The sequence below is a fragment of the Granulicatella sp. 20925_1_45 genome, from assembly GCF_041433555.1.
Taxonomy (GTDB): Bacteria; Bacillota; Bacilli; order Lactobacillales; family Aerococcaceae; genus Granulicatella.
Window position 1 is genome coordinate 1 of the sequence record NZ_JAPWBR010000015.1, and the last position, 44,914, is coordinate 44,914.

Here is a 44,914-nt window from a genome sequence, read left to right on the forward strand (position 1 = left end):
ATGTCCATATATGGTATATTTTGCTATCATCGTATACTTTTTTGCTCTCTTTAGAACCCAATCGAATGATACTATTTCTTCTATTCCATTGTTAGACTTGCCCAAAACTTGCACCACTCCTTAAAATTAGATACACTTAGAAAAGAACGTCGCCTTAGTGTAGTGGATATCACATGAGATTCCGGTTCTCATAACAGGGGTTCGACTCCCCTAGGCGGCTTATACATACTCCACGCTACAAACATTGTTTTGTAGCGTTTTTTATGTACAAAAAAAGCAGAACTTGAACTAAATTCAAGCTCTGCTTCGTAAGCGGTTGCTTCAACTTTCTTCCCTAAAAGTGAAGAATTTAATTTTTATGCGAATTTTGAGAAATCCCAAATATCTGTCACTAATCCTTCGTAAAATTCAGGCTCGTGACATACCATTAATATACTTCCTTTATATTCTTGTAATGCACGTTTCAGCTCATCTTTGGCATCTACGTCTAAGTGGTTCGTTGGTTCGTCGAGCACGAGTACGTTTGATTCTTCGTTCATCAATTTACAGAAGCGCACCTTTGCTTGTTCTCCCCCACTTAATACTTGCACTTGACTCTCGATGTGCTTACTTGTTAAGCCGCAACGAGCGAGCGCAGCACGTACTTCAGGTTGTGTCATAGATGGGAAGGTATCCCAGATTTCTTCTAAGGCTGTCTTACGGTTTCCTTTTGGCGTTTCTTGTTCGAAATACCCAAGGTCGATATAGTCCCCGCGCGTTACTTTTCCGTTCAACGGCTTAATAATCCCTAATAAGCTCTTCAAGAGTGTCGTCTTACCGATACCATTCGCACCAACGATGGCAATCTTTTGGCCACGTTCCATTTCAAGATTCACATGTCCTGTTAATGGACGATCGTATCCAATCACTAAGTCTTCGGCTTGGAAGATGTAACGACCAGGCGCTCTAGAAGTCTTGAACTCGAATTTTGGTTTTGGCTTCTCACTAGCTAATTCGATGACTTCCATCTTATCCAGTTTCTTCTGACGAGACATCGCCATATTACGTGTTGCCACACGCGCCTTATTACGGTTTACGAAGTCCTTCAAGTCCGCAATCTCTTTTTGTTGACGGTTATACGCCGCTTCTAGTTGCGCCTTCTTCATCGCATACACTTCTTGGAACTGATCATAGTCCCCAACATAACGGTTCAACTCTTGATTGTCCATATGATAAATCAAATTCACGACGCTGTTTAAAAATGGAATATCATGCGAAATGAGAATAAATGCATTTTCGTATTCTTGCAAGTAGCGTTTCAACCATTCAATGTGCTCTACGTCCAAGTAGTTTGTCGGTTCGTCGAGTAATAAAATGTCTGGTTTTTCTAATAATAGTTTTGCAAGTAACACTTTCGTACGTTGACCACCACTAAGTTCACTAACATCGCTATCCATCCCGAATGCTGCAACGCCTAATGCACGCGCCACTTCATCGATTTTCGCATCGAGAATATAGAAGTCGTGGCTATCTAATCGCTCTTGCAACTCGCCCACTTCTTCTAGCATGGCGTTCATCTCGTCTTCGTTTGCGTCACCCATCGCCATGTACAATTCATTGATTCGCGCTTCTGCCACGAATAAATCGTCGAAGGCTTTTTGAAGGACGCTGCGAACCGTCATGCCTGGTTCAAGGACGGTATGTTGGTCCAAGTATCCAACCTTCACATTTTTAGACCATTCGATTTTTCCTTCGTCTGGTTGTAATTGTCCGGTTACGATATTCATGAAGGTTGATTTCCCTTCACCGTTTGCCCCAACAAGCCCGATGTGTTCCCCTTTTAATAGACGGAAGCTCACATCATTGAAGATGGCTCTTTCACCGAAGCCGTGTGTTAATTTTTCTACATTTAAAATACTCATCAACGTTCTCCTTAAGTTTTCTCTGGGTCATTGTATCATAGTTTGCGATAAATTCAAAAAAGCAAAAAGAAACACGGAGTAAGAAACGAATCCCTACTCCGCATTTTTCTACTATTTAAATTGTGCTTTGTATAACGCCGCATACGCACCGTTTTGTGCGAGTAATTCTTCATGAGTGCCGTCTTCTGTCAGTCCATCTTCTGTCACGACAATAATACGGTCTGCATTTTTAATCGTAGCAAGGCGGTGAGCGATAATAAACGTCGTTCTGCCTTTTGCTAACTCATCAAACGATTGTTGAATAAATTTCTCGGTTTGCGTATCGAGCGCACTCGTTGCTTCGTCCAAGATTAAAATAGAAGGATTCTTCAAGAAAATACGGGCAATTGAGAGGCGTTGTTTTTGTCCGCCTGACAATTTCACACCACGTTCTCCGATATGTGTATCCACTCCATCTTCTAAATCTTCAATGACTTCTTTCAGTTTCGCTTGCTCGATGGCGCGGTCTACTTCCTCATCTGTCGCATCGAGTCTACCGTACAATACATTCTCACGAATCGTTCCATTAAAGAGAAACACATCTTGTTGCACGATACCGATTTGACGGCGAAGTGATTGTAAGGTGAAACGATTGATGTTGGTTCCATCGATCAAGATTTCCCCTTCTTTTAAATCATAGAAGCGAGGCAATAAGTTCACGAGCGTTGTCTTCCCAACTCCACTTGGCCCAACGAAGGCAACGGTTTGCCCTGGTTCGACTGTTAAGTTGATATGTTCCAATACTTTCTTATCGTCTTCATATCCAAACCCTACATTTTTATATTCCACACGTCCTTCAAACGCTGGAGCCGGAATCGCATCTGGCGCATCTTCGATATCAATTTCCACATTCATTAATTCTTTGAAGCGACGAAATCCTGCGAACCCTTTTGGATAGAGTTCAATCATCGAGTTCATCTTATTAATTGGTCCCACGAACACATTGGACAATAAGATGTAGCCGACTAATTCTCCAGCCGTTAAGTCACCAATAACCGTGAAGTACGCCCCTACGATTAAGCTGAAGAGATTAATACTGCGCATTAATAAGTAGTTGAAACTACTGCTTGTCCCCATCGTACGATAGAACGCGATTTTATTCGAGCGATACTCTTGAATGAGTTCTTCGAAGAGTTGTTGCTCATGACTTTCGTTCGCAAAGGCCTTTACCACACGCATTCCGCTCAGTACATTTTCTAGTCCTGCCGTATAGTTGGCCAATCCTTTATAGATATTTCGATTAATCGCAGACATGCGACGGTTAAATACCGCAAGTACCACCGCAATAATTGGTACGAAGAAAATCGTCAATAACGCAAGCGTTGGATGCACTTGATACATCAACACAAACGAACCGATTAAGGTCATTACAGCAATAAAGAATTCTTCAGGTCCGTGGTGCGCCAACTCACTAATATCGAATAAGTCACTCGACAAGCGACTCATCAATTCCCCGATTTTCATATTATCGAAGAACGAGAAGGATTGTTTTTGGACCTTCGCAAATAACTCACGACGCATATCCGTTTCAATATTAATCCCTAAAATATGCCCCATGTAAACCACGATAAAGTTCAAGGTTGTCGAGAAGGCATATAGTGCCAGTAACCCTACCCCCACGAGTAGAATTTGTTGTAAATTTTGAGACGGTACGATGTTATCAATGACACTTCTCACCATCACCGGAAAGGCAAGCTCGAGAATGGCCACGATCACCGCACAGGTAAAATCGAGTAAGAATAATTTTTTATACGGTTTATAATAATGAATAAAATCTTTAATCACGATTGCTCTCCTTTCGCATAATGCAACGCGCTCCAATCTTTTGTCTTATAGATGATATGTCCATAAAGAACGGTTAACGCGTTTGATAATAACATGGCAATCCATACACCGGTTGCCCCAAGTGCTGTGAAAGCTCCAAGCACCCAAATAATCGGCAAGCGTAACACCCAAAGACGTCCCACTGACATATTCATCGAGTATTTCGTCACACCACATCCTTGGAAGAATCCATTGTACGCCGAGAACATTCCCATGAAGAAAATGATAAAGGCGGTATAGTTCAAATACTCAACGGCATTTGCCCAAAGAACGGCATCGCTTCTATCTTTAATAAAGACCCCAAGAATTGGAGACTGGAAGAAGAAGACGATGATACAGCCAACTGTTGAAATCATCAGCACCCATAATAGCGCTCGTCTAAAGATGGCATGCGCACGGTCGTAGAGTCCTGCCCCCATGTTTTGTCCGATGATCGCTGTTAACGCCGCACCGATTCCCATCTGTGGTTGTGTTAATAAATCCGAGATGCGGTTTACCATCGAATACGCAGCCAGTACTGACGTTCCATACGACTGAATAAGTCCATTTAAGACGGTGAATCCTAATGCAGCTCCACCATACCCAAAGGCAGACGGCCATGCGACTTTAAGGATTTCTTTCATCACTTCTTTGTCAATTTTGACATGTCTTAAGTAGATTTGAATATCTGATTCCTTACGAACGGCACGAATAGCAAGCGCTAATAATAGTATTTTTGCAATCACAGTCGCCCATCCTGCCCCTTCAATTCCCCAGTTCAACCCAGTGAAGCCGACAAAAGGAATCGTCGCAAAAATAAAGATTGGATCTAGAATAACGTTAGTAATCGAGGACGCCGCACTAATCATCGTAATCGTACGCGTTCTCCCTTGGGCATTTAGCAAGGACTGATAGCCAAAGTAGCAGAAATCAAAGAATAACCCAATAAAGTTAATCTTCAAATAAGCTACGGATTTTGCCAGGAAGGTCCCCTCTGCTCCCATCAATTCCACGAATAATGGTGCAAGGAAATAACCAAGCACAGAAAGCACAAACCCAAAGAAATACGTTAACACCATCGCATTCCCTGCATAACGCTTCGCATCTCTATATTTTCCTGCTCCAAAATACTGAGCAATAAGCGCCGTCGCTCCGACACTAATCCCCATTCCAAGTGAAATAAATAAGAAATTCAACGGCCAAATAAACGCGGTTGCCGCAAAGTCTTCTGCAGAAAGTTGTGCCACATATAACCCGTCTGTCAAATTGTATAAAGTTCGAATTAAATTATTAATCATTAACGGAGTCGCAATCGTTAAAATCACACGATTAATGTGCCCCGTCGTAATAAAATTTTGTTTTTCCAAAATAATCACCTGTTCTAGTATACATGATATCCCCACCTCTGTGAACACATACCATGAACAATTCAACTTTTCTGCTTTTCTCTAAGAGAATAAAGGCTCGTTCTTGGACCATGGGATGTCTTCATAATAGCTGTAATAGGGCACCGGTTCGAGCCGAAGTCTCTCACCTCTAAACCTCAAAGCGGGAGTAAGGAAAACCTCCTAACTCCCGCTAATTCGCTTTTAGTGCCATCCCCTATTACTGCTATTATAGAATCCCATGTCCCCTCGCGAGCCTCTATTCTTTCTTATAAGGTTGAAAAAGTGTCCTGCTCTGTCTCTCTTCACCAGATTTGGTGAATAAATAACCTCCTATTATTTTGCAAAACAAAATTTCACAGCACGTAATTTTAAGTAGCACCTTATTCTGTCTTTAGCCCGTACGAAGCACACATAATGTTGTTCCCGTCCCTCCGAGACAAAATTTCTAAACACGTTCTCAAAGAAACAAAAAATGCGCAATCCGAAGTGTTAAGCACTACCCAACCTTTTTATGTAAGCAGGTCTGAAGAATCATTTGGTCCATAGTAGCAACAATAGCGAGTGTAATCGATGCGAATTAGCAGTAGTTAGGAATTTATTCCTTACTACTGCTTTGAGGCTCGATAGGCGGTGAGACGAAAGGCTCACGCCGGTACAGCTATTGTAGCAACTATGGAATATCCAAATGATTCGTATAAGACCTGCGGTCTTATTAATAATTTATTTAAAACAAAAAGAGTTAGGCACCAGCCTAACTCTTCCGAATTTCTCAAAATTATTTTTTAGTTTCTTTGAAGACAACGTGTTTACGTAATTTTGGAGAATATTTTTTTAATTCTAAACGCTCTGGATTGTTACGTTTGTTTTTGCTTGTTAAGTATAAACGTTCACCTGTTTCAGCACATTCTAATAAAATGTTGATACGCATGGATGACACCTCTCATTCAATTTATTTCATTAACTCATTGAGTTTCATACTGGTATATATTAACAAATGCGTGTCGCTTTGTCAATTCAGATTACCACGGATTTTTTGAAAAATTTATTCTTATAAAACTTTTTGAATCCAACCTTCTGGAGCCTCTACATCTCCGTATTGGATGCCTACTAATTCATCGTATAAACGACGTGTGACAGGACCAACTTCTGTTTCAGAATAGAACACATGGAAGTCGTCTCCGTTTTGAATGCCTCCAACTGGAGAAATAACAGCTGCAGTACCACAAGCCCCTGCTTCTGCAAAGATATCTAATTGGTCTACATATACATCGCCTTCTTTAACAGTCATACCAAGACGGTGTTCTGCTAACCAAAGCAATGAGTATTTTGTAATACTTGGTAAAATAGATGGAGAATAAGGCGTGATAAATTGATTATCTTTAGTAATTCCAAAGAAGTTCGCAGCCCCTACTTCTTCAATCTTTGTATGTGTCAATGGATCTAGGTAAATACAGTCACTGAAATGACGTTCTTTCGCTTCTTTACCAGGAAGTAAGCTTGCCGCATAGTTCCCGCCGACTTTAGCAGCCCCTGTACCTACGTGTGCTGCACGATCGTATTCTGAAACGATGAAGTTCGTCGGTGTTAATCCGCCTTTGAAATATGCCCCTACTGGCATTACAAAGATTGAGAAAATATATTCTGTTGCAGGACGTACCGCAACATTATTTCCTACCCCAATCATGAATGGACGAATATATAAGCTTCCGCCAGTTCCGTAAGGTGGTAACCATTGTTCGTTTGCTTTTACCACTTTTTTCACGGCTTCAATAAAACGTTCTTCTGGAAATTCAGGCATGAGTAATCGACGGCATGAACGCGCCATACGAGCAGCGTTTTGGTCGACACGGAATAAGTTGATGCTTCCATCTTTACAACGGTATGCTTTTAATCCTTCGAAACATTGTTGTCCGTAGTGAAGTGCTGTTGCGGCTTCGTCTACTTTTAAGACATTATCTTCAATCAACGCACCTTCGTCCCACTGGCCATCTTTGTAATAGCTGATGTAACGTAAGTCTGTCTTAATGTAATCGAATCCTAAGTTATTCCAATCTAAATTTACTGTGTTTGTCATATAAACCCTACTTTCCGAGATTACTCTACTGATTTAAATTCCCCAGTGGTACTATCCATCTCTTCTAACTTTTTATCACTGGCATGATAGCGGAAGAACCCATAAATGGAGGTGTTCGAATTCTCTACATGACGTACTTGTACGTCAACCAAGTCATTCGTTTGTGCCTGAATGATAATCTCATAATTCTCACCTAAAACGACATTTTTGCGTTTTTCAATTTCTGCAATGGCCTCACGCGCTAAATTATTCGCATTACGTGTCGTATCGCTTGTTGTTTCTTGCGCAGCCGTTGTTGATTGAGTTGTAGCAGACTCACTAGATTCAGCGTTATTTTTAGAAATTTGAACGACTGGAGCCGAGTTATTGGCTGTTTGCTCTGGTCTGCGAGAGCAAGCCATCAATGCTAGTACGATAACTGCAATTCCTAATCCTTTTATGACTTTGCGATTCATTCATTCACCACCTTCTTTATTTTATCTATTCTATCACAATTTTTATAAAAAGTATTTTATCCCATGAATTTGTAATGATAATGAAAAATTTTATATAAATTTGGTTCTTTTCATTTCAAAAATAAAAAAACTCTAATGCAACACGAGTCACACTAGAGTTTCTTCGATTATTTAGCTAATTTTTCTTTAACTTCTTCCACGTAGTTATAAACCATGTGACCTGCTTGTCCGCCATCCCCAACAGCTGTTGTGATTTGACGCAATGTTTTTTGACGAACATCGCCCACTGCAAAGATTCCAGGAATAGAAGTTTCCATTTGCTCGTTAGTGACAATCCAACCTTCTGCATCTGTGATGTTTAAGTCTTTGAATGGATCAGAAACTGGTAATAGGCCTACATAAATGAAGACACCATCCGCATCATGCGTTGTTACTTCGCCTGTATTTACATCTTTTACGCGAACGCCTGTGATTTTAGAACCGTCTCCTACGAATTCTTCAACGGTTGAATTCCATAAGAAGTCGATTTTTTCGTTGGCGAATGCACGGTCTTGCAATACTTTTTGCGCACGTAATTGGTCACGACGGTGAACGATTGTTACGCTTTGTCCGAATTGTGTTAAATACGTTCCTTCTTCAACGGCTGAGTCGCCTCCACCGATAACAAAGATTTTCTTATCTTTGAAGAATGCTCCATCACAAACTGCACAGTAAGAAACGCCACGTCCAGCGTACTCTTCTTCCCCTGGCACTTCTAATTTACGGTGATAAGAACCAGTCGCGATGACTACTGCATAAGCGTAATAAATTTTCTTCCCTGCAGTGATGACTTTAAGGTCGCCTTCTAATTCGATTTTTGAAACTTGGCCATAAGCATATTCTGCACCGAATTGCATCGCACCTTTATACATATTGTCGGCTAATTCTGGCCCAGAAATCGTAGGGAAACCAGGATAGTTTTCTACATCTGAAGTGTTTAATAATTCTCCACCAGGAACACCTTTTTCGAGGATTAATGTTTTTAAATTTGCACGAGAAGTATAAAGCGCTGCGGTCATCCCACCAGGGCCACTTCCGATAATGACTACATCATAAATTGTTCTTTCTTCCATCAGAGATTCTCCTTTTGTATAAACTAAGAGCGCTGAGACATAGTCCAACGCTCCTCTTCATTTTTAAGTGTAAGATACTCCCTTTAAAACGGCAACTTTATTGCTCACCTAAAGTTCCTTCGAGTTTTTTACCTAATTCAATCACGTATTGTTTTAAGCTGTCTTTGATTTCTGGATGTTCTAGTCCGAATTCAATACTTGTTTTCATGAATCCAAACTTGTCACCCACATCGAAACGCTCACCCTTGAATTGTTTCGCAAACACTCTTTGAGTAAGGTTCAATGTATCAATGGCATCTGTTAATTGAATTTCGCCACCCGCACCTGGTTCTTGTTTTTCTAAAATCTCAAAAATTTCAGGTGTTAATAAGTAACGACCAATAATCGCTAAGTTACTTGGCGCATCTTCAGGTTTTGGTTTTTCTACGAAACGACGTACATTGAATAATCCATCTTCTACTTGGCTTTCAGGATCAATAATTCCGTACTTATATGTTTCTTCATGAGGAACTTCCATTACCGCGATATTTGAAGCATGAGTTTTTTCGTACCCTTCAATTAATTGTTTTGTTAAAGGCACTTCATCACGCATAATATCGTCCCCAAGCATAATCACGAATGGCTCGCCACCCACGAATGCTTTCGCTTGAAGCACAGCGTCTCCTAATCCTTTTGGATAAGATTGACGCACAAAATATAAGTTAATTCCTGTTGTTTCTTGAACAAGTTCTAATAACTCTGTCTTTCCTTTTGCTTCAAGGTTTGACTCTAATTCGATGTTTGAATCGAAATGGTCTTCGATAGGACGTTTGCTCTTACCAGTTACGATTAAGATATCCTCAATTCCTGATGCTAGAGCTTCCTCAACGATATATTGAATCGTTGGTTTATCTACGATTGGCAGCATTTCTTTCGCCATCGCTTTTGTTGCTGGTAGGAAACGAGTTCCTAACCCTGCTGCTGGAATAACGGCTTTTCTAACTTTTGTCATAGGTCTGTTCCTCCGATTTGCTTTATTGGTGTTCTTTAATCGATGCTTCTGATTTAAATTCACGACCCATTAGGCGTTGAATCTCTTCGCGAACATCATGTCCTTTATATAAAACATTGTAAACAGCAGTTGTAATTGGCATTTCGATATTCTTCTCTTGTGCCAAAGCGTAGACGGCTTTACACGTTTCTACCCCTTCTACAACCATTCCCATATTTTCCAAAATCGTTGGAAGCGGAATGCCTTTCCCGATTTGGTCCCCACATCTCCAGTTACGAGAATGAATACTCGTACATGTTACGATTAAATCGCCCACACCACTAAGTCCAATAAAGGTCAGTGGATCTGCGCCAAATGCAATTCCTAGGCGACTAATTTCCGATAATCCTCTTGTCATTAACGCAGCTTTTGCATTGTCCCCATAGCCTAAACCATGAAGAGCCCCTGCTCCAACCGCAATAACGTTTTTAAGTGCAGCTCCCATTTCTACTCCGACACAGTCCGTATTTGTATAGACACGGAAGAAGGAATTACTGAAAAGAGTTTGTACATACTTAGCAGATTCCAAGTTTTCGCATGCTGCAGTTATGGTTGTGATGTCACGACGCGCCACTTCTTCGGCATGACTTGGTCCAGATAACACCACGATATCTTCGTAGCTGTCACGGTCCAACTCTTCAGCTAAAATTTCTGAAATACGTTTAAACGTTTCTTGTTCTAACCCTTTACTTGCATGAATAATCATCGGTTTATTTTCTAGTAATCCATTTAATTGTTTGGCTACTAAACGAATGACTTTTGTTGGGAGTACGAATAAGACCGCATCCACACCCTTCACGGCTTCGGCTAAATCTAAATAGCCTCGAATTGCTGGATCTAGAAAGACTCCAGGAAGGTAATGTTCATTCGTATGACGCTCATTAATTTCTTGAATTTGAGCTTCGTTATTTCCCCATAAGCGAGCTTCATGATGGTTTTCTGCGAGCACCATTGCCAGTGCTGTCCCCCATGAACCTGCTCCTAAAATAGCTACTTTTGTCATAGTTGTTCTCCTTTACGCTTTTCCAAACAATACTGGAGATTGTGGATCGTCAATCGATACATAATCTGGCACGGCTGGAACTCTACGTCTTCTCACCACGATAATAGCGATGCCTAATAAGAATAACACAATTGAGACTAATTGCGAAATTCGGATAATACCAAACATCCAGAGGCTATCTGTACGCATTCCTTCAATAAAGAAGCGCCCAAATGAATACCATAATAAGTATCCTGACATGATTTCTCCGACTTTTACGCCTTTACGTCTGCGTAAGTAGAATAAAATTAATACGCCGACAAAAGACCAAAGTGATTCATATAAGAAAGTTGGATGGTAATAAACACCATCGATATGCATTTGTTCAATAATGAAGTTTGGTAAATGCAAGCCTTCTAAAAAGGCACGTGTTACGACTTCTCCGTGTGCTTCTTGGTTGGTGAAGTTTCCCCAACGTCCAATCGCTTGTGCGAGTAAAACGACAGGTGCCAAGATGTCTAAGAGTAATGCAAACGATACTTTTTCTTTTTTCGCAAACCAGTAGACAGTTGCTGCACCGGCAATGACACCACCGTAGATGGCTATTCCTCCATGCCAAATTTGGATGATTTCACCAGGATTTGCGAAGTAGTACTGCCATTCAAATAGAATATAGTACAATCGCGCACCCACGAATCCAAGAGGCACAGCCCAAAATACTAAATCGATGATAAATTCTTTACGGTATCCTTTACGAGTGGCTTCTTTATCCGCCAATGTTGTTGCTAAATAAATTGCAAAAGCAATAATAATCCCATACCAACGCACTTGTAATCCACCGATTTCAAACGCAATCGGATTAATGGCCGAAACCATTTCTAAAACATTCATGTAACTAACCTCTAAACTTCTTTATTTTCTGCAATTAATTGTGTTAAACGATTCGTGAAGCTTTCTGTTGCATCGAATCCCATTTTCTTCGCACGGAAATTCATACATGCTACTTCTAAGATAATCGATACGTTACGACCAGTCTTCACTGGGATGCGGATTTTCGGAATCTCTACACCCATCAATTCAACATTTTCCATATATCCACCTAAACGGTCATATCTCTTATCAGGTGTCCAGTTTTCAAGATGAACCACTAAATCGACTTGTTTTTGATCCAGAATTGCCCCTGCACCAAAGAGCGTCATCACATCCACAATACCAACACCGCGGATTTCGATTAAGTTGTTCAAGATTTCTGGTGCTTCCCCGATTAATGTTAATTCATCGTATTGATACAACTCTACTCGGTCATCCGCAACAAGACGGTGTCCTTTTTGCACAAGCTCTAACGCAGTTTCAGATTTACCGACGCCACTTTCACCTGTAATCAACAGACCAATTCCGAATACATCGAGTAATACACCGTGTACCGAAGAACGCTCCGCCAATCTTCCTTCTAAGAAGTTTGTGACACTACTTGATACTTGTGTTGTCTTCGAAGTTGCTTGTAAAATTGGAATTTGCGCTTTTGCAGCAGCTTCCACTAATTCTTTTGGCGGTTCTAGTTTTCTTGAAATAATAAAACATGGTGTCTCTGGTTTACAAAGATGTTCCATCACTTCTAATCGAATCCCTTCATCCATGGATGCCACAAAAGAAGTTTCTGTACGACCTAATAACTGGATACGTTCTGCTGGATAGAAATTTAAAAATCCTGCTAATTCTAATCCCGGTCTTGAAATTTCACTTGTAACGATTGGACGGTCAAGATACTCCTCTCCATAAATTGGTTTTAAATGAATATTCTTGATTAATTCTCTAACCGTAACACTTTTCATATTATCCCTCATTTCTTTATACCCTTCTACTATACCATATTTGAGCGCTTTCTTGTATGCTTTTAGAATTTATTAAACTTCTGTTCATTCTGCCAAATAATCTAAAAAATATTTTTTTAAAAAAATTGAGCAACCTACTTGAATATTTTATAGGATTTTATATAATAGTCTAAGTTTCTGAATAGGAGGAAAAAACATGGTATTTTATTCATATGAATTTTTAAAAAGTAAAGTTCAACAAATTGATTATATTCAATTAGGACTGACACTTTTTGTCATTGTTATTTTAGCAATTGCCTTATATCGTTATTTTAAAAATAAACAAGACACAAAATTTCGCGAATTAGCATTAATCGCCGTCATCGGTATCTTAATTCTTGCTGGTTCTAAGATTGCTGACTTACAGTTTTCTAAAAATTCAGAAAATCAATATTCTGGAGCCCTTCGCTTCGTTGAAACGATCGCTCAAGATTTACATGTTAATAAAGAAGATGTCTATATTAATACTGAAGCCGCAAAGGATGGAGCCATCGTCAAAGTTGGCGATCAATTCTATCGAGTATTAACAGGAGATAGCCCGGAACATTACCTACTCGAAAAAATGGAATTGCAAAATCCAAAAGTTACGATTAAGGAGGCTGAATAAGTTGAACCTTTCATATATCGATGTCGCAATCAAACTTGCACTTGGACTATTATCATTAATTGTTGTAATCAACTACACTGGGAAAGGAAACCTCGCCCCTACATCTGCAAGTGACCAAATACAAAACTATGTACTCGGGGGAATTCTCGGGGGTGTGATTTATAATCCATCCATTACCATCTTACAATACTGCATCATCTTATTAATTTGGTTTGCGTTAGTACTAACCCTTCGCTGGGTAAAAACAAATAATCGTACAGTGAAGAAGATGCTTGACGGTGAACCTTTACAATTAATTAAACATGGGAAAATTGATGTTGAAAATGTGCGTTTAGCTGGTCTAACGGCTCAAGAAGTTGCTTTTAAATTACGTTCACAAGGAGTCTTCTCTATTCGCGATGTAAAAAGTGCCATCTTAGAACAAAACGGACAACTCATCTTGACAAAATTTGGTGAAGAAAATCCAAAATATCCAATCATTACAGATGGTGTCATTCAACAAAACATTTTAGAAGTCATCGACAAAACAGAAGATTGGGTTACTGAACAACTAGCTGCCCAAGATATTCAAGATGTTTCAGATGTATTCCTTGCAGAATACAATAACGGCCAATTAATGGTTGTGAAATACTAATTGAATCCAAACAAAAAAAAGCGACCAATTGGTCGCTTTTTTGTTTGGTCTATTAGTCAACTAGATTTTCAACAAAGCGTTGGAAAATCGTTAACAGAACGCTCACCACTAAGGTAATGAATGGACTCGCAAAAGTAAATCCAGGTCCTACAAACAATGATGTTAAGCTTAACATCATCGCATTTAACACAAAGCTAAAGCATCCAAACGTTACAATTGTGACTGGTAATGTTAAAAGGAATAAAATCGGTTTAACAAATAGGTTTAGTACCGCGAGAACGATACTTGCAACAAGCGCTGCTACCCAGTTCGTAACGTAAAATTGTGGTACAAACCACGCAATCACCAAGAACCCTAATGTGTTAATAGCAATCTTTTTAGTAATTGACACTAAAAATCACTCCAATCGTCGTCATCATCTTCCTCTACGCGGCGCGCCGTTTTACGCGGGCGAGAGCTTCCAGAAGTGTAATAGTAAGTATTTCTGCGTCTATTGTCACGATAATACCCAGTGCTTTCTTCTGGAATAATGATAGCAAGTAAGATGTAAAGGATGATAGGGAAACCTGAGAAACTACAAATAATAAACAGCACACGTACAATTGTTGGATCTACATCGAAGTATTCTGCAATACCGCCCATAACCCCACAAACAACTCTGTTCTTTCTTGAGCGTCTTAATTTTTTCATTTTGTTTATCCTTCTTTCTTGCTACTTGAATCTGATTGTAGCTGATTTACTTGTATATTTCCAGTTGTAGTTTCTGCGACTACTCTTGTCATTGAGTTTCGAGTTTTACGAATCAATGCACTTCTTTCTGCTAAATCCTTCGTTTGTCGAATCACTTCAAAGACTGTTTCATCAAAGTGAATCGAACCAAGTGACGTTTCAATTTCGGCTTCCAGTCCGACTTCTTCAGCAACTTCAATTTTAATATTTCCGTTTACTGTTTCAACGTCTACTTTTTTCGTTTCAGGATGTGCTACTGCTATTTTAATGTTTCCTGTCACCGCTTCTAGCTTCGTTCCTAAGAATTGACCATCGAGATGAATATTTCCGTTTACTGTTTCAGACACGATATCTTTGAATTCGAGGTGTTCATATTTAAGATTTCCGTTCACTGTTTCGGCTTCAAGGAGAACACCTTTGACATCTTTCAAACGAATATCTCCATTATCCACTTCGAAGTAGTAATCTTTTCCTTCTAATTCCTTCAAATGAATGGTTGTATTCAAGCCTTTGATGGCTACATAATCATACACTTTTTGAGGAAGTGAAATCGTCCAATCGCAATAAACGCGCTTGCTGACACTCTTGATAACAATCTTATCGTCGTCCACGCCAACCTTCACACGGTCACGAACAAATCCTTCCGCATCGAAAAACTCTTCGTCTTGCGCAGCCACGCGGCAATTTCCTTCAATCGTCATCGTGTTGCCAGGAACAGTCTTCACACGAACAATTCCGTTGGCCACTTTGAAATCGAGAATACTCGCATCATCAATCACTTGATGGAAATGATACGGTACTTTTTTGCCGTTTTTGGCTTCTAAGTAAGGCATGTTCACTTCTGTATTTTGAATAACTGATCCCACCGCTGTCACAATTGAGTCTGCGAATTTTGCAGCCCATGAAGAGATATTTCCCGCTGTTCTACGAGTTTTATCTTCCCAGTCAGTGTCTTGCACTTTCTTCTTCGCTTTCTTAAAGCTTTCTTCCCATTCTTCTTTCTTTTCAGCTTTTACTTTTGCATCGGCTTGTTTCTTTTCTTGTAACAAACTCTTATATTGGTTATTTAATTGCTCCGCTTCTTCTTGCAAGCGAACAAGTTCCATTTCTTCATCCACTGTCAACGGTTCAAGTTGCTCAGCCGTTTTGATTTCATCGATACGGCGATCGATTTCTTTTGTACGTTTTAAGACCGCTTGAATCGATTCGTCTGTTTGGTCGCTTTGAGCTGAGAATTTTGTAAATACACTCGCTACCCCTTCTAATACAGAATCGACTTGGCTTGAAGTTGGTTGTTCTTTGTTGCTTGCCTTCTCACCCATTTTTTCGAGTAATACTACTGCTTCCTCTGCTGAAATAATTCCTTTGTCTACTAATTCTAAAATTCTATCTTTTTGATTCATTTTCGTTTCCCCCTTAAATCGGTTCGTTCTTGATTACATTCTTAGTGTACAAAACTTCACTGATGAAATCATAGGACCTAAGGTGGATTTTTCGTCCAACCTTCTCTAAACCCAAAGTTGTATATCGAGTGTTTTATCTTTCCTCCCCCTACAATTTGATAATGACGTTCTAAGATTCCGTAGAATTCAACGGATTTTATACTTGCAGTAATGGGGAATTGTATTAAATGCGAAATAGAGAATGTAGGAATTTATTCCGTACATTCTCTTTGAGGCTTTAAAGGTGAGAGACCTTGGCTCGAACCGGTACCCCATTACAGCAATGTATAAATAAATCCGTAGGAATTCGAAGGAATCTTTCTTATATAGTGTCCCTTCTTGCGCCATTACCAATTTGTTGTTACACTTTGGATACAGTAATTGTAGGAGTTGGAAAGTAATGACAAAAAAGGAAGTCCCCTTGAAATCGCATGAGCGACTCGATCGACTCGAAAAAGAAAATATCGATATCATTCAAAGTCGTGAGGTCTTCTCCTTTTCGCTGGATGCCGTCCTTTTAGCCGACTTTGCCAATATCGCAAAAAGTCGAAAAGCTACAATCGTGGACCTTTGCTCTGGTAACGGTGCGGTGGCATTTTTACTCAGCCATAAAACCAAAAATCACATTACCGCCATTGAAATCCAAGAACAGCTCTGGGACATGGCGATGCGCACGACCCAACTCAATAACTTAGAAGACCGCATCACGTTTATTAATCAGGATATCCGTCAGTTAAAAGGCATCATCCAGAAAGATTCGGTCGACTTTATCACGTGCAATCCACCTTACTTCAAGGTAAAGGAAACCAATCAAACTAATTTGAAAGAATCCTACACAATTGCCCGTCATGAAGTGCATTTGCCACTCGAAGATTTACTCGAGACGATTTCTGGCCTTTTGAAGATGAAAGGAAAAGCCTATCTCGTACATAGACCCGACCGCCTCACGGATATTTTAACCGAGGCAAGAAACCACCGTCTCGAAGCAAAACGCGTGCAATTTGTCTATCCAAAAGAAGGCAAAGAAAGCAACATCGTCCTCATCGAACTAATGAAGGACGGACTTCCAGGAGGCCTTAAAGTATTGCCTCCGATTACGGTTTTCAATGAGGATCAAGAATATACGCAGAAGATTAGAAGCATCCTCTGGGGGGACGAATCATGAGCCAGTTCTTTATGTACGTCCTTCTCTGCAAGGACCAAACCTTTTATACGGGCTATACGGTTGATTTGGAGAAACGAATCGCGACTCACAATGCCGGAAAAGGTGCTAAATATACAAGGGTGAGAACTCCCGTCACTCTCCTTTACGCTAAAGAATTTGCCACCAAGCAAGAAGCGATGAAGGCAGAAGCGGCGTTCAAGAAATTCTCTCGCCCGAAAAAAGAGACATTTCTACAGACGATTGGCGCAACCGTCGACCGTCCTGTCATTATTTATTTAGAAGGAGAACAGCCTCATGAGACAACAGAGTTATCGGACTGAAGGCAAAGGAAAACTATTCCTTGTCCCCACTCCGATTGGTAACTTAGAAGATATGACTTTCCGCGCGGTAAATACTCTTCGCGACGTGGATTTAATCCTAGCCGAAGATACACGTCATACGCAAAAGTTACTCAATCATTTTGAAATCGAGACTCCGCAAAAGAGTTTCCATGAACATAATACTCAGGAGAGAATCCCTCAAGTCATCGAGTGGTTGCAAGAAGGAAAAACCATCGCGCAAGTGAGCGACGCTGGTACACCATCGATTAGCGACCCAGGTTTTGAACTCGTGCAAGCCTGTGTCGAAGTCGGCATTCCTGTCATTCCTCTTCCAGGGGCAAACGCGGGAATTACGGCTCTTATCGCAAGCGGGCTTGTGCCACAACCGTTCTATTTCTATGGGTTCTTACCACGTAAAAAGAAAGAAAAAATCGAAGCCCTCGAACAATTACGCACACATAGCGAGACCGTGATTTTATACGAATCACCTTTCCGCCTAAAGGACACATTCTCGGCGATTCAGACCGTCTACGGCGAACAACAATCTGTTGTGTTATGCCGCGAGTTGACGAAAACTTACGAAGAGTTTATTCGCGGAACAGCCGCAGAACTCGTTGCTCTTGTAAATGAGGAAGAATTAAAAGGTGAATGCTGCATCTTGATTGGATCTAAAAATCCTGATGAAGTGACAACTGCTCTAGCTGGTGCGTTAGAAGAAAATACGCCTGACGCCACACTTTCGATTGCAGAACAAGTCGAATGGTTTATGGAGCATCAAAACCTTACGCAAAAAGATGCGATTAAGGCTGTCGCAAAACATCTTGGCCTTAAGAAACAAGAAGTCTACAAAGAGATTCATGCATAAATAAATCCGTAAGATTTTCCATAATCAACAGAACATGAATTTTATGATGGTTTCCTCTACGATAAAACACAAAAAACAACACCCAAGCAATGCTGCTTGGGTGTTTGTTTATACTCCGATAAATTTAAATACATTGAAGGCGGTCATAAATACTAAAATAGCCATCAATCCTAAATAGAGTTTTTCAACGGCTTCGTGCGTGAGTTTCGATTGGATTTTTGTTCCAACCCAACCACCGAGTACCGCAAAAATCGCAATCGCTAAAATCACGAGACTGACATTGTTGTATTTCTCAAAGTCACGAATGACAGTCCCCATCTTAATAATCTGTGCAAAGAAAATCATCAAAATCGAATACGCTGCTGCGTCTTTTGCTTTCATCGAGAAGAAGTAAACCAAAAGTGCAATATTCAGCGGTCCTCCGCCAATCCCTAGATAGACTGAAATGATACCGACTGTTAGCCCAATAATCACAATTGCCACAAGGTTTGATACTTCTAGCGTGCGAATCCTTTCCTTATTGATTGTGAATAAAATAATCCCACCAATTAATAGAAATAAAATAACGGATTGTGTCGCGCTCACTGCCTGGCTGCCCCAGCTGTCTACTGCATGAAGGAAAATCACGTCTCCGATTTTCCCACCGATAATCGACCCGAAAGCCAATCCTAGTGCAATTTGTTTTTGAACATGAAATCCTTGCTTACTTCTTTTATAAATAGAAACAAGACACATCGTAAAGACCGCGACTGTCGAATACACACTAATCATACTTGTCGTATCGATGCCGACAAAATCGAAGGCCGGTTTGATAATAATGCCGCCACCTAAACCAGTGATGGCTCCAATCATCGTCGCACAAAGCACGATGATACTATAAATAATAACGTGCATTAGCGACCTCCTAGATTCCGGACGCATCTGAATCCTAAATGGCTCGATGTTGAATCCCACGATGCTCCATTACGAGCGGCAACACGATATCTGTTGCAGTAGGAGCAATGGCATAAGAAGGAACCTCCACGAATGGCATATTCGTATTCGAAATTAATTGGACGAGAGGCGTCTTCTTCGATTTCTTCAAACGGAATTCCGCGATGGTTACAGCACCATTCCCAGACATTCCCAATCATTTGATAGAGCCCGTATCCATTCGGTTCAAAACTCTTCACGGGCGCCGTTCCTAAAAATCCGTCTGCCTTCGTATTCGTATTTGGAAAATCTCCCTGCCACGTATTCGCATGAAATTCACCGTCTTGTTCGAGCTCATCGCCCCATGGAAATTGAGTGGTTGTACCGCCACGTGCGGCATATTCCCATTGCGTTTCTGTTGGCAATTTCACCTTCGCCCAATCGCAGTAAGCTAATGCATCTTGTAAGGAAACATGCACTACCGGATGGTCCATCACCTCTTCAATCGAAGACTGGGGTCCTGTTGGATGATTCCAGCAAGCACCTGGCACTAGAAGCCACCAAGGTGAACCTGATACATGTGCATACTCTACTCTTTTTTCTGGTTCAACCAATAGGTGAAACACATACGAATCTCCTATCGTTTCTGCTGTTGTTGTATAACCTGTCGCATCTACAAATGCTTTAAACTCACGATTCGTCACGGTCGTATCCGCGATTTCAAACGCAAGCACCTTTTTCATCACTGGTGGCGCCTCATGGTCTTCGATAAAGCCTTGGCCAAGAGAATCTCCCATTTGAAAGATGCCAGATTTTAAAGGTACAAAATTCATACTATCGACCTCTCTTTAGAGTGGCAACGATGCGTTCTAATGGTACTTGGCAAAGTTGTCCGTCTCTCACAAAGCCCTCTTCTCTATCTTGTAAAATACGTGCAAGTTTCGCTTTGAACTCGTTCACAAGAGAAGTATACTTCGTCTCAGCAATTAAATTGCATTTTTCCTCTGGATCCTCTGTCATATGGAAGAGTTGATACTCGTCTTTGACAGGGAACCAAATAAATTTCCATTCATCTGTTAAAATATATTGGCTCGAATCCTCACCTAGACTATGTTCGCCGTGGAATTCGTTTCGCCAACCTGCAAATTCGCCGAATAATAATTGGCGAACGCTCTTACCGTCTGTTTCAACTTTTTCACCTGTGGCAAGCTCTACAAGCGAAGGGAAAACATCTTGAATCTTCACAAGTTGTGTGACGCTCTTCTTCGTGCCCGCAATCAAGTTCCCTGGGTCGAAGATAAACGCTGGAATCTTAATACTACCTTGGTAAGGATAGCCTTTGCGGAATAAATAATGTTCTCCGAGTTGATCCCCGTGGTCACTCACGAACCAGAAAATCGTATTTTCTAGCAAATCAAACTCCTCAACGGCCGTTAAGAAGCGACTTAATTGATTATCGATATGCGTGATTAAACCGTAGTATGCAGCCAACATTCTCTTTTGCGCGTCCGCTGGAATTTTTCCGCGTTTGGCATAAAGGGATGGAATCTTCTCTTCGAGTTCTTCCCAGTTTCCAATATGCAAGTCCGATACGTCCCCTAATTTATCCATGTATAAATCATAGAAATACTTCGGCGGATTGAGAGGCGCATGAGGTTTTTCAAACGACATCTTCAAGAAGAACGGAACGCTTGGGTCACGTCTCTTCAAGAAACGAATGCTTTCACTCACAATCCAGTTGGTTGGGTGGTATTTTTCAGGAAGTTCAAAAGGACGGACATCCCATGAATTACAGTTCGCCCCATCATCGATAATATCTGCATCGCTGCCGAGTTCTTGTTTGATCCAATCCAAGTAATCGCTCGAATGTTCAAACGTTTCTCCGTATGCTTTATTGTATTTGCGGTCGACATGTAAGTAGCCATCGTGTAAGAGAACATGGTCAAATCCCATGCGCTTACGGCTTGGATACACATGCATTTTCCCGATACATTCTGTTTGATACCCTAAGTCTTTGAATGTTTGAGGAAGTGTATTCGTGTAGTTCCAAGGCACTTCATCTTCGTATCCGACTCTTCCTGACGCTTCTTGGTCCATCCCTGTTAAAAGAGCTGCTCTAGCAGGCACACAACTTGGCACTGGTGAGTAGGCATTCTCAAAGTTATATCCCATGCTGGCCATCATATCCATCGTTGGTGTTACTACTAAGTCATCACTTCGGTTAATGGACAATGCATCGGCACGCATTTGGTCCACTACGATGAGGATGACATTTGGTTTTGATTGTTTTTGATTCATAATACTTTTGCCCCCAAAAAAGTTAAAACGATTTCATCTTTTATTATAACAAAAGAGCCCGTCCATGGACAGGCTCTTTTTAGTACTTTATTGGCTTTTTATATGACAATCTTGCTCTTTTCACGCATTAATCTTCGCTATACAAGATTTCCGTACAAAACATACAACTTTCATCGTTTTCTCTACGTTTTCCATAGTACAGGTTGCAAATATGGAATCCTTGGTCGTAGATATTTTCTAAGTTGATGATGGATTGGCTTCTTTTTTTCTTTTTAGCCACTTTCTTCGTGTGCGTGTTTGGCTCTAACTCGTCTAAACGATCTTTCAAGTGACGATTTTCCATCGTTAAATTATGATTCTCTTCGATTACTTTTTGCAACTCTTCAGAAATCTGTTCGAGCTCATGTAATTGCAACAAAGTTTGTTTTGTTAACCGTTCGATTCGATCATACAATTGTCTGTTTGGCATTCACGCACCTCCTATCTTATTTTGGGATTTTTAATACCCATTGTTCTAATACTGCTTGCACTCCAACGTTGGCTCCTACTTTGGCAATGGCGTTGGTCATTTTTTCATGTTCTTTAATCCATTCACTCACGGTGAGATGATTTGCAAAACTCTTCATCGTTGCAAGTTTATCGCTTTGAATAATGGCTCCTTCGACTCCTCGTGCAACCAGCAAAGCATCACGGATATAAATTTGTAATAGCGTTAAAAACAGCTCACTATCAGCTTTTGTCGCTAAGAGTGGCATCACTTGGGACTGAATCGTCACAAAGGCCATCGCACGATTCGTAAATACGCGGACAAACCAATTCCAGCTTTCTTGACGAATCTGTCCAAAACTTTCACTCTCGAGCATCTCTACTGCCTGGTCAATATTACTCGTCAATTGAGAAAGTAGCTGCGCTGTCGCATTCAGTACGCCGCGTTCTTTCAGCGTTGCAACAATATTTTCTCCTGCATTCGATTGGAAACGAATAATCTGACAACGTGATTGAATCGTAATCAGAACCTTGCTGAGTTGCTCTGTTAGAAGAATGAAATGGATATTTCCCGTTGGTTCTTCTAAAAACTTCAATAAGCTATTCGCAGCGCCTTGTGTCAACGTATCGACTGCGTGAATTACACAAACAATCGCACTCGACTCCATCGCTGTTTTTGTCAACTGCGATTTCAACGTACGAATTTGGTCCACCTTCACCGTTGTACCTTCAGGTTCTACCACAATATAATCCGGGAAGTTCCCATGCTCAATTCTTGTGCAGTGTTCACACTCTCCGCATGCAGGCTCGCCTTTTTTTCGCTTCGTGCAGTTAAGCATCTTTGCGATTTCCTTGGCCATCTCCGCTTTCCCAATTCCCTTTGCTCCTTCAAACAAATAGGCATGGCTCAGATGACCATTATCGATGGCACGAATAAACGCTTCTTGCATCTTTTCCATCTTAGAAACGGAAGAATGAGTCTACAGGTAATACGAATACTGTAGCTCCACCTACACGAACTGGAACTGGAGTTGTTAGCGCGCTATCAAGCATGCTGTCGATATGCACTGGTGGCACAGTCATTTGTTCACGTGATTGGCAGTTTTCTTTAATGATATCTAACGCTTCTTGTACACGTTCTTCTTCAATCCCGATGATGAAAGTAGTGTTTCCTGCACGTAAGAATCCACCTGTTGTTGATAAACGAGTTGCGCGAATATTTGCTTGTGCAAACTCATCTCCTAATAAATGTGCATCTTTATCTTGTACAATCGCAATTAATAATTTCATGATTTCATTCTCCTATTTTGTAAAATATTTTGGGTAACGTTCCACTAAAACGCGGAAGCACTCTTCCACTACTTCTTCAATGGATTTTGTCGCATCAATCGATACAATTCTTTCTGGATATTTTTCTACTAATTCTAAATATCCATTGCGAACCATCGTATGGAAGCTTAACCCTTCTTGGTCTAAGCGGTCAAACTGACGGTTCCCTCTTGCTTTATGAATACGTTCCAATCCAACTTCAGCCGGCACATCTAAGTAAAGCGTCGTGCTTGGTTCTAAGCCATCTGTTGCAAAATGATTTAACTGTGCAACTTCTTCTACCCCAATCCCACGAGCAACTCCTTGATACACCAACGAGCTATCGACAAAACGATCACAAAAAACAATATTCCCTTTTTCTAAATTTGGTAAGATACGATCTTTTAAATGCTGGCGACGACCCGCTGCATATAAAATCGCTTCTGTTCTCTCGTCCATTTCTGTATTGTTCACATCCAGAATGACTTTTCGAATATCTTCAGCGATGCGGCTTCCACCAGGTTCTCTTGTTGAAACAATATCCACGAGCGCGTGTTTTTGTAACAAAGGAATCAGTTGGTTGATGACCGTTGTTTTCCCAGCGCCATCAGGACCTTCCATCGTGATAAACAATCCTTTCATATTATCCCCCATTCCTTTCAATTTCTTTTCTATTATACGATATTTTCATCTTTTAATAAACCAAATTCCTATAAGAAATTTCACCAATTTCTCCTCACTCTCTTTCCTCGCAGAACACAACATTTAAAGATGCTCTGTGATACGAAAAGACTCGTCTGCACCAAATCCCTCTATCCACTCCTACCCTCCCTTTTCCTTTGCATAACACAATATTAAAAAATAGCACAGTGATTACGAAGAAGACTTGTCGGGTTCTTATAGTAGCAGTAATGGGAATTAGGATCAAAGGTGAATTAACAGGAGTTAGGAATTTATTCCTTACTCCTGTTTTGAACTTTGAAGGCGAGAGACTCCAGGCTCGAGCCGGTACCTCATTACAGCTACTATAAAACGAACTCACAAATCTTCGCAGTAATCACAAACCTTTGGTTTGCATTATTTATTTTTAAATATTGTGCCCATGCAAACAGGAACAGGGGCTTGTTGGTAAACAAGCCCCTGTTCCTAGTTAAGTTTTATTAACGCTTCATCGATTTAGAGTACGGACGATTGTAATCCCATAGCAAGAGAAGTAATCCAGCTAAGCCAACAAGCATTGTTGCAACGCCTTCTTTGCCAATCATCTGATGCCCCAAAATAACTACATATAAGAATACCAACATCAATACGACGCGGATCCAAATTTTCACTTTAGGATTCATGATATCTTCTCCCATCTAATTTCGCTTGGCTCAAGTTCCACAGTTCTTGATACACCTGCTCCATCATAAACGAGTGTTGATTGCAATTCGTTCGTATTATTCACGATTGCATACACTCCTTTTTCAGGATAAGCATGTACTTCCACTAATGGATTGCTTGCATACCATTTTGTTAATTCACTTTCTTTATTCGCTGCGTAGAATAACGCACGCATTAATAATCTTGTATTTTCTGGTGTGTATGGAAGTCCTGCAATGTAAACCCCACGACCTTTTCCGTAAGGGTTGGCTGCAAGGTGAATTTCCCCGAATTCTTTTCCTTCGGCATTGGCTGGAAGAACGATTCCTTCTTCGACGCCACCTGCGCTTACTTTCGGATTGCTAAATTCAAGTACTTCTGTTGCACTCGTTAAGCCATACACGTTTTTAATATTTTCCCCAAAGTCAATCTTATGAACATCTTCAATATCTTCGATAATAAAGTGTTCTTTCAATTCTTTTGTAAAGTATTTATCTGTTGAAAGGCTATATCCCATTTCTCTTTCAACACCCAAAATATCTCCAAGTTGGAAGAATCTTCCTTGATGATGAACGGCTGTTGGTTCCCCAACTCCGACAAATCCGCCGCCGTTATACACGAATTCACGAATACGTGTAATAAGCGTTTCATTCTTCCAAACCTCTCCACCGCTAAATGAAGTACCGGCATCCCCCGCGTTGATGATGACATCGACACCTTCTGGAACTCCATCGTTAATGATATCGTCAAAGCTGATAAAGCTTACGTCCACACTAGCACCACTTAAGGCTTCCATAATTCCTAGGTAAGAATAGATTTGTTTGTATGGAAGTTCATGAGCTACCATGTGCGCTTGCCAAGTTCTTAAGCGTCCCCACGCGTTTAAGATGGCAACTTTCAAACCAGTGTATGGTTTTGTATGTTTTACGATATCGTAGATTTCTCTAAATTCATCTGTTACATGCTCGATGTAATCCACAAATTTAGGGAATTGGTAAGCAAGACTTAAATAACCGCCGTATCCGATACGGTCTACAGGGTTACGCATGATGGCACGTCTTGCTGATAACCAGTTTTTATTAGCCTCAATCGTAGGATCATTTCCTTCACGGAATACATCTGGGAAGAAGTATGGTAAGAATCTTCCTTCTGTATATTTTACGTGCGGAATATCTGAAATCATACGAAGTGTTGCTCCGCCACCGACAGAACCCACCACTGCATCTAATCCGATTTGTTCGAAGTATGGTCCGTATGGTTCTGTACCAATCCAGTTATCTCCTAAGAACATCATGGCTTCTTTACCAGCTTCGTGTACTTCGTCGACTAATTTCTTAGCTTCTCTAGCAACGAATGCTTGAATGAAGTCGATATAGTCTAAGTACGCTTTACTTGGTGTGCGGAATGTTGAGTTATAGTACCCCTCATCCACGATGTCTTCTGCTCTTAAGCGATAGCCTTTTTCCTTAGCAAAAGCTTCAAGTGCAGCGACTGAAACGCTGGCACCATATCCGAACCAGTCCACAAATTTTTCTTTTCCTAAGTTGTTGAAAATTAATGTGAAGTGATAGAAGAACGTTGTAAAACGAACCACATCAGTATCCGGATTGTCTTTTAACCATTGTTTTAAATAAGAGTGCATGAATTGATTTGAATGAGGTCCACGTACATCAAATGGAATATCGTGAGGAACATCGCCCCAGTTATTCGTAATATGATTGTACATTTGAGTTGGATCCCAAATCGCATACACTAGAAACGACACTGTATACTCATGGAAAGGACGAGTGCCTTCAATAGTAATCGTGTTGTTTTCTTCATGGACAGTCCATCTCTCTACTGGAACCACTTCTCCAGTCGTACGGTCGATGACTTCCCAATATCTTTTTGGATCATGTACGTAGTCTGGTTGCACTTGGTCTTCGAAGTAGCCTTCCATAAATGGAATCGTTAAAGTATCTTCTGTTGCTAACCAGAATTTTGACATGACGAAAATTTGTTGGCACTCTTCCATATGATCTTTGATGAAATCATTATGGTTACGTGCTACAAAGTAGGTTGTATAGATTTTTGCATCTAATTGTTTGGTTGCTTCATCGAGTTTCGTTCCATCGCTATCACGAATTGCATCTGCACCCCAACGGTCGAGCAATTCTTTAGTCTGTTCAAGGAAATTCGATTCACTTGGTAGGGTTAAACGCCCTTTTGTTTTACCCATTTTCTTTCCTCCTGCGATGACGATTACTCTTTAGAGCCGCCTAGTGTCATCCCTTGTGTTAGTTTATTTTGAACAAGAATGTATAGAATTAATGTTGGTAACATTACTAATACCATCCCTGCGTATAATTGTCCGTATTCAGCTGCCCCACGTTGCGCTTGAATTAAGTTTTTCAACCCTACTGGTAAAGTTTGGTTTTTACCTGGCATTAATGTAAGAGCGATAATGTATTCATTCCAGAATGAGAGGAAGTTGAATAAGATTACTGTGATAATACTCGGTCTTGCCATTGGTGTCATGACGCGGATCATTGTTGTGAAATATCCTGCACCGTCGATAGATGCTGCTTCTTCGAACGTTGTTGGTAATGTCTTGAAGAAGTTTGATAATAGATAAATCGTAAATGGTAATGACGTCGCTGCATACACAACTGCTAAGACGAAAATGTTGTTAAGGAAGAATCCGTTAATGCCGAATCCTTTTAGTCCTTTATCCCAGTCCAGTAACATTAAGAAGATTGGTACAACGATATAGTTTACGTTGATGAATAATCCACCTTTTAGTAAAGAGTTAATGAAACGACTTCCTGGGAATTTGTAACGTGCTAATACGTATGAAGAAGGAATGGCTACAACTACTAAGATTGTTAACGCTAGTGCTGTAACAATCACTGAGTTCAACATGTAGTCACCCATTTTTGCTTTATTCCAAGCATCCACAAAGTTTTGGATGTAGAATCCTTCCGGCATTGTCCATGGAGATCCGTAGAACTCTCTATTCTCTTTAACAGAAGCTAAGAAGACCCAGCCCACTGGTACAATAATACTAATCGCTAATGTAATCAGCGCTACGTATATAAAAGCTTTATACAGCTTTTCGAATGAACGAGTATTTCCTTTCATGATCTCCCCTCCTAGTATTCAAGAATATCGCGTTTCGTAATATGACTTACGATACCTGATAATCCGAATGAGAATATAAAGATAACTACACCGATTGCCATACCGTATCCGTATGAAGAGTTTGTATAAGCTTGTTTGAACATGTAGCTTAAGAACACTTCCGTAGATCCGTCTGGTCCACCGTCTGTCAAGATTTGTACAAGTAAGAAACTTAAGTTAATCGTACTGATAATGAAGAATGTTAATGTTGTACGAATACTATTCCAAATCAATGGTAATGTAACGTTAAAGAATTTACCGATTTTTCCAGCTCCATCAAGGTCAGCTGCTTCATACAAGCTTGCTGGAATATTCGCCATCCCTGCCATATACATAACCATGTAGTACCCAATCGCTTGCCAAATTAATGCAAATGCAAGTGAGTAAATAACAATACTTTGATCACCCAGCCATAATTTATTCCATGCTTCTGGTAATACAGCATTTAAAAGTCCAGCTTTTGGATCATAAATTGCTGAGAAAATACCTGCAATAACTACGATTGATAAAATATTAGGGATGTAGAAAATAATTCTGAAGAAGTTGTTTCCGCGAATCTTTTCTGTTGAAAGGATTGCCGCGAAAAGAACTGCCAATACTACTGTAAAGAGTGTTACCACTACGATTAGTAAGATTGTGTTCTGAATCGTTCTAAAGAAATTTTCATCTTGCCATAAGATTTTAAAGTTATCCAATCCAACAAATTGTTGATTGTTTGAGAATCCGCCCCATTTGAACATGGACATGCGGAATACTTGAATCGTTGGGTAAATTAAAAACGTAAAGAATAAAATTAGTGCAGGTAATAGACACACGAGAATAAATAAATTTTTCTCTCTTTTTCTACGATTTTTCATCGTTCTGCCCTCTTTCAACCATTTTTAGATAAAATGAGAGTGGGCGGAAGGAATTTTCATCCTTGAAAATTGCTTCGCATCCCACTCTTATTTAATTCATTCTATTTGAATTATTCAACTGCTGCTTTTAGTTTTTGGCTAACTTCTTCTACAGATTTTTGCCATTCAGCAACTGTTTTTTGACCAGATGCTACAGAGTCGATTTGACCATATAATGTGTCTTTCATGCTTACGCCTTCAACAGGTTTAGTAGCTACGAAGTTACCATTGATTACGCCATCAACTTCATCTACAACTTTGTATAATGATTTCAATTCATCAGGTAACTTAGCTGTTACACCTTTAATTGGTTGAGCTGCGTTGTATTTAGCAAAGATTTCTGCTGCTTTGTCAGAGTATAAGAATGATAAGAATTCTTTAGCTGCTTCTTGGTTCTTAGATTCTTTTGGAACCCAGATGTGTTCGAAGAATGAGTAAACATAACGTTTGCCACCTTTTTCGATTGCTGGTGCAGCTGTCATAGACCATTTGAATCCTTCTGCACGAGGTGCTTTAGCCATTTCCCCAACTACCCAAGTACCGTTTGGCATGAATAAAGCTTTGTTGTCTAAGATTAATTGTTGGTTCTTAGTGAAGCTTTGTGGGTTTGCGTTTGCTACTGTTGAAGGTTCAACGTTTTGTAAGAATGTTCCTAATGCTTCAAAAGCTTTAGTTGCGCCTTCAGAAGTGAATGCTCCTGTGTCATATTTCATTGCTTTGTTGAATAAATCAACGCCTCCAGCGTTTGCTAATAATGCTGGGAAGAAGCTATCTAAGTATCCAGATACTGGATAAGTGAATAATGAAATGCCATCTTTCTTAGCTTTTTCAGCTAATTCTTTCATACCAGGCATATCTTTTGGAACTTCCCAACCTTTAGATTTGAATAACGCTTCGTTGTAGAATAATCCTGTTGGAGCGTAGAACATTGGTGCTAAGTAGTGTTTTCCGTCTCCGTAAGGGTCAGTTACTGTTGTTCCTAATACGTTGTTTAATAATTTTTCAGAAACTTTTTTGTCTTCGCCGTAAACTTTCATATCGAATAAGCCAGTTAAGTCAGCTAAAGCTTTTTCTTTAATTAATGTTTCTGGTAAAGCTTTTTTACGTCCTAAAGCTAACATTACGATATCTGGGTAATCGCCAGCTTTCATTTGAGGCGTAATTTTATCTTCGATTTCCTTATCTTGAGTCAATTCCACTTTAACGTTTGGATTTGCCTCTTCATAAGCTTTGATGATTGCTGGCCACATTTCTGCGCCGTAACCACTTTCTAAGGCAGCTAATTTAAGAGTAACTTTCTCTTTAGCAGCTCCTCCTTGTTGAGTAGTTGAATCTGTCTTACTAGTGCTGTTGCTATTATTTCCGCAAGCTGCTAAAGATACAGCTGCTAATAATGCTGCGCTTGATAGTAATACTTTCTTTTTCATGTTGTCTCCCCCTAGTTTTCAATTACTTTTTAAGACACTTTTAGTTTACAACGAAAAAACCGCTTTCACAATAACTATTTTGCTTTTGACTTGTACTATTTTGCTCTCTTTGGAAACGGTAACAAATTTCATTTTTCAATAAAGCGCTAAAAAACCTATCTACTAAAGGATTTCTCTTGTAGATAGGTTTCATTTTGTCTATTTTATTTAATTGGTAAAAATTTCTTCAAAATCACCATTGTTTGGTCCATGATAATTCCGCTAATTAATAATGACACTACAGGTCCAATCGTTGGCCATTGTCCCAAAATGGCAGCGGTGATGACACAGCTTGCATCGATGAAAAACTTATTTTTAGGGATGGATGTTTTGAATTTTTCATGTAAAGCTAGCGTTGCGGCAATATACGGCCCAACTCCAAGTTCTGCTAAAGCATACACTGCACACCCCATAGCAATTAAGGCAATCCCTACAACCATGGCCACTACTTTTACGGTTATATCCATTTCGGCAAGAGCTCTAAAATCGAACAGTTCAATAAAGAAGCTTTGTAAGAACATCCCTACAACTGTTCCAAATCCAATATATCTCCAGTTGATACTTAGCGTAATGGCAAGAAATACAAGGGAAACGATAATATTACTTGTTCCCATATCTACACCAAATGTGCGATTTAACCCTTCCCACACAAGAACGACAACGTCCGCTCCTAATGTACTAGATCCCGCCATCTTCGCGCCAAGTCCAATCAAGAAACAGGCGATGACGAGTAACACGAGTCGCAGTCCTAAATAATCTTTTTTCAATCTCATTCTCCTTATTTGGCCCAGTTTTCAGGACTCCACATACGCCCATCCAACTCACCATGTGCTTGTTCAATTCGTTTTGCTTGTTCTAAAAGAAGATTTTTTGCAGCCACAAGCAATGCGCGTTCTTTATACTCTTTTGATTCAATAATCCACGCATCGAGTAGCCTGATTTTCTCAATAATCTCCATATTGACTCTCCTCCCAATGACTTAGATGCATCTCGAGTTCCAGTCTTTCGTCCTGGTTTTCTTTGATCCACTCCGCAATCTGTTCCCAGTGTACACCCTCCATCGCTTGCGCACGCTGGATAAACCACTCTTCCGTATCTTGTAATGTTCCGTGGTTCTCTTTCGTTACATATTGTAAATACTCCACGAGTAACGCTTGTTTTGCCTCTTCAGTCTTATAATCAAACTGATGCACTTCGAAAATCGGTAAATAGGTCCACCTCATCGCATTCGCTAAGGCTTGAAATGGGCGCAAGAGTTCCGAAATCGTAAACTGCTCTTTTCCTCCTGCACGGAAGGCTTCTTCTTTCACCCCGAGTGTCACAACGATTCCGAGTTCCTTAATTTGTTTTGCAAAAAGCGCACTCTTACTCATCACCGTATCGATCCATTCCTTCATGACAGAAGGTGCTTGATACCAATACATCGGGAATTGAAGAATCAGGCGTTTGGCACTAGAATCTGCCAAAGCTTTTTCTTCATCCGATTTTGTGAAATGCGGTTTCGCTTCACTCCATACTTCATCTAAATGACGAACCGTTACTGCCTCTTCCCCTTTTAAGGTTGCGAGGAAAAACTGTTGGCTCGATGAAGTTTGAATCGTTGGATGGCTAATCACCACCATTGTTTTCATATTACGCGTTTCCTTTCTGTGAAAGTACTTCTAGAAGAGCATTCGTGTTATCGACAAAATACTGAATGGCAAACGGTAATGCTGCATCATCCACTAAGAACGCTGGGTGATGCCATTCGCGTGGACATCCTGTTCCAATAAAGACGAAACATCCTGGAACGTGTTCCATATAATTGGCGAAATCTTCCGCTCCTAAAGTCACTTCCGGTGTCACCACTGTCGCAAATTTCTCCGTCACACTTTTAACGACTTTTGCAACAGAAGCATCATTATGCACGACTGGTGGCGTTAAAATCCATTCAATACTTCCTTTTTGTCCGTAAATATCTGCAGTTTGGACAATCATCTTCTCGAACTGCTCGGTCATTTTGCGTTCGACTTCTTTATTAAACGTACGAATCGTTCCTTCAAAAAATACTTTCTCTGGAATCACATTCCATGTATTTCCTGCTTCGATATGCGATACGCTTAATACCACTGGTTCTAGTGGAGACGTATGACGAGCAACGATGGCTTGAGCGTTCGCAATCACTTGGCAAGCCGTCACGATTGGGTCGTTCCCATTGTGTGGTGCTGCCGCATGCGTTCCTACTCCTGTAATTTCGGCTTTGAACTGACCGACTGCTGCCATCAGTGGTCCTTCCTTCACTCCAATCGTTCCAACTGGAAGTTCTGGTTTGTTATGGAAACCAATAATGGCATCGACTCCGTCAAGCACGCCTTCTGCAATCAATGCGCGTGCTCCTTGGTTACTTTCTTCGGCCGGTTGGAAAATAAAACGAACTTTTCCTTGTAATTTGTCTTCTTGTGCCTTCAACACTTGAACGGCTCCAAGTAGGCTTGCTGTATGGAAATCATGTCCACACGCATGCATCGCTCCTTCATTTTTTGAAGCGTAGTCTAATCCTGTTTGTTCCACAATCGGCAAGGCATCGATGTCGGCACGTAAAGCTAATGTTGGCCCATTGTCGTTTCCGATTTCTGCGACGACTCCTGTCTTAGACTGTAAATCCCAGCATGTAAGTCCCATCGCTTCTATGGCTTCGCGGATATAGCGAGTCGTTTCGATTTCCGTTCCGGATACTTCTGGATACATATGTAAATGACGGCGATGTGCCGTAGCGCGTTCAATAGCTTCTTTTGTAATCATAACTCTCTCCCCAATCTGTTTCCTACACATTGTAACAAACTAGGCGGCTTTATGCACCATGAACTCCCTTGAAAAACAATAAAAATTCTGTTTACCGCACGCATCAAAAAAGACCCAGTTTCAAAAGAAACAGAGTCTATGGGATTAGCCTTTTTGAAGAGCCACCATTTCGGCATATTGCCCTTGCAGTTGAAGTAATTCATCATGCGTTCCGCGTTCTACAATTTCTCCTTTATCCAACACAAAGATTTGGTCAGCATGAGCAATCGTTGACAGACGGTGCGCAATCATAAAGGTTGTACGCCCTTCTTTTACGACATTAATCGCGTTTTGAATAATCTCTTCCGTCTCAGTATCAATATGCGAAGTCGCTTCATCTAAAATCAAGATTTTCGGGTCAAAGACAATCGCACGAGCAAATGAAATGAGTTGGCGTTCCCCTGAAGAGAAATCCATTCCTTTTTCTTTTACCTCGTAGTCCAAGCCCTTGTCACTCTTCGTGAGTAAATGACCTCCACCCACTTTAACAAGCGCATCTTTAATCGTCTCAGGTTGAATCGATTCATTATTGAGCCCGACATTTGAAGCAATCGTTCCCGTAAATAAATACGGATCTTGCAGCACAATCCCCATCTCGCTTCGAACACTACGTCTATTAAACTCACGCGTGTTTTTGCCATCAATCAAGATAGCTCCACTCGTTGGGTCATAGAATCGAAAGAGCAAGTTCATAATGGATGATTTCCCTGAACCGGTATGACCGACAAACGCCACTGTCTGCCCAGGCTCTACCGTGAAATTCAAGTGCTTCAACACCGGTACTCCTGGCGTATACTCGAAGCTCACATCCTTGAATTCAATTCGTCCTTCATCAAATGTGAAGAGCTCTTCTCCTGATTCTTCACTTGGCGTATCCATTAATTCAAATACTCGGTCACCAGCAGCCATGGATTGTTGGAAACCAGAAACGACATTCATAAAGGTTTGAATCGGCTCATAAATACGGTTGACATAATCAATGAAGGCATATAGGAGTCCTGCTGAAATTCCTAGTGTTCCTCCGATAAATTGCATTCCAAAATAATAGACAATTCCAAAAAGCGTAAAGTTTCGAAGTAAGCCCACTAGACTCCATGAGAAGTACGAATCAAGAATTAATTCCTTACGACCAACCTCTACCCAAGACGTAGCCGTCGCCTCATATTCTGCAACAATCTTGTCTTCTTGTTGGAAGGCTTGAACGATACCAGCACCTTGAATACTTTCATTTAACTGTCCACTCAATTGACTGTACAGTTCACGATTCTCAGAATAGTATTTTTTCTGCATCACGGCAACGGTTCTCTGCCATAGCATCATCACCGGAACTAGGAATAATAATACGAGTCCCAGCGTTGCATTTAATAAGAAAATCGTTACGTACACACCAACAAGCATCACGACGGTACTAAGCAGTGTGGAAATCCCATTCACGTAGAAGTTTGCACGTACGGATTCCGTATCACTCGTAATTCTAGATACGACTTTCCCAGCAGGTAAATGATCAAAATACGATACTGGCAAGGTTTGTACATGCTCGAACACTTCGTCACGAATGCGTTTAGCCACGCGATTCGAGAGAGTCTTCATATATAAACGGTTTAAATAGCCCCCAGCTGCTCCGACTAAGTTCACTGCCACGTAAATGCCCACCCATAGGAGCAAGCTTCCTACATTGAAGACACCAGATTGTCCCATCGGCGTAATCACATTATCGATAGTGTATTTAGCAACGAGCGGCCCTGTTAAAGTTGCACCCGTTGAGAGTAAGAGGCAGACGAGTCCAATCAGAACTCCTTTTTTCTCATAGCGGAGGTAGCTTAATAATCGCTTCATCGTTTTCATTCGACTTCCTCCTCTATCTCTTGAATGAGGTACTGTTCATAGTACCAACCACGTTGTGCGAGTAACTCCTCGTGGGTGCCGCGCTCACTAATACGCCCTTCATTCATCACGATAATCTCATCGGCATGACGAATCGCAGAGAGTCGATGGGCAGAAATAATATTCATACAACCGCCACGCTCTTCTTGCAAGTGCGCAATAATTTCGCGTTCTGTTTTTGCATCCACTGCAGATAACGCATCATCTAAAATCAAACATTCACGGTTACGTAAGAAGGCACGCGCAATCGATAGCCGTTGTTTTTGCCCACCACTAAGCGATACTCCTTTTTCCCCGACCATCGTATCGAGCTGCTGCGGCATGCGTTTCACGTCTCCATCAAAGGACGCCAACGTCAATGCTTCCCAGATTTCCTCATCGGTTGCATCCTCTTTCCCGAATAACATATTCTCGCGAATCGTGCGTGAAAAGAGCGTGTGTTCTTGTGGCACATAGGCTAGATGCCCTGCTACCGATTGAGGTTCGTAATCAATTAGTGGCTCTCCGTTAATGAGAAGCTTCTCGCCTTTGTATGGAAATTGATGTAGTAGTTGCATCAATAGCGTCGTCTTCCCAGAGCCTGTTTTTCCAACGATTCCAAGTGTCTCGCCTTTATTTAGCGTAAGATTAATCTCTTTTAATAATGGAGTCGTTTCCCTTGGATACGTAAAGTTAAAGTCGATAAACTGAATCGATTCAATCGTCTCAAGCACTTTTATTCCAGCACGTTCAATTTCATCATCATGCTGCAACACTTCATTGATACGTTCCGTTGCCACTTTCCCGCGTTTATAGTTCGTAATAATGTCACCAATCATAAACATCGGCCACATAATCGCCCCCATATAAACTTGGAAGGCAATCACATCCCCCACTAGAATGGTTCCAGTCGATACTAAGTATCCACCGTAAAGAAGCGCGATAGTAAAGCTAATCATCATAAATAATTGCGCCAATGGCATAAAGCGCGATTCAATTTCCGACACGATAATATTTTGTTTCATGGCTTTTTCCGTTTTCGCACGAAACTCATCCATCATCGCATCTTCTTGCCCATACGCACGAATGACATAAGTACCGTCAATCATCTCCAACACTTCATTATTCAGTTGAGAGACTGCATTTTGCGCCTTATTGTACTCTTCTTCAAGATCAAATCCCCATTTATACACAAGATACGAAAGAATTGGCAATGGTAAAATCGCCGCAATGGTCAGTGGCAACGAAATCGTTGTGACCATCATATAAATCGATACACTCCCCAACAATGTAGAGTTCATCAACGCAAACATTCCGAACCCCATCATATCGCCAATGGTCATTACATCTTCACTGCTGCGCGTAATAATATCGCCCGTTCTAAAATGCGCATAAAACGGAATTTTCTTTCTTAAGTTATTCCGCAGTAACTTCACGCGCAGTTCTTTTTGAATTTCATAATGTCCAATAAAGATATAGTACGTCCAAATACTCTCCGTAATATAGGCCACAAGAATAATCCCGACTAAAACCACAAGCTGTGTCCCAAGCCACTCGGCATTCAGTTCACTTGCCACAATTTTATCGACTACCTGTCCGATAATACGCGCTGGGTACACCGCCGCAATACTACTTCCGATCATCAAAATAAAACTAACAAGGTAGCGCATCGGATGTTTCTTTATAAAATTAATAATGACTTTTAATAAATCGTTCATCGTTTTCCTCCATCAAAAAAGCCGTCACCTTCCCCACGCATGGAAAAAGTAACGGCTCACTTAAACTTATCTATAAAAATGCGCTATACTTCATTCACCAAAATTGGAAGGTTTCTCAAATCTTGTACTTGTTTTACGTTTAAGTTGTTCATTGATTTCTCCTCCAATCTGATAAATTTAACGTTATATCTGAATTATACCGTAAAATACCGTCATGTCAATACCTTTCGAACTTTTTCACAATCGAATTCATTGATAATCATTCTCAATACAGTTACAATAGAATCATTACAAATTAGAAAAGGATGAAAGATTTACAATATGGCAAAAGACATTCGTGTTTTACTTTACTATAAATATGTTCCAATCGAAAATGCGGAACAATTCGCTGCAGATCATTTAGCATTCTGCAAATCAATCGGATTAAAAGGACGTATCCTTGTCGCTGACGAAGGAATTAACGGAACGGTATCTGGTGATTACGAAACAACTCAAAAATATATGGACTATGTTCACTCTCTTCCAGGGATGGAAGACTTATGGTTTAAAATCGACGAAGAAAACGAGCAAGCCTTCAAGAAGATGTTCGTTCGTTACAAAAAAGAAATCGTACACCTTGGTTTAGAAGATAACGACTTCGATAACGATATTAACCCACTTGAAACAACAGGGGCTTACCTTTCTCCACAAGAGTTTAAAGAAGCCTTACTTGACGAAAACACTGTTGTACTAGACACTCGTAACGACTACGAGTACGACTTAGGTCACTTCCGCGGTGCCATCCGTCCTGACATTCGCAACTTCCGTGAATTACCACAATGGGTTCGCGATAATAAAGAGAAATTCATGGACAAACGTGTCGTTGTTTACTGTACCGGTGGCGTTCGCTGTGAGAAATTCTCTGGCTGGATGGTTCGTGAAGGCTACAAAGATGTCGGTCAATTACACGGTGGTATCGCAACTTACGGAAAAGACCCAGAAGTTCAAGGCGAATTATGGGATGGAAAAATGTACGTATTTGACGAACGTATCGCTGTTGACATCAACCACGTAGACCCAGTAGTAATTGGGAAAGACTGGTTCGATGGTACACCTTGCGAACGTTACGTAAACTGTGGAAACCCAGAATGTAACCGTCGTATCTTAGCTTCAGAAGAGAACGAAGACAAATACTTACGTGGTTGCAGCCATGAATGTCGTGTTCACCCACGCAACCGCTACGTGAAAGAGCACAACTTGTCTCTTGAAGAAGTTGTAGCTCGCTTAGAAGCTATCGGCGAAGAATTAGATACAGTGAATGCTTAATTTGATGAACAAGCTAAAACATTTTTGGTTTGATTGATTGTGTATGGATTCCGAAGAATCTTGCGGATTTCATAGCCACAATAATGGGGAATCGTATTAAAGATGAATTAAAGGGCGTAGGGATTTATTCCTTACGTCCTTTTTGAAGCTTTAAAGGTGAGAGACTACAGGCTCGAACCGGTACCCCATTATTGTAGTTATGATAAAATCCGCTATGATTCGAAGGAATCCATCATAAATAACACCCTATTTGAATCTAACCAAATAGGGCGTTTTTGCATTTATTCAAATTCATGTTTCACGGTTTCTAGTGCAGCAGCGATAACTTGATGCATATCGTAATAACGATACTGCCCAAGGCGTCCCCCGAAGATCACTTGCGGAACCGTCTGCGCTAATTTCTTATACTGCGCGTACAAGTCGTTGTTGACTTTATTATTCACTGGATAATAAGGCTCGTCTCCCACTTTCCAATCGGCAGGATACTCACGCGTAATCACCGTTTTGGGCTGCGTGCCAAACTCGAAATGCTTATGCTCGATGATACGAGTGTATGGCGTTTCGCGGTCTGTATAGTTTACTACCGCATTTCCTTGATAGTTCTCCACGTCCACGACTTCTGTTTCAAAACGGAGCGAACGGTATTCTAATGTGCCTAGTTCATAATCGAAGAACTCATCAATCATTCCCGTGAAGACGATTTTGGCACCACTATTCAAGTACTCATCTTTTTTCGCAAAGAAATCAACATTCAACTCGACTTCGATATTCTCATGGTCCAGCATGGCTTCAATCATCTTCGTATAGCCACCAATCGGAATCCCTTGGTACGTATCGTTAAAATAGTTGTTATCGTAAGTGTAACGAACCGGCAAGCGGCGAATGATAAATGCTGGTAATTCTGTAGCCGAACGTCCCCATTGTTTCTCCGTATAGCCCTTGATGAGCTTGTAGTAAATATCTTCCCCAACAAGAGAAATCGCCTGCTCTTCTAAGTTTTCAGGCTCTTTGTCCCCGAGTACCGCACGCTGTTCAGCAATTTTCGCTTCGGCTTCTTGTGGCGTCACCACACCCCATAATTTATTGAAAGTATTCATGTTAAAGGGCAAGTTGTAGATTTCTCCGTTGAAGTTGGCAACTGGAGTATTGGTATAGCGATTAAATGTCGCAAACTGATGCACGTAATCCCAAATCTTCTTGTCGCTCGTGTGGAAAATATGCGCACCGTATTCGTGCACTTGAATGCCTTCCACTTCTTTTGTATAAATATTCCCCGCAATATGATTTCTCTTCTCAATCACTTTTACTTTATAACCGCGTGTCGCTGCTTCATGCGCAAAGGTCGCACCGAATAATCCAGCACCCACAACGATGTAATCAAATGGTTTCATGTGGTTTCCCCATTTCTTATTTTATCTTATTCATTATACCATGGACCCTCAAGGCGAACCAAATCGATGAAGCACACTTTGCGAAATTATCATATATGATAATTTCTCCCATAATAAATATCCAGTGGCTTAGTGGGTGGCTTTTCAATTTCGGGCATAGCTCTGATCTCAGAGCGACGCCTCAAGGCGCTCGTGTGGCCTGCGACGAGCACCTATTTATATTTTCCTGTAAACGGATCTTCCAATTCTAATTGTTCCGCTATTTTAATTAGAAAAAAGAAAGTTTTCACTCCTTTTCACACTTTATAAATTTCGCTTTGCTTTTCTTGATTTTACAATCATATAGGCGCCAATAATGACGAGTACGCAGAAAACGACACTTCCCAAAGTGATATTCATAAAAGCAATTTTTTGAGGAATATCGGCACTTCCATACTCTTTCATCATCATGGTTTGCAAGAAAAAGATAGAAAAGAGAGAGGAAGCAAAACTGATATTTTTACTAGATTTGAGCTCTGGAGAATGAAATTTCCGGATACGAATGATATTAGATATCGCTGTAATGATATTGATGAATGTCGCAAGAGCAATGATGTAGAGCAAGAAAGGATAGCGCGCGTGAATTTGGTCATCATGATGACTGACATAGATGAGAAAACATTTAAGGCACTTAACCAATTGGAACAAGCTATTGTTGACTACATTGATTACTACAACAACAAACGAATTAAGGTAAAACTAAAAGGACTTAGTCCTGTGCAATACAGAACTAAATCCTTCACTTAAATTATTTGTTTAACTTTTGTGGTCAGAACAAACAGTGCTTTTTTTGTTGAAATCGCAAAGAATCTAAGCTTTCTTTTTGCAGATAACATTCGCTCTTTTATTTTCGGTATGATTGAGTCGATGCCCCGTTCTCGACCGGTTATTATTGCAACTTATCGAATGCTAGAGCACTATGCCATCACTTTTTGGAAGAATACTTGGAGCAATTCTACGCAGAATGGAATGCGAAAAAGTAATAATTAAAGAGACGAAAAAGCTGAGAATATGATTTCCCAGCTTTTTTGAATGCGATAGAAATAGCAACTAGACTATTTACGAAAGACCTCAATAATGTAGGTGAAGCCAGTAACTAAAAATGAAAAGGCAATGACATAAACGACAAAGACACCTGTAGCCACTGGATTGAACAGAATCACTAGACCTAGTAAAAATGCAAGCAAGGCTACCCACGTGATATTGCTACCAATAATAGGGAAAATCAATCCTAGACGATTGCCTTTAAAGAAAGCAATAATGGCTTCTACAATTAACCAAATTCCTACAATGGTCGGAATGACGACCGGCAGGGTCACAAAGCCATAAGCCACGAGGTAAAGAGATAAGAGAAGATTAACAAACCCTTGGAAAAGATAAACAGGTGAGCGAAGCTCTTTTGGTGCAGAGAAATAGCCTAAAATAGCTGCTATAGAAGAAACCAGTAAACCAAATGCAATCCACCAGCTGTAAGCAACAAGATTAGCTACTGGGTTTGTAAATAGCAAAAGTCCTAAAAAGACAAAAACAACTCCTGTAAGGAATAGCAGTAAACGATTAGAAAATTTCATTTCAATACCCCCTATATAGTATAGTATATCTTGATAATAAAACTAATTTACCTATTTTTATAGAAAATGTCAATAAAATAAATAGAGAATTTGGAACTTTCAGTCTGATTTGCAATAAATATCCACCGGCTTATGTAAGTTAGACAGAAAATCTAACTTTTAGGGTGCACTTCATGCCTGGCAGTTCGAAACTCTATTTAGTTAAACCCAATGAATCGTTGTGTGATTGTGTAAAGTCCGTTTGACAGTACTTGTACAGGTTTATTGCTCGCCATCGTGATTTTACTTAACGCATTTTTACTAATCAGATGGAAGACTTCTGGATTGGCTTCTTTTAAATCCGCAAGCAAGGCTTTTTTCTTCTCTTGATGCTCTGGTAGTCCGCCCTTATTGAGCAGCGCACAAGAAATCACCGTTGTAATCTCTAAATGGTTTAATAAGTAGTTCTTCAAGACGGTTGGGAATTGCCAATCACTATGGTAATTCGCCATCAATAATTCATTCACGCGAATTTGTTGGTCGATACGGCTAATCATGACTTTCTCGTTCACGGATTGATCTTCACGACCGATAAAGTAACGGTAGAAGTCCACGTTCATATAGTATAAAGACTTGCTATATTGAAGCGGTACGAAGACAAACAAATTATCCACGTAGAAAGTATGCTCTGGCAACTGAAGGCCTGATTTACGAAGTAAGTTCATATTGTAAATGAGTGAGTGCATCATCATGTATTTTCCACGACGAAGCGACTTGGCATCATCCCAAGTGAACACTTGATTTTCAGGAAATGCGGAAGTATAGCGCATGATTTTTTTCGTTTTCGCGCCTTCTTTTTCATAGACGAAGTTCGTAATGAACACATCTACTTCTTCACCTGTTTCCTCGAAGCGTTGTAATTGTTCTAGGATTTTTAAGTATGCACGCACATCCACCCAGTCATCACTATCGACGACTTTGAAGTACTTGCCTGTTGCGTTGGCCATCCCCGTATTCACGGCTCCACCATGCCCTTTATTTTCTTGATGGATGGCACGGATAATCGTTGGATAAGCTGCGGCATATTGGTCAGCAATGCGAGCAGTGTTGTCTTTAGAACCATCATTAATAATTAAAATTTCAACCTCTTTACCACCGGCAAGGAGCGTTTGAAGACAATAATGCATATATTCTTGAGAGTTATAGCATGGGACTGCAATGGTTAATAATTTCATGGGGGTTACCTCTCATTTCTAGTAAACTTATCTTATTTACTATACCATTTTTTCGGTCATTTTGTCAGTTTGACTCCCTTAATCCTCTTATGAAAAAAGCCCTCTTCGCACGGAAGAAGGCTTCGACAATACTATTATTTATTTATGCTTGTTGTTTTTGTTCTCTTCGTGCAATCCATGGAAGGACGAGTCCGAGTCCAAGAAGCGCAAATGGCATAATGATATTTGAAATTAAGACAAACCACCATTCAGATGGGTTTTGCGCATAATCCATTTGTGGTACCATTCCGAGAATACATGCAAAGGCAGTGAAGGCAAATCCCCATAGTCCCATTAAGAACCCAAGTGTCTTATTGCTAATGTATTTATATTCGGCCCCTTTAAATCTGTCCCAATGACGGTATAAAAACATAAAGGCGACAAATACCCACAAGAAGCACATCGGAGAAACAATGGCATTCAAGTTTGTCATCCAAACCACAACCGTATCGATTTCCTTAAGTCCTAGAGCTGGCATGACAATTAGAGCCCCTGTCAAAATCCCTGTAAGCAAGTATCCATTTCTCAACGTACCGTTCTTTGTGCGTGCACGAAGCCAGCGAGGAACATATTCTTCATCGGCACTACCAAGGAAGATTTGAAGTGGTGCATCAATCGATAATGCCAACGTCGCGGTTTGCCCGATAAATTGCGTTAATGCGTAAATCGTAACGAGCACATTCCCAATATTCCAGTGTTTTCCAAGTACGGCAAATGCTTGATAAGCACCATTTCGCATCAAGTCTTGCGGGATATTGTTGCTATCAAAAATCATCCCCATCGCAAAAGATCCAAAGACCGCACAGATTCCAACCATCACAGCCATCGCAATCATCCCTTTTGGAAATTCTTTGGCTGGATTCTTGAGTTTATGCACATAAGGTGACATACACTCTGCTCCTCCGACCGAGAAAACAAGAAGCGCAATCGTTGTGAAGTATGAAAAATCAAACTTAGGAATATACGTTTCGATCTTATCCATATTCGCTGTTGCTAGTTGTAAATCAGGTTTAATGAGTGGAACCCCGACTGCTAATAGGATAAACAGAATTGACATCACAAACATCGCGGTTCCCGCAATCGTTCCTAAGAATTTCAACGCGCGAATTCCCTTTGTTGAAATATAAAGGACGGCTAAGAAAAAGGCTAAACAGACTGTTACCAGTAGTGGAATTGGCAGTTCATCGATAATTCCTGAGTGCCCTTGGAATACCCATCCGAGTGCAATAAGAATCGTCTGTGGTTTTTGCGCTAAATAAGGAATCTGAACCACCCAAAATGTCCATGCGGCAAAATACGCTAGTTTCTTGGTAGACGTATGTTTAATCCAATCACTGACTCCCCCTTCACTATCTTCAAACGTCGAACCGAGTTGTCCAATCATTAATGAATATGGGATAAAGTAAATTACTAAAATAATGAGCCACGATGTAATAACGACAATCCCTTGTTGGGCGAAATTGTTCACAACATTCCCAAGTCCCCACACAAAGTTAAATGCAATCAGGGATATCATCAGCCAACTCAGTTGCTTTTCATTTTTTTCTTCCATTTTTTAACCTCCTAAACCGAATCGCTGATTAGTCGCTTACTGAATAATGATTGACCATTAAATTACTAGCACGAAGCAATACCTTATCGAGCAATGCAGCTGTCTTTTCTTCGATGAAGTCACTCATTTGTTGATTTTCCGCTTCGAAGTCGATTGCTTCCCCTTTTTCAAGTTTGGCATCGACTTGTGCAATCATGGCTTCTCCACGAGATAAAGTATTCTTTTGATAACTTTCAATATCAGCAAGATGTTCCAAATAGTGCGCATCTGCAAGCCCTGCAATTAAGCGACTTGACCAGTAGAAGGAATCCGTTGAAACCTTCGCTGTTGTATTGGCAAAATACGCAGGCGTTGTGTCCACTTGTGTAAAGAATGGTACAGCCGTTGTAAATGGCATTGACCCATACGATACCCACTGAATTCCTGTTGTATCATGCGGACGATTTGGACGAATTTGTAGGATAGCCGTTTGACTCGTACGATTAATCCCAACTGTACGGAAACGACGATTGCTCTTACCATCGCCTTGATTTCCATAAGGGTCATACGGTGTGAATTGGAAATGCGTGCTCATCGATTCTTTCACATCTTCGACTGTAATCTTGCGGTACGGAACGCGTGCCCATGGAATTTCAAAGCTCGTTGGAGATTGTTCCACTTCTGGATTAAACATGCGTTGAATATCCCAAGCACGAGGCGTGTTATATAAGCGGTCTTTGTCGCGTTGGGAACCGAATGCATAACGTGGATTGAACGATTCACCGTCAAAGTTTAAATTCAAGTGGTAACGAATCATAAAGTCTTTCAAATCAGGGTCGCACATGTAGTTTTCTTTATCGTCAAAATCAAAGAAGTCACTGCCGAGTTGATTTGGATTTACGACATACGCATCATCAGGTACACGGCGAGCCATCCAGTGATGTCCACCAATCGATTCTAACCACCAAATTTCATTCACATCAGAAATCGCAATCCCATTTGACTCATAAGTTCCGGCCGTTTCAAGGAAGTGTCCAAGACGCTCTACCCCTTCGCGTGCCGTTTTAATATAAGGCAACACTAATGTAAAGATGTCTTCTTCTCCAATCCCTGTTTCCA

At 40.6% G+C, this 44,914-nt stretch carries 43 protein-coding genes, 1 tRNA gene and 1 pseudogene; 8 read left to right on the top strand and 37 right to left on the bottom strand.

The features are described 5' to 3' along the window. Positions 1-148: 148 nt before the first annotated feature. Positions 149-220: transfer RNA gene (locus tag O3798_RS05915), tRNA-Arg, on the top strand. A gap of 136 nt (positions 221-356) precedes the next feature. On the opposite strand, the gene O3798_RS05920 is transcribed toward O3798_RS05915, so the two are convergent. The 11 genes from O3798_RS05920 to hprK form a co-directional block, all read right to left on the bottom strand. Continuing rightward, on the bottom strand, positions 357-1,901 hold the full coding sequence (locus tag O3798_RS05920; RefSeq protein ID WP_371463916.1) for an ABC-F family ATP-binding cassette domain-containing protein: 1,545 nt from the start codon (positions 1,899-1,901) through the stop codon (positions 357-359). A gap of 111 nt (positions 1,902-2,012) precedes the next feature. Beyond that, on the bottom strand, positions 2,013-3,725 hold the full coding sequence (locus tag O3798_RS05925; RefSeq protein ID WP_371463917.1) for an ABC transporter ATP-binding protein: 1,713 nt from the start codon (positions 3,723-3,725) through the stop codon (positions 2,013-2,015). Further along, on the bottom strand, positions 3,722-5,119 hold the full coding sequence (locus O3798_RS05930; RefSeq protein ID WP_371463918.1) for an MATE family efflux transporter: 1,398 nt from the start codon (positions 5,117-5,119) through the stop codon (positions 3,722-3,724). The genes O3798_RS05925 and O3798_RS05930 overlap by 4 nt, the downstream gene beginning before the upstream one ends. Positions 5,120-5,906: 787 nt before the next feature. Beyond that, entirely contained in the window at positions 5,907-6,059 is a 153-nt protein-coding gene (gene rpmG / locus O3798_RS05935) for a 50S ribosomal protein L33 (RefSeq protein ID WP_005607156.1), read from the bottom strand. A gap of 120 nt (positions 6,060-6,179) precedes the next feature. Beyond that, positions 6,180-7,205 carry a branched-chain amino acid aminotransferase gene (locus O3798_RS05940; protein ID WP_285252252.1) on the bottom strand — a complete coding sequence of 342 codons (1,026 nt, stop codon included), beginning with the start codon at positions 7,203-7,205 and terminating at the stop codon, positions 6,180-6,182. A gap of 20 nt (positions 7,206-7,225) precedes the next feature. Beyond that, positions 7,226-7,660: a hypothetical protein gene (locus O3798_RS05945; RefSeq protein WP_371463919.1), complete on the bottom strand. Its 435-nt coding sequence runs from the start codon at positions 7,658-7,660 to the stop codon at positions 7,226-7,228. A gap of 167 nt (positions 7,661-7,827) precedes the next feature. Next, a complete protein-coding gene (gene trxB, locus O3798_RS05950; RefSeq protein ID WP_371463920.1) occupies positions 7,828-8,772 on the bottom strand; it encodes a thioredoxin-disulfide reductase in 945 nt (314 codons plus the stop codon). A gap of 97 nt (positions 8,773-8,869) precedes the next feature. Further along, the gene (gene galU, locus O3798_RS05955) at positions 8,870-9,763 is read right to left on the bottom strand and encodes a UTP--glucose-1-phosphate uridylyltransferase GalU (RefSeq protein WP_371463921.1); all 894 of its coding nucleotides are present in this window, start codon (positions 9,761-9,763) and stop codon (positions 8,870-8,872) included. Between the two features lie 22 nt (positions 9,764-9,785). Next, positions 9,786-10,805: an NAD(P)H-dependent glycerol-3-phosphate dehydrogenase gene (locus O3798_RS05960; protein WP_371446628.1), complete on the bottom strand. Its 1,020-nt coding sequence runs from the start codon at positions 10,803-10,805 to the stop codon at positions 9,786-9,788. Between the two features lie 12 nt (positions 10,806-10,817). Further along, positions 10,818-11,675 carry a prolipoprotein diacylglyceryl transferase gene (gene lgt / locus O3798_RS05965; protein ID WP_371463922.1) on the bottom strand — a complete coding sequence of 286 codons (858 nt, stop codon included), beginning with the start codon at positions 11,673-11,675 and terminating at the stop codon, positions 10,818-10,820. Positions 11,676-11,686: 11 nt separating this feature from the next. Next, a complete protein-coding gene (hprK, locus tag O3798_RS05970) occupies positions 11,687-12,616 on the bottom strand; it encodes an HPr(Ser) kinase/phosphatase (RefSeq protein WP_371463923.1) in 930 nt (309 codons plus the stop codon). A gap of 196 nt (positions 12,617-12,812) precedes the next feature. On the opposite strand from hprK, the gene O3798_RS05975 reads away from it, so the two are divergent. Beyond that, positions 12,813-13,262 carry a DUF3290 domain-containing protein gene (locus O3798_RS05975; RefSeq protein WP_285252547.1) on the top strand — a complete coding sequence of 150 codons (450 nt, stop codon included), beginning with the start codon at positions 12,813-12,815 and terminating at the stop codon, positions 13,260-13,262. 1 nt (position 13,263) lies between these two features. Further along, positions 13,264-13,896, top strand: coding sequence for a DUF421 domain-containing protein (locus O3798_RS05980; protein ID WP_371463924.1), 633 nt, complete (start codon positions 13,264-13,266; stop codon positions 13,894-13,896). Positions 13,897-13,948: 52 nt separating this feature from the next. On the opposite strand, the gene O3798_RS05985 is transcribed toward O3798_RS05980, so the two are convergent. The 3 genes from O3798_RS05985 to O3798_RS05995 are packed head-to-tail and all read right to left on the bottom strand — an operon-like array spanning position 13,949 to position 16,028. Continuing rightward, complete coding sequence (locus tag O3798_RS05985) at positions 13,949-14,287, bottom strand: phage holin family protein (RefSeq protein ID WP_285251742.1); 339 nt, start codon at positions 14,285-14,287, stop codon at positions 13,949-13,951. After that, on the bottom strand, positions 14,287-14,586 hold the full coding sequence (locus O3798_RS05990) for a PspC domain-containing protein (RefSeq protein ID WP_048712081.1): 300 nt from the start codon (positions 14,584-14,586) through the stop codon (positions 14,287-14,289). The genes O3798_RS05985 and O3798_RS05990 overlap by 1 nt, the downstream gene beginning before the upstream one ends. 5 nt (positions 14,587-14,591) lie before the next feature. Further along, positions 14,592-16,028 carry a DUF4097 family beta strand repeat-containing protein gene (locus O3798_RS05995; protein ID WP_371463925.1) on the bottom strand — a complete coding sequence of 479 codons (1,437 nt, stop codon included), beginning with the start codon at positions 16,026-16,028 and terminating at the stop codon, positions 14,592-14,594. Positions 16,029-16,467: 439 nt separating this feature from the next. On the opposite strand from O3798_RS05995, the gene O3798_RS06000 reads away from it, so the two are divergent. Genes O3798_RS06000 through rsmI form a run of 3 tightly spaced genes read left to right on the top strand, consistent with a single transcriptional unit; the run spans position 16,468 to position 18,417 of the window. Beyond that, positions 16,468-17,232 carry a tRNA1(Val) (adenine(37)-N6)-methyltransferase gene (locus tag O3798_RS06000; protein ID WP_371463926.1) on the top strand — a complete coding sequence of 255 codons (765 nt, stop codon included), beginning with the start codon at positions 16,468-16,470 and terminating at the stop codon, positions 17,230-17,232. Further along, positions 17,229-17,552 (top strand): GIY-YIG nuclease family protein, encoded by a 324-nt coding sequence (locus O3798_RS06005; protein ID WP_371446643.1) that lies wholly within the window; start codon positions 17,229-17,231, stop codon positions 17,550-17,552. Before O3798_RS06000 ends, O3798_RS06005 begins: the two co-directional genes overlap by 4 nt. Next, positions 17,527-18,417, top strand: coding sequence for a 16S rRNA (cytidine(1402)-2'-O)-methyltransferase (gene rsmI / locus O3798_RS06010; RefSeq protein WP_371463927.1), 891 nt, complete (start codon positions 17,527-17,529; stop codon positions 18,415-18,417). The genes O3798_RS06005 and rsmI overlap by 26 nt, the downstream gene beginning before the upstream one ends. A 108-nt stretch (positions 18,418-18,525) precedes the next feature. Here the strand turns inward: rsmI and O3798_RS06015 are convergent, their stop codons facing one another. From O3798_RS06015 to tetA(60), 18 genes are all read right to left on the bottom strand, one after another. Continuing rightward, positions 18,526-19,311: a sulfite exporter TauE/SafE family protein gene (locus O3798_RS06015; RefSeq protein ID WP_371463928.1), complete on the bottom strand. Its 786-nt coding sequence runs from the start codon at positions 19,309-19,311 to the stop codon at positions 18,526-18,528. Next, complete coding sequence (locus tag O3798_RS06020) at positions 19,311-20,162, bottom strand: formylglycine-generating enzyme family protein (RefSeq protein WP_371463929.1); 852 nt, start codon at positions 20,160-20,162, stop codon at positions 19,311-19,313. Before O3798_RS06020 ends, O3798_RS06015 begins: the two co-directional genes overlap by 1 nt. Position 20,163: 1 nt before the next feature. Continuing rightward, positions 20,164-21,627 carry an arylsulfatase gene (locus O3798_RS06025; protein ID WP_371463930.1) on the bottom strand — a complete coding sequence of 488 codons (1,464 nt, stop codon included), beginning with the start codon at positions 21,625-21,627 and terminating at the stop codon, positions 20,164-20,166. 127 nt (positions 21,628-21,754) lie between these two features. Beyond that, positions 21,755-22,096: an initiation control protein YabA gene (locus O3798_RS06030; protein WP_048713589.1), complete on the bottom strand. Its 342-nt coding sequence runs from the start codon at positions 22,094-22,096 to the stop codon at positions 21,755-21,757. Between the two features lie 16 nt (positions 22,097-22,112). Next, complete coding sequence (gene holB, locus O3798_RS06035; RefSeq protein ID WP_371463931.1) at positions 22,113-23,063, bottom strand: DNA polymerase III subunit delta'; 951 nt, start codon at positions 23,061-23,063, stop codon at positions 22,113-22,115. A gap of 10 nt (positions 23,064-23,073) precedes the next feature. Next, positions 23,074-23,403 carry a cyclic-di-AMP receptor gene (locus tag O3798_RS06040; RefSeq protein WP_048713579.1) on the bottom strand — a complete coding sequence of 110 codons (330 nt, stop codon included), beginning with the start codon at positions 23,401-23,403 and terminating at the stop codon, positions 23,074-23,076. Between the two features lie 12 nt (positions 23,404-23,415). Further along, positions 23,416-24,063: a dTMP kinase gene (gene tmk / locus O3798_RS06045; RefSeq protein ID WP_048781779.1), complete on the bottom strand. Its 648-nt coding sequence runs from the start codon at positions 24,061-24,063 to the stop codon at positions 23,416-23,418. Between the two features lie 518 nt (positions 24,064-24,581). Further along, a complete protein-coding gene (locus tag O3798_RS06050) occupies positions 24,582-24,764 on the bottom strand; it encodes a hypothetical protein (protein ID WP_065422385.1) in 183 nt (60 codons plus the stop codon). Then, the gene (gnpA, locus tag O3798_RS06055) at positions 24,761-27,001 is read right to left on the bottom strand and encodes a 1,3-beta-galactosyl-N-acetylhexosamine phosphorylase (protein WP_371463932.1); all 2,241 of its coding nucleotides are present in this window, start codon (positions 26,999-27,001) and stop codon (positions 24,761-24,763) included. The genes O3798_RS06050 and gnpA overlap by 4 nt, the downstream gene beginning before the upstream one ends. Positions 27,002-27,024: 23 nt before the next feature. Further along, on the bottom strand, positions 27,025-27,903 hold the full coding sequence (locus O3798_RS06060; RefSeq protein ID WP_048712180.1) for a carbohydrate ABC transporter permease: 879 nt from the start codon (positions 27,901-27,903) through the stop codon (positions 27,025-27,027). Positions 27,904-27,914: 11 nt separating this feature from the next. Beyond that, positions 27,915-28,799 (bottom strand): carbohydrate ABC transporter permease, encoded by an 885-nt coding sequence (locus O3798_RS06065; RefSeq protein WP_371463933.1) that lies wholly within the window; start codon positions 28,797-28,799, stop codon positions 27,915-27,917. Between the two features lie 110 nt (positions 28,800-28,909). Then, complete coding sequence (locus O3798_RS06070; RefSeq protein WP_371446659.1) at positions 28,910-30,265, bottom strand: carbohydrate ABC transporter substrate-binding protein; 1,356 nt, start codon at positions 30,263-30,265, stop codon at positions 28,910-28,912. 203 nt (positions 30,266-30,468) lie between these two features. After that, complete coding sequence (locus O3798_RS06075; RefSeq protein ID WP_371463934.1) at positions 30,469-31,071, bottom strand: YitT family protein; 603 nt, start codon at positions 31,069-31,071, stop codon at positions 30,469-30,471. 11 nt (positions 31,072-31,082) lie between these two features. Further along, complete coding sequence (locus O3798_RS06080) at positions 31,083-31,262, bottom strand: hypothetical protein (protein ID WP_048711182.1); 180 nt, start codon at positions 31,260-31,262, stop codon at positions 31,083-31,085. Continuing rightward, positions 31,249-31,935, bottom strand: a complete 687-nt coding sequence (locus tag O3798_RS06085) for an NAD(P)H-dependent oxidoreductase (RefSeq protein ID WP_371463935.1) — start codon at positions 31,933-31,935, stop codon at positions 31,249-31,251. Before O3798_RS06085 ends, O3798_RS06080 begins: the two co-directional genes overlap by 14 nt. Position 31,936: 1 nt before the next feature. After that, the gene (locus tag O3798_RS06090) at positions 31,937-33,085 is read right to left on the bottom strand and encodes an amidohydrolase (protein WP_371463936.1); all 1,149 of its coding nucleotides are present in this window, start codon (positions 33,083-33,085) and stop codon (positions 31,937-31,939) included. Positions 33,086-33,229: 144 nt separating this feature from the next. Further along, the gene (gene tetB(60) / locus O3798_RS06095) at positions 33,230-34,969 is read right to left on the bottom strand and encodes a tetracycline efflux ABC transporter Tet(60) subunit B (RefSeq protein ID WP_371463937.1); all 1,740 of its coding nucleotides are present in this window, start codon (positions 34,967-34,969) and stop codon (positions 33,230-33,232) included. Next, complete coding sequence (tetA(60), locus tag O3798_RS06100; protein WP_371463938.1) at positions 34,966-36,705, bottom strand: tetracycline efflux ABC transporter Tet(60) subunit A; 1,740 nt, start codon at positions 36,703-36,705, stop codon at positions 34,966-34,968. The genes tetB(60) and tetA(60) overlap by 4 nt, the downstream gene beginning before the upstream one ends. A 321-nt stretch (positions 36,706-37,026) precedes the next feature. Here tetA(60) and O3798_RS06105 point away from each other — a divergent pair, with 321 nt between their 5' ends. After that, on the top strand, positions 37,027-38,010 hold the full coding sequence (locus tag O3798_RS06105) for a rhodanese-related sulfurtransferase (protein ID WP_371463939.1): 984 nt from the start codon (positions 37,027-37,029) through the stop codon (positions 38,008-38,010). 281 nt (positions 38,011-38,291) lie between these two features. Here O3798_RS06105 and glf read toward each other — a convergent pair whose 3' ends face one another. After that, positions 38,292-39,401 (bottom strand): UDP-galactopyranose mutase, encoded by a 1,110-nt coding sequence (gene glf, locus O3798_RS06110; protein ID WP_070438626.1) that lies wholly within the window; start codon positions 39,399-39,401, stop codon positions 38,292-38,294. Positions 39,402-40,052: 651 nt separating this feature from the next. On the opposite strand from glf, the pseudogene O3798_RS06115 reads away from it, so the two are divergent. Continuing rightward, a pseudogene (locus tag O3798_RS06115) lies at positions 40,053-40,187 on the top strand (IS3 family transposase); the annotation flags it as partial. A gap of 308 nt (positions 40,188-40,495) precedes the next feature. Here the strand turns inward: O3798_RS06115 and O3798_RS06120 are convergent. The 4 genes from O3798_RS06120 to O3798_RS06135 form a co-directional block, all read right to left on the bottom strand. After that, positions 40,496-41,011 (bottom strand): HdeD family acid-resistance protein, encoded by a 516-nt coding sequence (locus O3798_RS06120; protein WP_371463940.1) that lies wholly within the window; start codon positions 41,009-41,011, stop codon positions 40,496-40,498. A 197-nt stretch (positions 41,012-41,208) separates the two neighbouring features. Further along, positions 41,209-42,225 (bottom strand): glycosyltransferase family 2 protein, encoded by a 1,017-nt coding sequence (locus O3798_RS06125; protein ID WP_371463941.1) that lies wholly within the window; start codon positions 42,223-42,225, stop codon positions 41,209-41,211. Positions 42,226-42,367: 142 nt separating this feature from the next. Further along, positions 42,368-43,816, bottom strand: coding sequence for an APC family permease (locus O3798_RS06130; RefSeq protein WP_371463942.1), 1,449 nt, complete (start codon positions 43,814-43,816; stop codon positions 42,368-42,370). 28 nt (positions 43,817-43,844) lie between these two features. After that, positions 43,845-44,914, bottom strand: a 1,070-nt coding sequence (locus O3798_RS06135; protein WP_371463943.1) for a C69 family dipeptidase, incomplete at its 5' end; no start/stop codon positions are given.

What these genes read in the sequence shown, in the direction of transcription:
- O3798_RS05920 (WP_371463916.1), bottom strand. Translation starts at nt 1,901, where the DNA reads ATGAGTATTTTAAATGTAGAAAAATTAACACACGGCTTCGGTGAAAGA.
- rpmG (WP_005607156.1), bottom strand. Translation starts at nt 6,059, where the DNA reads ATGCGTATCAACATTTTATTAGAATGTGCTGAAACAGGTGAACGTTTA.
- O3798_RS05940 (WP_285252252.1), bottom strand. Translation starts at nt 7,205, where the DNA reads ATGACAAACACAGTAAATTTAGATTGGAATAACTTAGGATTCGATTAC.
- O3798_RS05945 (WP_371463919.1), bottom strand. Translation starts at nt 7,660, where the DNA reads ATGAATCGCAAAGTCATAAAAGGATTAGGAATTGCAGTTATCGTACTA.
- trxB (WP_371463920.1), bottom strand. Translation starts at nt 8,772, where the DNA reads ATGGAAGAAAGAACAATTTATGATGTAGTCATTATCGGAAGTGGCCCT.
- galU (WP_371463921.1), bottom strand. Translation starts at nt 9,763, where the DNA reads ATGACAAAAGTTAGAAAAGCCGTTATTCCAGCAGCAGGGTTAGGAACT.
- O3798_RS05960 (WP_371446628.1), bottom strand. Translation starts at nt 10,805, where the DNA reads ATGACAAAAGTAGCTATTTTAGGAGCAGGTTCATGGGGGACAGCACTG.
- lgt (WP_371463922.1), bottom strand. Translation starts at nt 11,675, where the DNA reads ATGAATGTTTTAGAAATGGTTTCGGCCATTAATCCGATTGCGTTTGAA.
- hprK (WP_371463923.1), bottom strand. Translation starts at nt 12,616, where the DNA reads ATGAAAAGTGTTACGGTTAGAGAATTAATCAAGAATATTCATTTAAAA.
- O3798_RS05975 (WP_285252547.1), top strand. Translation starts at nt 12,813, where the DNA reads ATGGTATTTTATTCATATGAATTTTTAAAAAGTAAAGTTCAACAAATT.
- O3798_RS05990 (WP_048712081.1), bottom strand. Translation starts at nt 14,586, where the DNA reads ATGAAAAAATTAAGACGCTCAAGAAAGAACAGAGTTGTTTGTGGGGTT.
- O3798_RS05995 (WP_371463925.1), bottom strand. Translation starts at nt 16,028, where the DNA reads ATGAATCAAAAAGATAGAATTTTAGAATTAGTAGACAAAGGAATTATT.
- O3798_RS06000 (WP_371463926.1), top strand. Translation starts at nt 16,468, where the DNA reads ATGACAAAAAAGGAAGTCCCCTTGAAATCGCATGAGCGACTCGATCGA.
- O3798_RS06005 (WP_371446643.1), top strand. Translation starts at nt 17,229, where the DNA reads ATGAGCCAGTTCTTTATGTACGTCCTTCTCTGCAAGGACCAAACCTTT.
- rsmI (WP_371463927.1), top strand. Translation starts at nt 17,527, where the DNA reads ATGAGACAACAGAGTTATCGGACTGAAGGCAAAGGAAAACTATTCCTT.
- O3798_RS06015 (WP_371463928.1), bottom strand. Translation starts at nt 19,311, where the DNA reads ATGCACGTTATTATTTATAGTATCATCGTGCTTTGTGCGACGATGATT.
- O3798_RS06020 (WP_371463929.1), bottom strand. Translation starts at nt 20,162, where the DNA reads ATGAATTTTGTACCTTTAAAATCTGGCATCTTTCAAATGGGAGATTCT.
- O3798_RS06025 (WP_371463930.1), bottom strand. Translation starts at nt 21,627, where the DNA reads ATGAATCAAAAACAATCAAAACCAAATGTCATCCTCATCGTAGTGGAC.
- O3798_RS06030 (WP_048713589.1), bottom strand. Translation starts at nt 22,096, where the DNA reads ATGCCAAACAGACAATTGTATGATCGAATCGAACGGTTAACAAAACAA.
- holB (WP_371463931.1), bottom strand. Translation starts at nt 23,063, where the DNA reads ATGCAAGAAGCGTTTATTCGTGCCATCGATAATGGTCATCTGAGCCAT.
- O3798_RS06040 (WP_048713579.1), bottom strand. Translation starts at nt 23,403, where the DNA reads ATGAAATTATTAATTGCGATTGTACAAGATAAAGATGCACATTTATTA.
- tmk (WP_048781779.1), bottom strand. Translation starts at nt 24,063, where the DNA reads ATGAAAGGATTGTTTATCACGATGGAAGGTCCTGATGGCGCTGGGAAA.
- O3798_RS06050 (WP_065422385.1), bottom strand. Translation starts at nt 24,764, where the DNA reads ATGAATCCTAAAGTGAAAATTTGGATCCGCGTCGTATTGATGTTGGTA.
- gnpA (WP_371463932.1), bottom strand. Translation starts at nt 27,001, where the DNA reads ATGGGTAAAACAAAAGGGCGTTTAACCCTACCAAGTGAATCGAATTTC.
- O3798_RS06060 (WP_048712180.1), bottom strand. Translation starts at nt 27,903, where the DNA reads ATGAAAGGAAATACTCGTTCATTCGAAAAGCTGTATAAAGCTTTTATA.
- O3798_RS06065 (WP_371463933.1), bottom strand. Translation starts at nt 28,799, where the DNA reads ATGAAAAATCGTAGAAAAAGAGAGAAAAATTTATTTATTCTCGTGTGT.
- O3798_RS06070 (WP_371446659.1), bottom strand. Translation starts at nt 30,265, where the DNA reads ATGAAAAAGAAAGTATTACTATCAAGCGCAGCATTATTAGCAGCTGTA.
- O3798_RS06080 (WP_048711182.1), bottom strand. Translation starts at nt 31,262, where the DNA reads ATGGAGATTATTGAGAAAATCAGGCTACTCGATGCGTGGATTATTGAA.
- O3798_RS06085 (WP_371463935.1), bottom strand. Translation starts at nt 31,935, where the DNA reads ATGAAAACAATGGTGGTGATTAGCCATCCAACGATTCAAACTTCATCG.
- O3798_RS06090 (WP_371463936.1), bottom strand. Translation starts at nt 33,085, where the DNA reads ATGATTACAAAAGAAGCTATTGAACGCGCTACGGCACATCGCCGTCAT.
- O3798_RS06105 (WP_371463939.1), top strand. Translation starts at nt 37,027, where the DNA reads ATGGCAAAAGACATTCGTGTTTTACTTTACTATAAATATGTTCCAATC.
- glf (WP_070438626.1), bottom strand. Translation starts at nt 39,401, where the DNA reads ATGAAACCATTTGATTACATCGTTGTGGGTGCTGGATTATTCGGTGCG.
- O3798_RS06120 (WP_371463940.1), bottom strand. Translation starts at nt 41,011, where the DNA reads ATGAAATTTTCTAATCGTTTACTGCTATTCCTTACAGGAGTTGTTTTT.
- O3798_RS06125 (WP_371463941.1), bottom strand. Translation starts at nt 42,225, where the DNA reads ATGAAATTATTAACCATTGCAGTCCCATGCTATAACTCTCAAGAATAT.
- O3798_RS06130 (WP_371463942.1), bottom strand. Translation starts at nt 43,816, where the DNA reads ATGGAAGAAAAAAATGAAAAGCAACTGAGTTGGCTGATGATATCCCTG.